53 protein-coding genes and 4 pseudogenes (2 of these 57 running past the window's edge) are annotated in these 56,860 nt (G+C 69.1%); 26 read left to right on the top strand and 31 right to left on the bottom strand.

Features of this window, described 5'->3' with window-relative positions; translation table 11 throughout:
• From ABH936_RS03560 to ABH936_RS03530, 7 genes and pseudogenes are all read right to left on the bottom strand, one after another.
• Positions 1-517, bottom strand: the 5' portion of a protein-coding gene (locus ABH936_RS03560) for a crotonase/enoyl-CoA hydratase family protein (protein ID WP_038569740.1). 314 nt of this gene lie to the left of the window's left edge; the window shows 517 of its 831 coding nt (coding positions 1-517); the start codon lies at positions 515-517; the stop codon falls past the left edge of the window.
• Positions 518-745: 228 nt separating this feature from the next.
• Positions 746-919 (bottom strand): hypothetical protein, encoded by a 174-nt coding sequence (locus ABH936_RS03555; protein ID WP_167539809.1) that lies wholly within the window; start codon positions 917-919, stop codon positions 746-748.
• Positions 920-995: 76 nt separating this feature from the next.
• Positions 996-1,430 (bottom strand): annotated as a pseudogene (locus tag ABH936_RS03550) (low temperature requirement protein A); the annotation flags it as partial.
• Positions 1,431-1,609: 179 nt separating this feature from the next.
• A complete protein-coding gene (locus tag ABH936_RS03545; RefSeq protein ID WP_038569745.1) occupies positions 1,610-2,092 on the bottom strand; it encodes a cysteine dioxygenase family protein in 483 nt (160 codons plus the stop codon).
• Between the two features lie 251 nt (positions 2,093-2,343).
• Positions 2,344-3,018, bottom strand: coding sequence for a nitroreductase family protein (locus ABH936_RS03540; RefSeq protein ID WP_051806252.1), 675 nt, complete (start codon positions 3,016-3,018; stop codon positions 2,344-2,346).
• Between the two features lie 325 nt (positions 3,019-3,343).
• Positions 3,344-4,105: a DUF4352 domain-containing protein gene (locus ABH936_RS03535; protein ID WP_051806254.1), complete on the bottom strand. Its 762-nt coding sequence runs from the start codon at positions 4,103-4,105 to the stop codon at positions 3,344-3,346.
• A 273-nt stretch (positions 4,106-4,378) separates the two neighbouring features.
• Positions 4,379-5,313 (bottom strand): annotated as a pseudogene (locus ABH936_RS03530) (ATP-binding cassette domain-containing protein); the annotation flags it as partial.
• 142 nt (positions 5,314-5,455) lie between these two features.
• Here ABH936_RS03530 and ABH936_RS03525 point away from each other — a divergent pair.
• Both ABH936_RS03525 and ABH936_RS03520 read left to right on the top strand, forming a co-directional pair.
• Positions 5,456-6,901 carry a sensor histidine kinase gene (locus ABH936_RS03525; protein WP_235182055.1) on the top strand — a complete coding sequence of 482 codons (1,446 nt, stop codon included), beginning with the start codon at positions 5,456-5,458 and terminating at the stop codon, positions 6,899-6,901.
• Between the two features lie 62 nt (positions 6,902-6,963).
• Positions 6,964-7,665 (top strand): response regulator transcription factor, encoded by a 702-nt coding sequence (locus tag ABH936_RS03520; RefSeq protein WP_051806265.1) that lies wholly within the window; start codon positions 6,964-6,966, stop codon positions 7,663-7,665.
• Between the two features lie 234 nt (positions 7,666-7,899).
• Here the strand turns inward: ABH936_RS03520 and ABH936_RS03515 are convergent, their stop codons facing one another.
• Positions 7,900-8,847 carry an aldo/keto reductase gene (locus ABH936_RS03515; protein ID WP_288756600.1) on the bottom strand — a complete coding sequence of 316 codons (948 nt, stop codon included), beginning with the start codon at positions 8,845-8,847 and terminating at the stop codon, positions 7,900-7,902.
• A gap of 270 nt (positions 8,848-9,117) precedes the next feature.
• Here ABH936_RS03515 and ABH936_RS03510 point away from each other — a divergent pair, with 270 nt between their 5' ends.
• A complete protein-coding gene (locus ABH936_RS03510; RefSeq protein WP_288756601.1) occupies positions 9,118-10,095 on the top strand; it encodes a hypothetical protein in 978 nt (325 codons plus the stop codon).
• An 89-nt stretch (positions 10,096-10,184) separates the two neighbouring features.
• Here the strand turns inward: ABH936_RS03510 and trxA are convergent, their stop codons facing one another.
• Entirely contained in the window at positions 10,185-10,640 is a 456-nt protein-coding gene (gene trxA, locus ABH936_RS03505; protein WP_038569751.1) for a thioredoxin, read from the bottom strand.
• Between trxA and ABH936_RS03500 the strand changes: the two genes are divergently transcribed.
• Positions 10,588-11,733: a hypothetical protein gene (locus ABH936_RS03500; protein ID WP_404602635.1), complete on the top strand. Its 1,146-nt coding sequence runs from the start codon at positions 10,588-10,590 to the stop codon at positions 11,731-11,733. The two genes, trxA and ABH936_RS03500, sit on opposite strands and share 53 nt — an antisense overlap.
• Positions 11,734-11,761: 28 nt before the next feature.
• Here ABH936_RS03500 and ABH936_RS03495 read toward each other — a convergent pair whose 3' ends face one another.
• Together ABH936_RS03495 and ABH936_RS03490 are read right to left on the bottom strand one after the other, a co-directional pair.
• The gene (locus ABH936_RS03495) at positions 11,762-12,847 is read right to left on the bottom strand and encodes a CaiB/BaiF CoA transferase family protein (RefSeq protein WP_404602634.1); all 1,086 of its coding nucleotides are present in this window, start codon (positions 12,845-12,847) and stop codon (positions 11,762-11,764) included.
• A gap of 90 nt (positions 12,848-12,937) precedes the next feature.
• Positions 12,938-14,335 (bottom strand): MFS transporter, encoded by a 1,398-nt coding sequence (locus ABH936_RS03490; RefSeq protein WP_131941827.1) that lies wholly within the window; start codon positions 14,333-14,335, stop codon positions 12,938-12,940.
• A gap of 276 nt (positions 14,336-14,611) precedes the next feature.
• On the opposite strand from ABH936_RS03490, the gene ABH936_RS03485 reads away from it, so the two are divergent.
• The 5 genes from ABH936_RS03485 to ABH936_RS03465 all read left to right on the top strand — a co-directional run bounded on the left by ABH936_RS03485 (position 14,612) and on the right by ABH936_RS03465 (position 19,651).
• A complete protein-coding gene (locus ABH936_RS03485) occupies positions 14,612-16,201 on the top strand; it encodes a glycosyltransferase family 4 protein (RefSeq protein ID WP_404602633.1) in 1,590 nt (529 codons plus the stop codon).
• Positions 16,195-16,908 (top strand): class I SAM-dependent methyltransferase, encoded by a 714-nt coding sequence (locus ABH936_RS03480; protein ID WP_404602632.1) that lies wholly within the window; start codon positions 16,195-16,197, stop codon positions 16,906-16,908. The genes ABH936_RS03485 and ABH936_RS03480 overlap by 7 nt, the downstream gene beginning before the upstream one ends.
• Positions 16,909-16,922: 14 nt before the next feature.
• Entirely contained in the window at positions 16,923-18,068 is a 1,146-nt protein-coding gene (locus ABH936_RS03475; protein WP_165584472.1) for a prenyltransferase, read from the top strand.
• On the top strand, positions 18,065-18,706 hold the full coding sequence (locus tag ABH936_RS03470) for a class I SAM-dependent methyltransferase (protein WP_006946394.1): 642 nt from the start codon (positions 18,065-18,067) through the stop codon (positions 18,704-18,706). The genes ABH936_RS03475 and ABH936_RS03470 overlap by 4 nt, the downstream gene beginning before the upstream one ends.
• A gap of 141 nt (positions 18,707-18,847) precedes the next feature.
• Entirely contained in the window at positions 18,848-19,651 is an 804-nt protein-coding gene (locus tag ABH936_RS03465; protein WP_006946392.1) for a hypothetical protein, read from the top strand.
• An 86-nt stretch (positions 19,652-19,737) separates the two neighbouring features.
• Here ABH936_RS03465 and ABH936_RS03460 read toward each other — a convergent pair whose 3' ends face one another.
• On the bottom strand, positions 19,738-20,715 hold the full coding sequence (locus ABH936_RS03460) for a TerC/Alx family metal homeostasis membrane protein (RefSeq protein WP_404602631.1): 978 nt from the start codon (positions 20,713-20,715) through the stop codon (positions 19,738-19,740).
• A 222-nt stretch (positions 20,716-20,937) separates the two neighbouring features.
• On the opposite strand from ABH936_RS03460, the gene ABH936_RS03455 reads away from it, so the two are divergent.
• The 5 genes from ABH936_RS03455 (at position 20,938) to ABH936_RS03435 (ending at position 27,339) form a co-directional block, all read left to right on the top strand.
• On the top strand, positions 20,938-21,414 hold the full coding sequence (locus tag ABH936_RS03455) for a Fur family transcriptional regulator (protein WP_404602630.1): 477 nt from the start codon (positions 20,938-20,940) through the stop codon (positions 21,412-21,414).
• 93 nt (positions 21,415-21,507) lie between these two features.
• Positions 21,508-22,794 (top strand): threonine ammonia-lyase IlvA, encoded by a 1,287-nt coding sequence (gene ilvA / locus ABH936_RS03450; protein WP_038569768.1) that lies wholly within the window; start codon positions 21,508-21,510, stop codon positions 22,792-22,794.
• 320 nt (positions 22,795-23,114) lie between these two features.
• Entirely contained in the window at positions 23,115-24,035 is a 921-nt protein-coding gene (locus ABH936_RS03445) for an alpha/beta hydrolase (RefSeq protein WP_038569770.1), read from the top strand.
• Positions 24,036-24,397: 362 nt separating this feature from the next.
• Entirely contained in the window at positions 24,398-26,569 is a 2,172-nt protein-coding gene (locus ABH936_RS03440; protein ID WP_288756607.1) for a malate synthase G, read from the top strand.
• 380 nt (positions 26,570-26,949) lie between these two features.
• Positions 26,950-27,339 (top strand): SRPBCC family protein, encoded by a 390-nt coding sequence (locus ABH936_RS03435; protein ID WP_051806272.1) that lies wholly within the window; start codon positions 26,950-26,952, stop codon positions 27,337-27,339.
• 120 nt (positions 27,340-27,459) lie between these two features.
• Here ABH936_RS03435 and ABH936_RS03430 read toward each other — a convergent pair whose 3' ends face one another.
• Positions 27,460-28,521, bottom strand: a complete 1,062-nt coding sequence (locus ABH936_RS03430) for a hypothetical protein (protein ID WP_241725651.1) — start codon at positions 28,519-28,521, stop codon at positions 27,460-27,462.
• Between the two features lie 216 nt (positions 28,522-28,737).
• On the opposite strand from ABH936_RS03430, the gene ABH936_RS03425 reads away from it, so the two are divergent.
• Together ABH936_RS03425 and ABH936_RS03420 are read left to right on the top strand one after the other, a co-directional pair.
• Complete coding sequence (locus tag ABH936_RS03425; protein WP_241725652.1) at positions 28,738-29,790, top strand: MoxR family ATPase; 1,053 nt, start codon at positions 28,738-28,740, stop codon at positions 29,788-29,790.
• Complete coding sequence (locus ABH936_RS03420) at positions 29,783-31,465, top strand: VWA domain-containing protein (RefSeq protein WP_239303380.1); 1,683 nt, start codon at positions 29,783-29,785, stop codon at positions 31,463-31,465. Before ABH936_RS03425 ends, ABH936_RS03420 begins: the two co-directional genes overlap by 8 nt.
• A 99-nt stretch (positions 31,466-31,564) precedes the next feature.
• Here ABH936_RS03420 and ABH936_RS03415 read toward each other — a convergent pair whose 3' ends face one another.
• From ABH936_RS03415 to ABH936_RS03400, 4 genes are read right to left on the bottom strand one after another with little or no spacing between them, the layout of a single operon-like run.
• Positions 31,565-32,548: a glycine betaine ABC transporter substrate-binding protein gene (locus ABH936_RS03415; protein WP_038569779.1), complete on the bottom strand. Its 984-nt coding sequence runs from the start codon at positions 32,546-32,548 to the stop codon at positions 31,565-31,567.
• A 4-nt stretch (positions 32,549-32,552) separates the two neighbouring features.
• Positions 32,553-33,293: an ABC transporter permease gene (locus ABH936_RS03410; RefSeq protein WP_038569781.1), complete on the bottom strand. Its 741-nt coding sequence runs from the start codon at positions 33,291-33,293 to the stop codon at positions 32,553-32,555.
• Positions 33,290-34,594, bottom strand: a complete 1,305-nt coding sequence (locus ABH936_RS03405; protein ID WP_038569782.1) for an ABC transporter ATP-binding protein — start codon at positions 34,592-34,594, stop codon at positions 33,290-33,292. Before ABH936_RS03405 ends, ABH936_RS03410 begins: the two co-directional genes overlap by 4 nt.
• Complete coding sequence (locus ABH936_RS03400) at positions 34,587-35,228, bottom strand: ABC transporter permease (RefSeq protein ID WP_038569784.1); 642 nt, start codon at positions 35,226-35,228, stop codon at positions 34,587-34,589. Before ABH936_RS03400 ends, ABH936_RS03405 begins: the two co-directional genes overlap by 8 nt.
• A 410-nt stretch (positions 35,229-35,638) precedes the next feature.
• On the opposite strand from ABH936_RS03400, the gene ABH936_RS03395 reads away from it, so the two are divergent.
• A complete protein-coding gene (locus ABH936_RS03395; RefSeq protein WP_038569787.1) occupies positions 35,639-36,181 on the top strand; it encodes a GNAT family N-acetyltransferase in 543 nt (180 codons plus the stop codon).
• Positions 36,182-36,347: 166 nt separating this feature from the next.
• On the opposite strand, the gene ABH936_RS03390 is transcribed toward ABH936_RS03395, so the two are convergent.
• From ABH936_RS03390 to ABH936_RS03380, 3 genes are all read right to left on the bottom strand, one after another.
• Positions 36,348-37,199: a PIG-L deacetylase family protein gene (locus tag ABH936_RS03390; protein ID WP_038569789.1), complete on the bottom strand. Its 852-nt coding sequence runs from the start codon at positions 37,197-37,199 to the stop codon at positions 36,348-36,350.
• 245 nt (positions 37,200-37,444) lie between these two features.
• Positions 37,445-38,014 carry an HdeD family acid-resistance protein gene (locus ABH936_RS03385; RefSeq protein WP_038569791.1) on the bottom strand — a complete coding sequence of 190 codons (570 nt, stop codon included), beginning with the start codon at positions 38,012-38,014 and terminating at the stop codon, positions 37,445-37,447.
• 155 nt (positions 38,015-38,169) lie between these two features.
• Positions 38,170-40,869, bottom strand: coding sequence for an excinuclease ABC subunit UvrA (locus ABH936_RS03380; protein WP_038569793.1), 2,700 nt, complete (start codon positions 40,867-40,869; stop codon positions 38,170-38,172).
• Positions 40,870-41,127: 258 nt separating this feature from the next.
• On the opposite strand from ABH936_RS03380, the gene ABH936_RS03375 reads away from it, so the two are divergent.
• Positions 41,128-41,460, top strand: coding sequence for a VOC family protein (locus ABH936_RS03375; RefSeq protein WP_143181243.1), 333 nt, complete (start codon positions 41,128-41,130; stop codon positions 41,458-41,460).
• A gap of 443 nt (positions 41,461-41,903) precedes the next feature.
• Here the strand turns inward: ABH936_RS03375 and ABH936_RS03370 are convergent, their stop codons facing one another.
• Positions 41,904-42,167 carry a hypothetical protein gene (locus ABH936_RS03370; protein WP_150112816.1) on the bottom strand — a complete coding sequence of 88 codons (264 nt, stop codon included), beginning with the start codon at positions 42,165-42,167 and terminating at the stop codon, positions 41,904-41,906.
• Positions 42,168-42,553: 386 nt separating this feature from the next.
• Here ABH936_RS03370 and ABH936_RS03365 point away from each other — a divergent pair, with 386 nt between their 5' ends.
• The 4 genes from ABH936_RS03365 to ABH936_RS03350 all read left to right on the top strand — a co-directional run bounded on the left by ABH936_RS03365 (position 42,554) and on the right by ABH936_RS03350 (position 45,688).
• Positions 42,554-42,967 carry a DUF3592 domain-containing protein gene (locus tag ABH936_RS03365; RefSeq protein WP_239303385.1) on the top strand — a complete coding sequence of 138 codons (414 nt, stop codon included), beginning with the start codon at positions 42,554-42,556 and terminating at the stop codon, positions 42,965-42,967.
• Positions 42,967-44,157, top strand: coding sequence for an MFS transporter (locus tag ABH936_RS03360; protein ID WP_288756747.1), 1,191 nt, complete (start codon positions 42,967-42,969; stop codon positions 44,155-44,157). Before ABH936_RS03365 ends, ABH936_RS03360 begins: the two co-directional genes overlap by 1 nt.
• A gap of 172 nt (positions 44,158-44,329) precedes the next feature.
• Positions 44,330-44,590, top strand: a complete 261-nt coding sequence (locus tag ABH936_RS03355) for a hypothetical protein (RefSeq protein ID WP_038569802.1) — start codon at positions 44,330-44,332, stop codon at positions 44,588-44,590.
• 45 nt (positions 44,591-44,635) lie between these two features.
• Positions 44,636-45,688, top strand: a complete 1,053-nt coding sequence (locus tag ABH936_RS03350; RefSeq protein WP_051806276.1) for a nitronate monooxygenase family protein — start codon at positions 44,636-44,638, stop codon at positions 45,686-45,688.
• A gap of 7 nt (positions 45,689-45,695) precedes the next feature.
• Here ABH936_RS03350 and ABH936_RS03345 read toward each other — a convergent pair.
• A pseudogene (locus tag ABH936_RS03345) lies at positions 45,696-46,067 on the bottom strand (maltose acetyltransferase domain-containing protein).
• Between the two features lie 322 nt (positions 46,068-46,389).
• On the opposite strand from ABH936_RS03345, the gene ABH936_RS03340 reads away from it, so the two are divergent.
• Positions 46,390-46,623, top strand: a complete 234-nt coding sequence (locus ABH936_RS03340; RefSeq protein WP_239303388.1) for a hypothetical protein — start codon at positions 46,390-46,392, stop codon at positions 46,621-46,623.
• Positions 46,624-46,796: 173 nt separating this feature from the next.
• On the opposite strand, the gene ABH936_RS03335 is transcribed toward ABH936_RS03340, so the two are convergent.
• A complete protein-coding gene (locus ABH936_RS03335) occupies positions 46,797-47,987 on the bottom strand; it encodes a copper resistance D family protein (protein WP_288756746.1) in 1,191 nt (396 codons plus the stop codon).
• A 144-nt stretch (positions 47,988-48,131) separates the two neighbouring features.
• Positions 48,132-48,998, bottom strand: coding sequence for an ArgP/LysG family DNA-binding transcriptional regulator (locus ABH936_RS03330; RefSeq protein WP_288756745.1), 867 nt, complete (start codon positions 48,996-48,998; stop codon positions 48,132-48,134).
• A gap of 84 nt (positions 48,999-49,082) precedes the next feature.
• On the opposite strand from ABH936_RS03330, the gene ABH936_RS03325 reads away from it, so the two are divergent.
• The 3 genes from ABH936_RS03325 to ABH936_RS03315 all read left to right on the top strand — a co-directional run bounded on the left by ABH936_RS03325 (position 49,083) and on the right by ABH936_RS03315 (position 52,151).
• On the top strand, positions 49,083-49,685 hold the full coding sequence (locus ABH936_RS03325; protein WP_038569811.1) for a LysE/ArgO family amino acid transporter: 603 nt from the start codon (positions 49,083-49,085) through the stop codon (positions 49,683-49,685).
• Positions 49,686-49,805: 120 nt separating this feature from the next.
• A complete protein-coding gene (locus ABH936_RS03320) occupies positions 49,806-50,420 on the top strand; it encodes a hypothetical protein (RefSeq protein ID WP_150112817.1) in 615 nt (204 codons plus the stop codon).
• A gap of 141 nt (positions 50,421-50,561) precedes the next feature.
• Positions 50,562-52,151 (top strand): peptide MFS transporter, encoded by a 1,590-nt coding sequence (locus ABH936_RS03315; protein WP_288756744.1) that lies wholly within the window; start codon positions 50,562-50,564, stop codon positions 52,149-52,151.
• A 128-nt stretch (positions 52,152-52,279) separates the two neighbouring features.
• On the opposite strand, the gene ABH936_RS03310 is transcribed toward ABH936_RS03315, so the two are convergent.
• From ABH936_RS03310 to thiM, 7 genes and pseudogenes are all read right to left on the bottom strand, one after another.
• Entirely contained in the window at positions 52,280-52,483 is a 204-nt protein-coding gene (locus ABH936_RS03310; protein WP_281711587.1) for a low temperature requirement protein A, read from the bottom strand.
• 108 nt (positions 52,484-52,591) lie between these two features.
• Entirely contained in the window at positions 52,592-53,425 is an 834-nt protein-coding gene (locus tag ABH936_RS03305) for an aldo/keto reductase (RefSeq protein WP_404602629.1), read from the bottom strand.
• Positions 53,426-53,726: 301 nt separating this feature from the next.
• Positions 53,727-53,900: pseudogene (locus tag ABH936_RS03300) on the bottom strand (transposase); the annotation flags it as partial.
• Between the two features lie 41 nt (positions 53,901-53,941).
• Positions 53,942-54,760 carry a bifunctional hydroxymethylpyrimidine kinase/phosphomethylpyrimidine kinase gene (thiD, locus tag ABH936_RS03295; RefSeq protein WP_288756646.1) on the bottom strand — a complete coding sequence of 273 codons (819 nt, stop codon included), beginning with the start codon at positions 54,758-54,760 and terminating at the stop codon, positions 53,942-53,944.
• On the bottom strand, positions 54,757-54,903 hold the full coding sequence (locus ABH936_RS03290) for a hypothetical protein (RefSeq protein ID WP_288756645.1): 147 nt from the start codon (positions 54,901-54,903) through the stop codon (positions 54,757-54,759). The genes thiD and ABH936_RS03290 overlap by 4 nt, the downstream gene beginning before the upstream one ends.
• An 82-nt stretch (positions 54,904-54,985) precedes the next feature.
• Positions 54,986-55,900, bottom strand: coding sequence for a thiamine phosphate synthase (locus ABH936_RS03285; RefSeq protein ID WP_051806279.1), 915 nt, complete (start codon positions 55,898-55,900; stop codon positions 54,986-54,988).
• Positions 55,900-56,860 carry the 3' portion of a hydroxyethylthiazole kinase gene (thiM, locus tag ABH936_RS03280; RefSeq protein ID WP_288756644.1) on the bottom strand. It continues 2 nt past the right edge of the window, so the window shows 961 of its 963 coding nt (coding positions 3-963); its start codon straddles the right edge of the window (only 1 of its three bases is visible, at position 56,860); its stop codon occupies positions 55,900-55,902. Before thiM ends, ABH936_RS03285 begins: the two co-directional genes overlap by 1 nt.

Below are 56,860 nucleotides of genomic sequence, written 5' to 3'. Positions count from 1 at the left end.
AGAGCATCTCGGCGGTCATCGTCAGCTTCTTCGCGACGTCGATGCCGACGAGTTCCTTGAGCGACTGCACGCCCGACATGTCGGGAATCAGCCCCCACTTGCCCTCGAGCACCGACCACTGCGCATCACTTGTCGTGTAGCGGTAGTCGCCGGCGAGCGCGATCTGCAACCCGCCGCCGTAGCAGTGACCGTGCACCGCGACGATGACGGGCACCGGCACGCGCCGCCACGCCCAGCACGCCTCCTGGAACGTGTTCGTGCCACGCCACGGACGCGGCAGGAAGACGGGCACGATCTTCACCGGCTTCGCCATGACCTCACCGAAGTCGAGGCCCGCGCAGAACGACCGCCCCTCGCCCGAGATGACGACAGCGCGCACCCCCTTGTTGCGGCGCACGTGATGCGCAGCGGCGACGAGCTCGCCGAGCATCGGCAGCGTCAGGCCGTTCAACTTCTCCGGACGGTTCAGCTTCACGTGCGCGATGCCGCCCGTGATCGTCGTCTCCACATTCGCCATCCCGCCAGCCTAGTGACGCGACCCGCCCTCGTGGGGCGATTCGTCGACGCCGGCACGCGACGTGGCGTGCGGGCACGGATCCGGCGCAGCCATTCCGAGCACCGGGCCCAGACGTCACGACACCTCGGCGCGACGGCCGTCGACCTCGTGCCCCTCGACCCCGAGGCTCTCAAGGACGTGCGCCTCGTGCTGGGCACGGGAGAAGAGTTCGAACGCGATGACCATGATTCACGGCACGATCGTGCAGATCGCAAGGACGACAGGGTCGACGTGCATGACCGAGACGTTCTCGAACGCCTGCGCCATGACGTGCAGACCACCACCGACGGCCGCGAGCGCCGGCCAGATGAGGACGTGGCTGTACCCGAAGCCGGACGAACGCCCACGGTGACGGTGCAGCACCGCGCCGAAGTTGGGGATGCAGTACGCCCACCAGAACCCGAACGCGATCGCGGCGGCCGCTGATGGCGACGAGCACGGCGCCCGTCCAGTCGATGCCCTGGCCCTCGATGTCCTTGATGCCCTGCAGCGTCAGGACGGTACCCGTGACGATCTCACCGATCGTGATGATCGTCAGCTGGCCGTGCCGTTCGACGATGTGATGCGCGTGCCATGGCGCCCCGGTGCCGCGTTCGGCGACGGCGGGCTCGGCGAGTTCGATGGGCGTCACGAGCGTGGTGATCGTGAAGATGACGACACCGATCATCTGCACCATCGTCAGCAGCCGGTGCAGCCAGTCGTCGGTGTCGTAGGCACTCGCGAACCACGAGTAGTCGATCCACGCCCAGATGATGCCGAAGCTCGTGAAACACGACGATCCGACGCCCGCCGCGACGTGCCCGTGCGCGAGCGAGTGCGCGAGCTGCGACGCGCCCGTGGCGACGGCGACGGCGAACGTCAGGTCGAAGAGCAGCTCGAGCGTGCTCCGACGCGTCCGCCCTCGTGCGGTCGCGCCCGCTCATGGGGCGCAGACGCGAACGCAGACTGTCGGGACCGACACGAGTGGGCGCGGCTTCACTCATGCGCACCATGTGACGGCAGTGCGACGCCGCCCCGCGCCTTGCCCACTTCGGCTCCTGGCGCGTCCGCGGCTCAGGCGGCGATCGCGACGAGCGAGCCGTCCACCACCTCGTACATGCGGGCCCCGACGAGCGACGGCGCGTAGGCGTGAACGCTCAGCGCCGGGGCATCGCCGACGGGGGCCGTGCGGTGCACGAGATCACCGGCGAACGTGCGGCTCTCCCCCGCCTCGACGATCGCGCTGACGGTGGTGCCGCGCACCCAGCGCTTCTCGCGCAAAGCTCCCTTGACGACGACGAACGCGCCCGTCGCGCGCCCGTGGTCGTGCCATTCGCTCGTCGACCCGGCCGGCCAGCTGATCGCCCACATCTGCAGGTGCGGCGTGCTCGCGAGCTCGACGCGGCGTCGCTCACCGCCGTCGGGCAGGTCGTCGAGGTGCGCGGCGAGCGACTCGTCCGAGGCGAACAGGCGCGCGACGCGCATGAGTTGCTCGTCGGTGAAGCTCGTGATGCCGGGGGCATCGGCTGCGGTGTCGGGTTGCGGGTGGCGGTTCATGCTGAGGCTCCGAGAGCTGGGGGTTGGCGTGAAGGGCGCCTGATGGGGCGCGATGGTGGCCTGATGAAGAGCGGGTAGGGCACGCCGACGGTGCGTCGTGGCCCTCCCCGACCTGACGACTGGTCCCCCCACCGTCTCACGTCGAACGTCGACGGTGGGGGCAGCGCGCCGACGAAGTCGTGTCGACTGCGCGTGTTCGCGGCGAGCGAACGCGAGCAGCACGAGCCAGCGCGTCGCGTCGGGGTCGTCGATCAGTCGAGTTCGAACGCGACGTCCGTCAGCGAGCGGCGGCGACGCGGCTTGTTCTCGCGCTCGATGTTGGCGGTGAGGTCGTATTCCTCGACGCGGCCGGCGAGCGTCGTGACGGCGGCGTGCTCACCGTCGCGTTCGGCGTCGGGCCAGGCGCGGCCGACGGCGATGCCCGCCATCGGCGCCCATGCCTCACCGAACGCGGCTCGCGTAGCGATGGCGTCGTGGTCGAACCCGGCGAACTGGTGGACGGCGAGGCCCATCGCGTGCGCCTGCAGCGTCAGGTACGCCGTCGCCTGGCCCGTGTCGTGTGCGGCGGTGGCACCGAAGACGAACTCCTTCGACGTCTCCGGCTGCTTCGCAACCTGCACGAACGAGACGGCGAGCATCGACGCAGCCGGCGCCCAGCGTCGATTGCCGCGCGCGAGCGTCTCGACGATGGCGGTGAACGTCGGATCCCACTCGTCGCCCTGACGGCGACCGACGAGGTAACGGTACGGCTGCGAGTTGCCGGCGCTCGGCGCCCAGCGGGCCGCGTCGAACAGCGTCGCGAGGTCGGTGTCGGAGAGGTCGTACGTCGGATCGAACACGGCCGGGCTGCTGCGGCGGGCGACGACATCGAGCACGGCGTCGGCCGGGGCCTCGCTCGTCGAGGAGAGAGCATCGTGAAGATTCATGCCACCACCCAAGCACGTCGCGCTGACAAGCACGGAATCCCGGCGCTGTGGGGAGGCTGAGAGTGCTGCGGAACGGAAGCGCCCGCCACCGCGGATGCGATGACGGGCGTCTCCCTCTTCCCCAAGAGTCCTGCCGCCGATGCGTGCCGGTTCAGGCGTGCAGGGAGCGGGCGCGGCGCCGGCGGGAAGAACACCGGGCGCCGCCGAACGTCGACGCGGGAGGTGTCGCGCGGCGTTCAGGTCGATGGGACGAGGGGGTCCGAGAGCCCTGCGCGGGGCGTGATGTGGGGATCACGCTGCGGCACACGGCGTCAGGGGTGAGCCTTCAGAGGGAGGCTTCGACGCCGTTGGAGAACATCGAGTCGTGCAGGCGCACCTTCGTCAACTTCGTGCCCTTCGGCGCGTCGAAGACGAGGATGCCCTTGAGCGTGTTGCCGGGGTTGATCTCGGTGTAGAGGGTGTCGTTGCCCTCGATGTAGATGGCGCCGTCCGAGGTCGCCTCGTAGCCGACCCCGTTCGCGTCGTAGGCCTTCTGGTCGTCAGCCGACAGCGACTGCGTCTCGGTGCCGGTGTTCTTCACCGTCACGTGCACGAGCGTGTACGCGCCCTGCGCCTTCTTGTTGAGATATTCGCCGCCGATGCTCGGCACGTCGCGCTCGATCTTCGTCACGGTGAAGGTGAACTTGCCGTCCGTCACCGACTGCCCGACGGCCGGCAGAGCGTCCTTCTTCTCCTCCTTCTTCGACTCGTCATTCGCGGTGTTCTTCGCGTCGCTCTTCGACGTGCCGGACGAGGACGCGCTCGACGCGGACGAGTCGTCCTTGTTGCCGCCGCCTGCCGCGCTGGCGATGCCACCGACGACGCAGAGGGCGAGCAGCCCCGTCAGGATCTTGTGACGGACGAAGAAGTTCTTCTTCTTCGGCGGCTCCTGCGGTTGCCACTGCTGCTGCGGGTAGCCCTGCTGGCCGTTCTGCGGGTAGCCGTTATGGGGGTAGCCCTGCGCGCCCTGCGGGTAGCCTTGCGCGCCGTTGTTGCCGTTCTGGCCGGTCGAACCGTCGAAGGGGGTAGCGCCGTTGCTGTTGTTCATCGTGCACTCCGGGGAAGAGTCGACGCAGATCGCGTCGGGTGAATGGAAGTGCCGCATCCGCCGATTGCTCGGCTGCGACCCCCGAAGATTCGCTGCCCGGCAGCACCTGCCACATCACCCGATCAGTCAGACGTCACCTGCCCGATCGGGCAGAGCCGCCGAGAATGGTGTCGAGCGATCGAGCCCGCCCCCCTCACTCGCCCCGGCGAAGCCAACTGAGTCAGTTGGTGCGACCTGCGTCAGCCGTGACTGACTCACCCGGCAACAACTGACTCAACCGCGCTCGCGCTCACGGCGAGAGCGCGCCGCGCGTACGTCATCACCGCCCGCGGTTCGGGCCCCCACGTACGACGCGAGGTGCTGGCCCGTCCGGGTCGAGGGGGCGGCCACGAGGTCGGCCGGCGTCCCCTCGAACACGACGCGGCCACCGTCATGACCGGCGCCGGGGAGGTCGATGATCCAGTCGACGTGCGCCATGACGGCCTGGTGGTGCTCGATGACAACGACGTTCTTGCCCGCGTCGACGAGTGCGTCGAGCAGTTCGAGCAACGTGCGGACGTCGGCGAGGTACAGGACCGTCGTCGGCTCGTCGAGGATGTACGTGCCGCCCTTGTCGCCCATGTGTGTCGCAAGCTTGAGGCGCTGGCGCTCGCCGCCCGACAGCGTCGTCAGGGGCTGACCGATGCGCAGGTAGCCGAGTCCGACGTCGTGCAGCCGGTCGAGGATCTTCGTGGCCGCATCCTTGCTCAGCATCGAACGCTGGACGCGCGGGATGACGCCCTCGTACGTGAGGTTGACGCCGTCGACGTTGATCTTCGTCGGCTCCTTGTGCAGGAGGTTGTCGAGCTCGCGCTTGGAGTAGTCCTTGATCGGCTTGTCCATGTCGAAGAACTTCGAGCAGGCGAAGATGCGGCCGTACCAGCCGTCCATCGTCATGCCGGGACGGTGAGAGCGCCCTCGGCGAGCGACTTGGCCTTGTCGAAGAGCTGATCGAGGCCGAAGTCGCTGACGCTGCCGCGCCCCTCGCAGCGCACGCACATGCCCCCGGTGACGGTGAACTGCCGCACCTCGCGGGTGCCGTCGGCTTCTGAGGGAGCCCGACCCGAAGCCGACGCGACGATGAACGAGTACGCCCGCGGGCCGCCGAGGCTCGGCGTCGCGATGCGCGAGAACAGGATGCGCAGCATCGCATTGACATCGGTGACGGTGCCGACCGTCGAGCGCGGATTCGCGCCCATGCGTCACGGAAACCGGCCCTGCGAATATGTACGAAAATCGCAGATGTGCACCCCCGACCAGGCGCAGAACGCCACGTTGTCGGTGGCCACGTCTAGGGTGAGCGGCGTGACGATGCCAGCGCCCCGCACCGACCCGCCGAACAGGCCGGCTGCGTCCTTCGGCACCCCGCCCGCGGCCACGAATTCGACTGCGCCTCTTGGCAGCTCCTCACGTGCACGTCGTCGTGCCGCGAACGTCGCCATCATCGTCGGCACCATCTTCTCCGCGTCGCTGGCCGCGGCCTACGTCACCCCGCGCATGGACGGCGCGGCGCCCGGCGGCTCGGGCAACGCGCTCAGCGTCACCGCGTTTCTCGCCTCGATCGCAGCGTCCGTCGGCCTGTGCTGGCGGCTGCGTTCGACGACGGCGCTGCTCGTCACCGCTGCCCTCGCGTGCCTGCCCGGCCTCGTCCTGCCCACCGACAGTCTGCCCGCGCTCATCGCGATGGCGAGCGTCATCGTGTGGCACCCTGACGTCCGCGCGCACGTCGCCGTCAGTGCCGCTGCCACGCTGACGACGTTCGTCGCCGTCTGGCGTGACTCGCGCGGCACCCGCGACGGCACGAGTTTCTGGAACAGCATCGAGCACCCTGACGGCTCGTCCGGCTCGTGGCCGGCGATGCCGTGGTGGCAGGTCGCGCTCATCACCGCCCTGCTCGTCGGCCTGTTCGCGGGGGTGGCGCTCGTGCGTCGCAGCCGCCGTGACGCCTCGCGCGCCGCCGCCGTCGCGCACCACGAACGCGCCCATGCCCAGCAGGCGCAGGCGCAGGCGCGGCAGTCGGACGTCCGCGCGCAACACGCCGTCAGACAGGCGGACGAGGCGCGCGCCCGGGCCCAGCAGACGCAGGCAAAGGTGCATGATCTCGGCCGGCAGATGGCGGAGAAGGACGAGCGCGAGGCCCTCGCACGCGAGGTGCACGACGTGCTCGGCCACCGCCTCAGTCTGCTGTCGATGCAGGCCAACGCTCTCGAGATCGAGGCGCAGGAGGCGGGTTCGCGTGACGTCGAGGATCGCGCACGGCAGATCCAGGAGGGCGCGGCCGGTTCGATGACGGATCTGCGTTCGCTGCTCGCGATGCTGCGCACCGGCGCGACCGACGAGTCGGCGGATCACCACGATCTGGCCGACATCGCCGATCTCGTGCGCGAGTGCATCGACGCGGGCACGCCCGTCAGCTCGAACGTGTTCGTCGATCAGTCGCACCCGCTGGACCCCGTCATCTCGCGCAGCGCGTACCGCATCACCACCGAACTGCTGACGAACGCGCGCAAGCACGCGCCGGGCTCTCTCGTGCAGCTCGACATCCGCGGTGACGCGCGCGGTGGCATCACGATCTCGACGACCAACCCGCTGCCCGATGTCGCGCGCGCTGCCCGATCGGATGGTTCGGGAACCGGCCTGACGGGCGTGGCGCGGCGCGCTCAGGACGTCGGAGGATCGTTCTGGGCAGGCCCGTCACCCGACGGTCGCCGCTTCACCGCGAGCGCCACGCTGCCGTGGACGATGCCGCGTGTCTGACGACGGCTCGATCCACGGCACCACACGTGTCGAATGCGACGAGAGTACGAAAGCAGTTGAGCATGAACGACATTGACCGCCCCGACGGCGCATCCCTTCCGGCCCATGACGGCGCTGAGCGCGCGATCCGCGTCATGGCCGTCGACGACGACCCTATGGTGCTCGACCTCATCCGCGTCATGCTCAAGGCCGCGCCCGGTATCGAACTCGTCGCGACGGCGAGCGACGGCGATGAGGTGATCGGGGTCGTCACAGCACATCACCCGGATGTCGTCCTCATGGACGTGCGTATGGAGCGCATCAACGGCATCGACGCGACGCGCGCACTGACGAGGCGGCCGAACGCACCGCGCGTCATCATTCTCACGACGTTCGACGAGCAGGAGTACGTGCCGCAGGCGATGGACGCCGGTGCCGTCGGGTTCATCCTCAAGGCGTCGGCGCGCGAGGCGCTGTACGGCGCGATCCGCGACGCACACGAGGGGCGCAGCCCCATGTCGCCCGCGAGCGCTGCGCATCTGCGCACCGGATACCTCGACGCCGGGGGCGCCGCGCGCATGGACGCTCGCGCGAAGCTCGCACGGTTGAGTGACCGTGAGCGCGAGATCGTCGAGATGGTGGCGCAGGAGATGTCGAACCCCGCCATCGCCGCCGAATTGTTCTTGAGCGAGAGCACGGTGAAACAACACCTGACGTCGGCCGCCACCAAACTCGGCGTGACAGGCCGCGTCGGCATCGCGATGGTCCTGGCCCGGGCGGAATAGCGTCGAGGATGCGGTTCCTCACAGACGGCAGCCACGACCCGAACGGAGGCGCACCCGTGGCGCGGTGCCCGTCCGGCGCGCTCGAGGTGCACGAACACGACGCGATTTCCTGACGGTTTCCTCGGACGCGACGACTCACCGCCTCATCTCTTCATCTCGCGGGCTGACGCACATGAGGAAGCCTGACGCGCTTACCACCAGCACTCGCGCCACCCAGCGCACGAGGGGGGATCGTCAGCGAGCCGAGTCGAGGCGCGCCATATGAGCGTCGCTGAGCTTCGGAGCAGCCAGTGCGGCGTCGAGCTGCTCGAGCGAACTTGCCCCGACGATTGGGCGCATCGACGGGCTGCCCTGCACGAGCCAGGACAGCACGACCTGCCCGGGCTGCGCGCCCAGTTCGTCAGCCACCGACCGCAGCGCCGAGAGGCGACGCGTCGTCCCCGGGTGGTCGTAGACCTCGGGCAGCGGCCGGTCGTCACGGTCGTACGCACCCTGGATCAGCGGGCTGTAGGCCCAGCACTCGAGGTCGTCATGCGTCTCGAGATAGCCGATCGTCTCGTCGCTGACGAACCCGAAACGGTGATCCTTGCCCGGCACCTGCGTGTCGGGGCGCGGGCGGACGTACGACGTCGTCAGCTGCAGCGCCGTGAACGGCTCGACGCCCTGCTCGGCGGCCAGCATGCGTGCCTGCTCGACGCGCCACGTCGAGTGGTTGCTGACACCGAGCCGGCTCACCTTCCCTCGCGCGACAAGGGAACCCAGCGCCGCGACGACGTCGGGCATCGGCGTCGAACGATCCTCACCGTGCGCCCAGTAGACATCGACGACGTCGATGCCGAGACGTTCTCGGCTTCGCTCGAACTGGGTGGCGATGACGTCAGGCGCGAGGCCCTCCCACTCGGTGAAGTCGCCGGCCCGCGCCGGTTCCTGACCCACCTTCGTCGCAATCGTCAAACCTTCGCGGATGCCGGCGTTGGCGCGCAGCCACGCCCCGATCGTCTGCTCGCTCTGGCCGCCCGCACCCGTCGGATTCGCCCAGAACGCATAGCAGTTGGCCGTGTCGAGCGTGCGCCCACCGGCGTCGACGTAGCGATCCATGAGGGCGAATGACGTCGCCCCGTCCGTCTTCGTGCCGAAATGCATCGTGCCGAGGACGAGATGCGGGGCGATCCAAGAAGTCATGCGCCCATCCAACACGCAGCTGGCCACGCACCTCAACGTGGAGGGGCGGCCTCGAGACCCCCTGATCCCGCCGGTCCACAGGAAACCCCTCGCCGCACACGCCGGGCCAAGAAGTGCCTCGTGCGATCTCGTAGCCCGGCGGCGGCGCGCGAAACACACGAGATAGAGCACTGCCGTGCGGTGCGCCGGCACGCCATCACCACCGGCCTCGACGGAACCACCACACCCCGCGCGCACGTCACACCAGCACACCATCGAGGGAAGCAAGACATGCGCCGGTCCATCATCATCACCATCGCCGTCGCGGTGCTGGGCATCATCGGCGCCGTTTCGGCGTTCGCGCTGTCGTCCCGAATCGGTGCCCCAGGCGGGCACGGCGGATCGGAGCCGGCACAGCCGGACCCGGCGATCGCGCGCGACATCGAGAACGCCGTGCGCCACCAGCCTGGCGTGGCGAATTCGCGCGTCGTCATGAAGGTCAACTGCATCGACGGCTGCCAGGGCCGTGACCATGAGTTCACGGTCGACGTCACCCTGACGGACGACGCCAGCGCACGCCACGTGCTCGACGTCAACCGCACGATCAACGAGCTCTACCCGCGCACGGCTCCGCCGGAGTGGGCACGTTCTCCCGGGCGAATCCGCTTCAGCCTGCACTCGCCGCCGGACGGTGCTCTCATCGTGCCGACCTCCAACGGCAGCCACGGCATGGCTTCGTCACCGACCAGGGCCAGCGCGTTGACGAGCACGCAGGTCGACGCGTTCTTGGCGGCTGCCCGCGTCAACCCGTCGTCGTCGGCGTCATGGTCGTCGTCAGGCAGGGACGACGCGCCGTCGCTCGTCGTTCGCTCCACCATCAAGACCAGCGATTGCGCGACGCTCGACGCGACGGCCGCGAACACCGTCACCGCGCTGTCGGCGATACGCCGCAAGGGCACGCCAGCGGAGTTTCACTTCCGGTGCGAGCACGCCGCGGGTGAGGTGCCGATCGGCGCGACGACGCACACGACCGGATGGTCGACGATGACCGACACCCTGTCGCGGCTCATGACCCCGCCGGCGGGCAGCGGGTCGTACCGACGTGACGGCGTCTACCTGAAGTACAAGCACGACGGCGCCGTCCTCACGGTGACGGGCGAACCGTCGAATGCGACGTCCGAGGTGAAGAACGACGCGACGACGGTCGTGGCGCAGCTTCGCGCACTCGAGGTGCCGACGCCCACGCTGGACCTGCGGCCCGCACCGTGACCGGCGGCGCTCGACGGTGAGCGCATGACGCGTCATGAACACGCGAACGCCCGGCACCCCTCGTCGGGGCGCCGGGCGTTCGTCGAGGCTCAGGCCTGGGCTGCGGTCTCTTCGCTCTCGGCGCGACCGCAGTTGCACCCGCCGCAGCCGCAGCCGCCACCGGCGCCCATCCCGGCTTCGCGGGCCTTGGCGTCGGCCTCCATCTTGGCGCGGATGTCGTCCATCGGCAGCTCACGGATCTGACGGATCAGGTCCTCGACGGCCGCCGCGGGCAGCACGCCCGAGTTGGAGAACACCATGAGGCCGTCGCGGAACGCCATGAGCGTCGGGATGGACTGGATGTTCGCGGCCGCCGCGAGCTCCTGCTCGGCGTCGGTGTCGACCTTCGCGAAGACGATGTCGTCGTGCTTCTCGCTCGCCGCTTCGAACACGGGCGCGAACTGACGGCACGGGCCGCACCAGGCCGCCCAGAAGTCGACGAGGACGATGCCGTTGTTCTCGATGGTCTCGGTGAACTTCTCACCGGTCAGTTCGATGGTTGCCACAGGCCTTGCTCCTCGAAAAAAGATTGTGGTTCGTCGGCCATTCAAACAAACACCGGAGGCAATCTCTTCCCGCCGCGCTCGCCCGCCAGAACCGCTCGCCGCGCGGGCCGTGGAACCGGCGCGCGGGCGTTGCCGTCCAAACACCATGACAACGACACGACGCTGGCCGCTGACGGTGGCACTCGCCCTGGTGGTGGCGCTGATCGCGGCCGGTGTCGCCGTCGTCAACCTCACAAGGCACGATTCCTCGTTCCGCGAACCGACCCAGCCGGCGCCTGCCTACGCACATGCTCTCGAGGAGCAACTCGAAGAGCGGCCCGGCGTGGCACGGGTTCGCGCCGAGGAAGCGATCGAGTGCATCGACGGCTGCAAGGGTCAGCGCTACGGGTTCGACGTCGCCATCGACCTCACGGACGACGCGACGGCCGCGAACGCTCGGGACGCCGCGGCCTTCGTCCGCAGCCGCTACCCCGAGGGCGCGCACCCAATGGCGGCAAACATCCCAGCGTCCATCCACTTCTTCACCGCCGGGTTGAACGCGAGCGGCGACAACAGCCTCGCCGTGACCACCTCCGGCCCAGCCCTGACGACGGCGCAGGCGCAGGCCTATCTCGACGTGGCGCGCACGAACCCGCGGACGGAAGCGCGCTTGCTCCCCGACCGCGCACAGCCCGCGGCGAAGGCGACCTTCGTCGTAGAATCCGACGTCATCGCAACGAAGTGCGAGGATCTCGACCGAGTGACCGCTCCGACGGTCGCCGTCCTGCGCAAGGCGGCCGGCACCGACGGCATAAGCACGCATCTGACCTTCCGGTGTGCGCAGACGTACGCCACCGTCGCCGTGGGTCCGACGACGTGGACCCACGGATGGTCGGATGCCGCGACGGCCTTGAGCACACTGGAAGCGACGCCGCAATCGAGCGCCGCGGAGAGGCCCTACGTTCGCCTCGGCGTGCGAGACGGCGCAACACGCCTGACGGTGAGCGCCCGCTCCGACGACGCGGTGAGTCCGGAAACCCGCCGTCGTGCGGGCGTCGTCATCGAGCGCCTTCGCACGGTGGGCGCGGTGAATCCTCAGCTCGATCTCGACTGAGTCGCCCTCGCCTGACTCGACGTCGACGTCACGCCTCCAGGCGAGGCGGGCGGCGCCGATAGCTCGCTGGCGTCGCCGACATCCGAATCGGGTTGGCGACCTGCGCGACGCCCTCGACGTCGACGCGCATGTCGAGGCCGACCGACTCGGCGAGCGCGAACGCCTGCGCGAGATCGTTGACGGGCCCGGCGGGCACACCGGCGTCCGCGAAACGCTCGGCCCATTCCTGCGCGCCATGTGCCGACAGCACCTCGAGCATCAGCGGGACGAGGTCGTCGCGATGCTCGACCCGCGCGGAGTTGGTCGCAAAGCGGGCGTCCTGCGTCCACTCGTCGTGACTGAGCACCTCTGCGGCGCAGGCGAACTGGCGATCATTGCCGACGGCGATGGCGAGCGGCCGATCCGCAGTCTCGAACACTTCATACGGCACGAGCGACGGGTGACGGTTGCCCATGCCGCGCGGCACGGCCCCCGTCATGACGTGCGCGCCGGCCTGATTCGTCAGCGCCGATAGCAGTGACGACAGCAACGACACCTCGACGCGTTGCCCCTCCCCCGTCGCGTCGCGATGCCGCAACGCCGCGAGCATGCCGACGGCAGCATGCAGACCGGTGACGACGTCGACGAGCGCGACGCCGACCTTCGTCGGCTCGTCAGACGGCCCGGTCACCGACATGAGGCCACCGACGGCCTGCACGAGCAGGTCGTACCCGGGCAACGACGACTCGCCGAAACCGGTGATCGAGACGTACACGACGCCCGGGTTCCACTCGCGCACCTGCTCATACCCGAGCCCCAGCCGCGCCATCGTCCCCGGCAAGAAATTCTCGACGACGACGTCGGCGCGCGTCACGAGATCGCGTGCGTCGGCGAGATCGTCCGGCTCGCGAAGATCCCAGAACTCGCTGCGCTTGTTGCGGTTGACCGACAGGAAGTACGTCGCCTCCCCGTCCTCTGTGAACGGCGGACCCCAGGCGCGCGTGTCGTCACCGCCGTCAGGGCGCTCGATCTTGACGACGTCGGCGCCCAGGTCGCCGAGCAGCATCGTCGCGTAAGGGCCGGCCAGGACGCGGCCGAAGTCGGCGATGAGCAGGCCGTCGAGAGCTGATGGCACGCAGGCTCCTCGAGGAAAAGTTGGACGAACGAACGTGGACGAGATTCGCCGATGGGGACAGGAATCGCAGATGAGGCGGGCGGGCGACGCTCAGCGACCCGCCGGGCGGGCGTCATCGGACGACGGTGCGTCCGGCGCGTCACCCCAGGCGGAGCCGAAGTCGCGATCGAGTTCAGTCACCGTCTTGTTGCGCAGCCCCCACAGGTACACGGCGAGCGACACTGCGACGCACGCGAGCAGGTAGACGCGGAAGCCCTTCTCGTTGCCATGGGAGGCGAACCAGGTGCCGATGTAGGGCGCGGTGCCACCGAAGACGGCGTTCGCGAGGCCGTATCCGAGTCCGACGCCGAGGGCGCGCACGCGCGTCGGGAAGAGCTCGGCCTTCGCGACGGCGTTGACCGACGTGTAGAACGCGACGATGAGCAGCGCGAACATCTGCAACCCGAACGCCGCGAGGCCCGATTCGACCGAACGGATCGCGCCCAGCACCGGCCACGTGATGATGAGCGAGCCCACGCCGAAGATGAGCAGCATGGTGCGTCGCCCGATCTTGTCGGACAGCAGTCCGTACAGCGGCTGCACGATCATGAACACCGTCAGCGCGCACAGGTTGACGATCGAGACGGTGTCCGCGTCGAGCCCCGCCACCTTCTTCATGTAGCTCTGCATGAGGGTCGTGTAGACGTAGAACGATGTCGTCCCGCCGATCGTCAGGCCGACGACGACGATGAACGGCCGCCAGTACTCGCGGAACAGCAGGCCGAGCGAGCCCTTGTTCTCGGTCGAGGTACCTGCCGCCGCGCCACCCGAGGTGGTATCCGCGACGTCAGCCGTCTCGTCCATGCTGCGCCGCAGCCACAGCACGACGAGTGCGCCCGCGGCGCCGATGAAGAACGGCAGACGCCACCCCCAGGTGTGCATCTGCTCCTTGTCGAGCACGTGCTGGAGGACGACCTGCAGCAACGCTGCGAGCACCTGGCCGCCGACGAGCGTCACGTACTGGAAGCTCGAGTAGAACCCGCGACGGTTCGGCGTCGCGATCTCCGACATGTACGCGGCCGTCGTCCCGTATTCACCGCCGACGCTGAAGCCGCTGATCGCGCGCCCGACCCAGAGCAGGACGGTCGCCCAGATGCCGATCCGGTCGTACGTCGGCGCCGCGCCGATCATGAGGGTGCCGAGCGCCATGAGCAGCACCGACGTCGTCAGGGCGGCGCGGCGGCCCTTGCGGTCGGCGTAGCGTCCGAAGAACCACGACCCGATGGGCCGCATCAGGAACGTGATGGCGAAGACGGCCCACGTGTCGAGCAGCGCCTGCGTCTCATCGCCCTTGGCGAAGAAGTTCGACGCGATGTACGTCGTGAAGATCGCGTAGTTGTAGAAGTCGAACCACTCGATGAGATTGCCGAGCGAACCACGCGCGACATTGCTCATCACCGAGTTGCGACGCTCACCGCCGACGCGCGGGGCGGATGCTGTTGAGCTCATGGGATCCTCTCGGGGCGAACGTGGACGCCGTTCGCCGATGTGGACGAAAATCGCGAAGGGGGACAGGAATCGCAGATGGGGACAAGAGGTGCAGATGTGGACGAGAATCGCGGTGCAGTCAGACGCGAAAAGCCACCTTCATCGACGGCCGATACAACCTGCACCCTATGTGGTGATCGACGCCACGGGTGTGCGTGCCGCCACACGATGTCGTACCCGCGAGTAGCGTCCAAGTAGGCTGACCACCGAACCACGCCGCTTGCGAAGGAGGGCCCGATGCGCATCGCGCTGTCCTCCTATCGCAGCAAGCCGCACAGCGGCGGCCAGGGCATCTACGTGCGTCACCTCAGCCGCGAACTCGCCGCTCTCGGCCACGACGTCACCGTCTTCTCCGGCCCTCCCTACCCCGAACTGGACGACGCCCGCCTTGTGGCTGGCCGTGCGACTGACCGGGCCACGGGTCCAGCGAGTCGCCAGACGTCGTCAGCCAAGCGGGCCGGCGCGACGGCGAGCATCGAGCCGATGAGCATCGAGCCGACGAGCATCGAGCGGGCGAGCGTCGAGCCGCCGAACCCCGGCAGACTGCGCCTCGAGAAGCTGGCGAGCCTCGACCTCTACAACGATGACGACCCGTTCCGCCACCCCGATCCACGCGAACTGCGCGACCGCATCGACGTCGTCGAATACGCGGGGATGCTCTCGGGTTCGTTTCCCGAACCACGCACGTTCGGGATGCGACTGGCGCGCGAGATGCGTTCGCGGTCAAGAGAGTTCGACGTCCTGCATGACAACCAGACGCTCGCGCCGGGCCTGCTCGACATCGCGCGCGGTGGCCTGCCCGTCGTCACGACGATCCACCACCCGATCAGCGCCGACCGCCGCCTCGAGATCGAGGCCGCGACGAACCCGTGGCGCAAGTACACGAAATGGCGTTGGTACTCGTTCGTGCCGATGCAGGCGCGCGTCGCCCGTGCGAGCAGCCGCATCATCACCGTGAGCGAGACGAGCCGCGACGACATCGTCCGAGAATTTGGGGTCGACCCCGAACGCATCAGCATCATCCCCGTCGGCGTCGACGTCGAGACGTTCACGCCCGACGCCGGCGTCGCGAAGAATGCACCTGGGATCGCCGTCGAGACGTCGGCCCCGGGCGTCGACGTCGAGACGTTCTGGCCTGACGGTTCGGCGCGCCACCGCGTGCCCGGACGCCTCACGACGATCACGAGCGCGAACGTGCCACTCAAGGGGTTGAGTGTGCTCATCGACGCGCTCGCTTTCCTACCGCAGGACGCGTGGCGCGAACTCGTCGTCGTCGGCACACCGAACCGCGCGGTCGAGACCCAACTCGAAGCCCTCGGGTTGTCCCCTCGCGTCCGGTTCGTCAGCGGCATCAGCGACGACGACCTCGCGGGTCTGCTCGCGAGCGCCGCCGTCCACGTCGTGCCGAGTCTCTATGAAGGTTTCTCGCTGCCCGCGGTCGAGGCCATGGCGTGCGGCACACCCGTCGTCGCGACGCGCGTCGGCGCGCTGCCGCAACTCGTGCACGGCACCGACGGCGAGACGTCGGCTGTCACCGGCAGCGCAGGCAGGGTTCCCGCCGCCCACGGCGGGAGCGCGGGCCCACGCGCCCACGCGACGGGCGAGGCGGACACGAGCGCTGACGCCGACGGCTCCGACGCCGGCATCCTCGTCGAGCCAGGTGATGCGCACGCCCTCGCGGGCGGAATCGTCAGCCTGCTCGAATCCGAGGAGACCCGAACACGATTCGGACGCGTCGGTCGCCGTCGCGCCGTCACGACATACTCATGGCGGGCTGTCGCCGAGGCGACAGCCGCCGTCTACACCGAGGAGATCGCCCGATGCTGACCGTCGACTTCAACCGCTTCACCCTGGGCCCGGGCATGACGGTGCTCGACGTCGGGTGCGGGCAGGGGCGTCACAGCTTCGAGGCGCTGCGTCGCGGCGCGGACGTCACGGCGTTCGACTTCAGCCAGTCCGACCTCGACGAGGTGCAGACGATGTTCGACGCCATGGCCGCCGAGGACCAGGTGCCTGCGAGCGGCGCCTACCGCACCGTCCAGGGTGACGCCCGCGCGATGCCGTTCGACGACGCGAGCTTCGAGCGCGTCATCGCCTCCGAAGTGCTCGAGCACATCGTCGAGGATGACGCCGCCATCGATGAGATCGTGCGCGTGACCAAGCCCGGCGGCCTCGTCGCCGTGACGGTGCCGCGGTACTGGCCCGAGAAGATCTGCTGGGCCCTGTCGACGCCGTACCACGAGGTCGAGGGTGGCCACGTGCGCATCAACAAGGCGAGCGAGCTCGTCGGCAAGCTCGAAAAGCGTGGCCTGACGACGCTCGGCACGCACCACGCGCACGCGCTGCACTCGCCGTACTGGTGGCTCAAGTGCATGGTCGGGGTCGACAACGACACCAACCCCGCCGTCAAGGCGTATCACCGCATGCTCGTCTGGGACATGATGAAGGCGCCGGCGCTGACGCGTCAGGCTGAAAAGGCGCTCAACCCCGTCGTGGGCAAGAGCTTCGTCGTGTACCTGCAGAAGCAGTACTGAGCCCCGTCGCGCCGATGACGCCAGCCCTCACCAGTGAACAAGTCTGCGAGACAGGTCTGTTCATTGCTCGCCTCCAGGGCGACGACGGCGCGCTGCCGTGGTTCGTCGGCGGGCAGTGGGACGCTTGGAACCACACCGAGGCACTCATGGGCCTGACGATCGCCGCCCATGTTTCACGTGAAACCGGATCACCACGTGTCAATCACACCGCCGAGCAGCTGAGCGAACGCGCCCGTCTCGGCCTGCAGCACCTGCGCGAAACGCAGCGTGAGGACGGCTCGTGGCCGATGCACGTGCGAGACGGCGTCGTCGAACAGGACGAGAGCGACACGAACCAGTGCGCCTACCCGGCCGTCGGCGTCTGGCATCTCGCGCTCGTCACCGGCGCAGGGCGCGGCGTCGGCCCCGACCGTGGCATCCTCGCCGAGAACTGGCCGATGGTCCGTGCGGCGATCCGACACGTCCTGACGGCCCAGCGCGACGACGGCACGATCGCCTGGGCGATCAACCGTCGCGGCGGCCTCGGCGACCATGCGTTGCTCACCGGCAACGCCAGCATCCTGCAGTCGCTGTGGGCGGCGGCCGCCATCGCCGACACCCTCGGCCACACCGATGACGCTGCGTCCTGGCGCGAAGCGGGCGCCCGGCTAGCAGAAGCCGTGCGTCAGGTCGAACTGTTCGCCGACCGTCGCCGCTTCTCGATGGACTGGTTCTACCCCGTCCTCGGCGGCGCTCTCGTCGGCGACCACGCGGCCACGCACCTGCGTCGCGACTGGGATCGCTTCGTCATCGAGGGCCAGGGGGTCCGCTGCGTCGACGACCGACCGTGGGTCACCGGCGGGGAGAGCGCCGAACTCGTCATGGCGCTGTGTTGCCTCGACGGCTCGCCGCACGAAGATCGTGCGCGACGCGACGCGCGCGCCGTCTTCGCCGACCTGCAGCACACACGCGACACGAGCGGCGGCTATTGGACGGGCTATGTCGTCGACGACGATGCCGTGTGGCCCGTCGAGCAGACGGGATGGAGCGCCGGGGCGATGCTGCTCGCCGCCGACGCCCTCGACCATCTCACCCCTGCCGCCAACTTCTTCCACGCTATGACGTGGCCGGCCCGCACGCCGAGCCACAGCGCCGTCAGAGACCACGAGGAGCCCCGATGAGCACCCCGCCCCTTCCCCAGGACGTTCTCGACGCCTTCCACGCGACGACCGGTTTCATGCCGGACGACGAGGGGCAGGCGCTGTACGAGGCGGCCGCGAGCGCCCGTCCCGGCACCCGGCTCGAGATCGGCACGTACTGCGGCAAGTCGACGGTGCTGCTCGCGCAGGCGGCGCGCGTCGTCGCCGAATCGTCCGACGCCCCAACGCAGGTGGTGACCGTCGACCATCACCACGGCAGCGAGGAGAACCAGCCCGGCTGGGAGTGGCACGACACGTCGATGGTCGATGAGCACTCGGGTCTGCTCGACACGCTGCCCGCATTTCGTCGCACCTGGGACGAGCACGTCAAGGACGTCGTCAGCATCGTCGTCGCGACGACGGCGCAGGTCGCGACGTGGTGGCGCACCCCCGTCGAGTTCCTCTTCCTCGACGGCAACCACGTCGAGGAGATGGCGCAGCACGACTACGCGGCGTTCGCGCCGCACGTCAGCGTCGGCGGGTTGCTCGCGGTGCACGACGTCTTCCCCGACCCGAATGACGGTGGGCAGGCACCGTGGCATGTCGTCGAACGCGCCCTGGGCGACGGCTTCGAGCAGGTGTCGCAGACGGGCTCGTTGCGCATCCTGCGGCGCCGCTGACCCCGGCAACCAGATTTCGGCCTCTCCGCCACCGAATTGGCGCCCCTTGCACAACTTATGAGTCGGATCTCATAATGAGTGAATGAACGGGACGCCTGCGGCCGTCACCGTCAGCCTGGGGGGAGGCCGATGAGCAATCCGATGACGAGCTTGGTGCTCGACGAGGGGATGAGCGTCGAACTGCGGGGGCAGTTGGCGCTGTGTGAGGACGAGGTCGTCCTGACTGGCTGTGGGATGCTGCCGCTCGGTTCGCCGCCGCATCTGACGTGGGAGCAGACGCCCTTCGTAGCACTGGCCACCGACTGCGCGAAGAAGGCGCGGCCGCTCGTGGGGCAGCCCGTGTTCGGGCGTGGGACGTGGACCGGGTACGAGATCAGTGCGTGCGAACTCGAGCCGGGGGACGCTTGGGCGCACGCACACGACATCCCCGATCCGCTGACGAAGGACCGCACCCCGGTCAGCGCGCACGTGCGCTCCGTCGAGGCCGGCCTGTTCTCGAGCGGCGCCATGCTGCGTCGCGTCCGTTTTCTCGACGCCGGGCGACCGCGCGTCATCGCCAGCGCCACTGACGTCGAGCTCACGACGCGACTGCTCACACCCATCTACGGTGATGCGCTCGAGGTGCATCGCAGCCGCTGGAGCATCAGCGAGGTGCGTGGCCTCGACGACATCCTCAACGACCTGCCCGAGGACAAGGTGCTCAAGATCGAGTACCGCATGGACGGTGACGGCACGATCAGCCGCAAGCTGCGCGTCAACTACGTCGACGATGACCTCGCGCGCTCCCTCGCCCCGTTTCCGCCCGAGATGCTCGCCGTCTACGCCGTCGTCGAACCCAAGGGCGCGCCGCAGGATCGCGACCCCTGGTTTCCCGCGCGACCCCGGCATCTCGCGCGTCCGGCCGGCACCCCCGATGTGCCGACGCTCGAACACGTGCGCGTGTAGCGCGCGAGTGGCCCGGCACCCGGCAGTGCAGACCGCGCACCGCCGCGCAGGCCTGTGGGGCCTGCGCGGCGAGCTTGTCTCGTGATTCAGCGACGTCGGGTGGCGACCAAGCTCGTCGCCGTCACCGTCAGCAGCGACAGGACGATGACGCTGAGCGAGACGGCCGTCGACGGCGTCCACACCCACGACCAGACGTCGTGCGCCCAGTGCGCGATGAGCTTGTATCCGATGAACGCGAGGATGACGGCGAGACCGTAGCCGAGGTGTACGAGCTTGCCGAGGACGCCCTCGACGAGGAAGTACAGCGCGCGCAGACCGAGCAGCGCGAACGCGTTCGTCACGAAGACGAGGTACGGGTCGGACGTGATGCCGTAGACGGCGGGCACCGAGTCGAGCGCGAACAAGGCGTCCGTCGCGAGGACGGCCAGCGTCACGACGGCCAGAGGCGTCAACGCGCGACGGACGGACCGACCGGTAGCGCCGGCGTCAGCGTCTTCTCGCACGAGCATCGCGGAGCCGCGGTAGCCGTCGGTGACGGGGAAGAAACGGCGGATGACCTTGACGATGCGCATGTCACCCGGGTCGACGGTGTGGTCGTCGCCCTGACGGGTGTCGCACCAGACCTTCACGGCCGTCCACAGCAGGAACGCGCCGAAGATGACGAACATCCAGGCGAAGTTCGAGAGCAACTGCGCGCCGAGCGCGATCATGATGGCGCGCATGACGAGGGCGCCGGCGACGCCGATGAGGAGCACCCGCTGCTGGTACACCTTGGGCACGGCGAACGCCGTCAGCAGCATCATGAACAGGAACAGGTTGTCGACGCTGAGTGACTTCTCGACGAGGTAGCCGGTGTAGAACTCGGTGCCCGTCGTCGAGCCGTGCGCGCTCCACAACCAGGCGCCGAACGCGACCGGCAACGCGATGTAGAACGTCGACCAGGCCGTCGCTTCCTTGAGCGATACCTCGTGAGGTTTGCGCGTGACGAGGAAGTCGAGCGCGAACAGGACGATGAGCCCGATGAGCGTCACGGCCCAGAGAGTGGGGGTGGCCAGGGAGTGCATGGAACTACCTCAGATCGCATGAGTGACGAACTGAGGTCTCCTTCGCCGCGGAACGATCCGCCGCTCTCGAACCGGGAGCGCGCATGATCGCGCTCGTATTGACCGGAGCCGAGACGTGGGAAGTACTCCCCTCGCTAACCATCATAGCCGATCTGCGGGCCCTGCCCCACTCGACGAGCAGGCTTTCTTGATTCGTTCCAGAAATCGCGGCATCATGGAGGCATGACGACGACGCCCGCCACCGATCCGCGCACCATGCTGCGTCAGGTGAACCTGCGGATCACCGGCCCGCGCGTCGCCATCCTCGACGCCCTCGAGACGCGCCCCCACTCTGATGCGGAGACCGTCATCCAGGCGGTGCGCGACAGTTACGGCAAGGTCTCGACTCAAACCGTCTACGACGCCCTGCATGCGATGACGGCGCACGGCATCATCCGCCGCATCGAGCCGGCCGGCCAATCCGCGCTCTACGAACGACGCGTCGGCGACAACCACCACCACCTCGTGTGCCGACAATGCGCGACGATCGTCGACATCCCCTGCGCCGTCGGCGACACACCGTGCCTGACGGCGGCGCACGAGTCCGAACTCAGCGAGGGGTTCGACATCGACGAGGCCGAGGTGACGTACTGGGGCATCTGCCGCGCGTGCCGCGAGGGCGCTGCCGCAGCTCCCGCGGCGTCACCCGTCGTCGGCTGAGCCGCGCCCGAGGTTGCCGGGTCGCACGCGGGAGAGCATGGGGGCATCCGCGATCCGGTTCATCCCGACATTCGCGGGGTCGCCCGTGAGACGGTGGCTGACGTGACGAGCACACCCACCCTGCGTCCCGAGGTCGATGCGTCCGACGTCGAAGCCGCCGCCGAGCGCCTCACCGACCTGCTCCACCCCACGATGCTGTTCGAGAGCAGCCGCCTGTCGACGAAGTTCGGCGCGAGCGTCGTGCTCAAGCGCGAGGATCAGCAGCCGGTGCGCTCGTACAAGATTCGCGGAGCGAGCAACCTCATCGCGCAGCTCGACGACGACGCGCGCGCGGCGGGCGTCGTCTGCGCGTCGGCCGGCAACCATGCCCAGGGCGTCGCATACGCGTGCTCGCGCCTCGGCGTGAAGGCGACGATCTTCCTGCCCCGCACGACGCCCCGTCAGAAGCGTGAGCGGGTTCGAGTGCTCGGCGGGCCGTGGGTCGAGACGGTCGTGGAGGGCGACACGTATGACGTCGCCGCTACCGCTGCAGGCGAATTCGCTGCGACGACCGGGGCGACGCTCGTGCCCGCGTTCGACGACGTGCGCACCATCGCGGGGCAGGGCACCGTCGCGCTCGAGGCGTTCGCGCAGTGCGAGGCGCAGTACGGCAAGGTGCCGGACGTCGTCGTCGTGCCCGTCGGTGGCGGCGGGTTGCTGGCGGGCATCACGGCGTGGGTGCGGGAGCGCCATCCGTCGACGCGCATCGTCGGCGTCGAACCGGTGGGGGCGCCGTCGCTGCAGGCGGCGCTTGCTGAGGGACGCCCGGTGGCGGTGCCGGTGACCGATCCGTTCGTCGACGGCGCGACGGTCGGTCTGCTCGGCGCGCACACGTACCCGATCATCGCTGCCGGCGGCGTGCCGTGCTTCAGCGTGCCGGAGGGGCAGATCTGCACGGAGATGCTCGACCTGTATCAGAGCGACGGCATCATCGCGGAGCCTGCCGGCGCGCTCGCGCCCGCAGCGTTGCCGGGTGTCGACTTCGCCGGTGGCGAGCTCGTCCTCGCGATCCTGTCGGGCGGAAACAACGACGTGTCGCGCTATGCGGAGGTCGTCGAGCGTTCGCTCGTGTTCGAGGGCCGCAAGCATTACTTCATCGTCGAATTTCCGCAGGAACCCGGGCAGTTGAGGCGTTTTCTCGACGGGGTGCTCGGGCCTGACGACGACATCACGTTGTTCGAGTACACGAAGCGTTCCAACCGCGAGACGGGCCCGGCGCTCGTCGGCCTGGAGTTGGGCGACCCGTCGTCGTTGCCCGATCTGCTTGCGCGGATCGATGCGTCGCCGGCGCGGGTGGAGCGGGTGGATCCCGACTCGCCCCTGTTTCGGATGGTTCTCTGAGGATCTAGTGAACGAAGGTAGGACCGCAGCGCCGTGTCCGTCGAGTACGGCATGGGTGGGGTCACCGCAGCGAAGCGAGGATTGCTCCAGCCATGCCGGGCGCGGGCGGACGCGCATGTCACAGCGAGGATCCTGCCGAAGTGAACGTTGACGAAGAGAACCGAGAAGAATGGTTCTGTAGTTCTCTGACGATCGCTCGATGTTGCCCGGGATCTGGGGCACGGGAGCCCCGAATCCCGGGCAACATCGCGGGTCGGCGTGGTTCGATGGGGTCTTCACGCCCCATCCAAGAGCGTCGCGGAATCACAGCGGAGGTCAACATGGCAGCAGAGCAGTACGAGGTCGTGGCGAGTGACGGCGTCGTCATCCGCGGTCAGCGGTGGTTGCCGGACGGAGAAGCGCGCGCCGTCGTGCAGATCGCTCACGGCATGGCGGAGCATTCGGCTCGCTACGAGCGGTTCGCGCAGGAGTTGAACGCGGCCGGGTACGCCGTCTACGCGAACGATCACCGTGGGCACGGGCGCACCGCCGAGGGTGGTGTGCTCGGTCATTTCGCTGACGATGACGGGTGGGCGCGCGTCGTCGACGACCTGATCCAGGTGACGCGGCGCGCGCAGGCCGAGGTGCCGGGTCGCCCCGTCGTGCTGCTAGGGCACAGCATGGGTTCGCTACTGGTGCGTACGTTCGCGGCGCAGCACGGCGATCTGCTGGCGGGTCTCATCATCTCCGGAACGCCCGCCGATCCTGGGCTGCTGGGCCGCGTCGGACGTCAGGTCGCGCGCGCCGAGGGCCGTCTGCGGGGGCGCACGCACGCGAGCAAGCTCCTCGACACGATGTCGTTCGGGGCGTTCAACAAGCAGTTCGCGCCTGCGCGCACGGACTTCGACTGGCTCTCGCGCGACGAGGCCGCCGTCGATGACTACGTCGCCGACCCGTTGTGCGGGTTCGTCTGCAGCGACGCGTTCTACGCCGACATGCTGGGCGGGCTGCGCCTCGTCAACCGGCGTTCTTTCGCGGCCGGCACGCCGTCGGATCTGCCGGTCCTCGTCATCTCCGGCGAGGCCGACCCGGCCGGCGACAACGGCAAGGGCGTGCGACCCGTCGCCGATCTGCTGCGCGGCGTCGGCGTGCACGACGTCACCCTGACGCTCTACCCCGGCGCGCGCCACGAGATCCTCCACGAGACGAACCGCGACGAGGTCGTCGCCGACATCCTCGCCTGGCTCGACGCCCACGTCTGAGCCGCCGCGGGGCGAGAGGTCGTCGCCCCGGCAATCGCCTGCGTCACCGGTCGACCTTGCCACCATCTTCAGTGGTCTGTTCGTGGCGCCGTGGCGCGGCTTGCGAAAGTGGACGGCACTCGCCGATGGGGACAGGAATGACCGATGTGTCCAGGAATCACGGAGGGGGCCGAGACTCGCAGATGTGGACGTGAATCGCACAGGGGCGCGGTGGAGCGGACACTCGATGCGGCGGGGCGGGCGCACGATGCGGCACGACGCAGACGGGCGTCGCAGAGGGCGGCTTGGAGGATTTGCCCCACAGAGACATTACCGACCAGTAGCGTAGGGGGCGGCATGCCCCCGCGAGGAAGGAAACGCTCATGGCTGACACGCAGCGCACCGAGGTGAACGGTCTGCAGGTCGCGACGATCCTGTACGACTTCATCAACGATCAGGTCCTGCCCGGCACCGGTGTCGACGCCGACACGTACTGGAAGGGCTTCGCCGACGTCGTCGCCGAGCTCGGCCCGAAGAACCGCGCCCTGCTCGCCGAGCGTGACGACCTCCAGGCCAAGATCGACGAATACCACCGCGCCAACCCGGGCAAGCCCGACTTCGACGCGTACAAGAGCTTCCTCACCGAGATCGGCTACCTCGTCGATGCTCCGGCCGAGTTCAGCATCACGACGCAGAACGTCGACCGTGAGATCACCGACCAGGCCGGCCCGCAGCTCGTCGTGCCGATCCTCAACGCCCGCTTCGCGCTCAACGCGTCGAACGCCCGCTGGGGTTCGCTCTACGACGCGCTCTACGGCACCGACGCGATCGACGAGGCCGACGGCAAGGAGAAGGGCACCTCGTACAACACGGTGCGCGGCGAGGCCGTCATCGCGTTCGCGAAGAACTTCCTCGACACTGCCGTCCCGCTCGCCGAGGGTTCGTACACCGACGTCACCGGCTTCGGCGTCGACGGCGGCGAGCTCGTCGTCCACCTCGACGGTGAGCGCACGACGTCGCTGAAGAACACTGACGAGTTCGCCGGCTACGTGGGGCTGCCTGCGCAGCCGGAGGGAATCCTGCTGAAGCACAACGGTCTTCACCTGGAGATCCAGATCGACGCCGAGTCCCCGATCGGCGCGACCGACCCGGCCGGCATCAAGGACGTCCTCGTCGAGTCGGCTGTCACGACGATCATGGACCTCGAGGATTCCGTCGCCGCCGTCGACGCCGAGGACAAGGTGCTCGGTTACACGAACTGGCTCGGCCTCAACAAGGGTGACCTCGCCGAGGAGATCACGAAGAACGGCAAGACGTTCAAGCGCGAGCTCAACCCCGATCGCGAATACGTCTCCCCCGGCGGCGACACGTTCACCCTGCCGGGCCGCTCGTTGCTGTTCGTCCGCAACGTCGGCCACCTCATGACGAGCGACGCCGTCCTCGATGCCGACGGCAACGAGATCGGCGAGGGCATCCTCGACGCCCTCGTCACCGTCCCGGCTGCGATCCACGGCTTCGCCGACAAGGACGGCGTGAGCAACACGCGCACCGGCTCGATCTACATCGTCAAGCCGAAGATGCACGGCCCGCAGGAGGTCGCGTTCGCGAACGAGCTGTTCGAGCGCGTCGAGAGCGTCGTCGGGCTGGCGAAGAACACCGTCAAGATGGGCATCATGGACGAGGAGCGCCGCACGACGGTCAACCTCTCCGCCTGCATCGACGCCGCGAAGGAGCGCGTCGTGTTCATCAACACGGGCTTCCTCGACCGCACCGGCGACGAGATCCACACGTCGATGCTCGCGGGCCCGATGATCCGCAAGGGCGAGATGAAGGGTTCCACGTGGATCAAGGCGTACGAGGACAACAACGTCGACGTGGGCCTCGCTGACGGTCTCGCGCACAAGGCGCAGATCGGCAAGGGCATGTGGGCGATGCCCGACCTGATGAAGGACATGCTCGAGCAGAAGATCGGCCAGCCGAAGGCCGGCGCGACGACGGCGTGGGTGCCGTCGCCGACCGCCGCGACGCTGCACGCGCTGCACTACCACCAGGTCGACGTGTTCGCCGTGCAGGAGGAGCTCGCGAAGCGCAAGGCCGCGTCGGTCGACGACATCCTGCAGATCCCGCTCGCGGAGAACACGGACTGGTCGGACGCCGACAAGCGCGAGGAACTCGACAACAACTGCCAGTCGATCCTCGGCTACGTCGTGCGCTGGATCGACCAGGGCGTCGGCTGCTCGAAGGTGCCCGACATCCACGACGTCGCGCTCATGGAGGACCGGGCGACGCTGCGCATCTCCAGCCAGCTGCTCGCGAACTGGCTGCAGCACGGCATCGTCACCGAAGACGAGATCGTCGAGTCGCTGAAGCGCATGGCGCCGGTCGTCGACCAGCAGAACGCCGGTGACGCGAAGTACGAGCCCATGGCGCCGGGCTTCGACGGCATCGCGTTCAACGCGGCCAAGGAGCTGATCCTCGAGGGAACGAAGCAGCCCAACGGCTACACCGAGCCGATTCTGCACCGTCGTCGGCGAGACAAGAAAGCCGCGCGCTGAGGATCAAGCGAGCGGAGTCGAGGGTGTGGATGCCGAGCTTGCGAGGCGTTCACACCTCGGCGTAGGGAGCGTTGACGAAGCGCGCCGTGGGCTCAGTGACGATCAAGCCCGACCGAGGTAGGTCCGCGCCGGAGCGTGCGACGGCCCGGCCCTGCCGAATCGGGCGCTGAGGAACTGAGCCAAGGAGTAGTCCGCGCGCAGAGGATCAAGCGAACGGAGTCGAGGGTCGCCTGACCCTGAGGATGGCGCGTAACTCACAGGTAGGCACGCAACTGCACGCCTGCGTGTGAGTTACGCGCCATCGTGCGTGCTGGGGTCGGCGCGGGGCGTCCGAGGGCTGTGCGCGACCTGGGTTCCGTTGGAACGCCTAGCATTCGGACATGAAGCGCATCGACGTCCATGCTGACGGGCCCGCGAGTGTCGACGCGGCGTGGCAGGCCTACGTGCACGTCGATCGGTGGCGTGACTGGTCGCCGCACATGCCGCCGGTCGAGGCGGATGCCGTGGTGATCCGTCCCGGCACGCAAGGACGATGGCGTCTCGGGCCGGTGACGGTGGGGCGGTTCGTCATCACCGACGTCGATGCGGTGGCGAGGACGTGGAACTGGCGCGTCAGCGTCCTGGGGCTGACGACGACGGGCGAGCACCGCGTCGAGGTTCGTCGGGGCGGGTGTCGCTGCCACATGGCGATGGATCTGCCGCCTCTCGTCGGCCAGGCCTACCGGCCGCTAGCGTGGTGGGCCCTCCATCGGCTCGCTCGCAGCTCGTGAGGCGTCGAGGGACACGAAGAGGGTGTGGAGAAACGCGTCACGGATGACGCGTTTCTCCACACCCCTGGTGGCTTCTCTTTGCGCCCAGATGCACCCGGGTGCATCTGGGCGCATGGGACGTCAGACGGCGACGTTCTCCTCGAGTTCCTCCTCGGTCTCGGGGTCGAGCTCGTCGCGCTCGTCCTGATGCGCGTGCTCGGCGTGGCGTCCGACGGGGTGGGACGCAGCTTCCTCGAGCTCACGGGCTCGTACAACACGTCGCTGTTCGACCGCGTATCCGACTGCGAGACAGAGCAACCCGACGACCAGCCAGCCGAACAGGATGGTGAGCGGACCTGCGATCGAGGCGTCCGGGAAGTAGATGATGCGACGCAGCGCCTCGACGAAGCCGGAGCCGATCCAGAAGTCGTGCAGCCAACCGAAGAAGCTCGGCTGCATGACGGGCGCGAACACGCCGCCGGACGAGGTGAAGTTGAGCGCGACGAAGATCGCCGAGTACAGCAGCGTCGCGAACCGTCCGACGATCGGGTGCAGGCCGACACCGACCGTCAGCACGCCGGCTGTGTAGAGCAGTGACAGCGCCCACGTTGCGAGCACGTGCCCACCGAACATGTCGTAACCCCACGCCGCGATCGCGAGTTCGATCGTCGAGATGACGACGGCGGCGCCGGCGGCGAGGGCGATGCGCTGGGCGAACGGGCGGCTCGCAGCCGCCGCGCCGATGGCGATCGACGTGGCGTACGCGGCGACCGTCAGGGCGACGAGGAAGAAGAACCCGTTCTGGCCGGCGGGGTCGTCCTCGGTGAGGGGCGCGACGTCCTTGACGGTCAGCGCATCGTGCTGCTTCTCCGCGACGGGGCGGAACATCTTCTCGACGACGGACTTCGTCGTGTCGGACGCGCCACCGGCGGTGAGCAGTTCGGCCTTGCCGTCACCGGGGACGTAGGCCGCGGAGATCTTCAGCTGCTTCAGCTGATCCGTGGCCTGCTCGGGCGTCGCGATCGTGCGGACGTCCGCCTCGTCGCCGAACGCGTCCTGCACCTTGGCCGCCAGGGGGCCGGCCTGCTGAGCCTGACCGACGACGGCGACGGGCACGTGGTGGGGCGACGGCTTGTGGAAACCACCGAGGTAGGCGGCGCACATGATGAGCCCCATGAGGATCGGAACGATGACGTGCGACAAGACCGTCCTCATCGGGGCCTGCGCGGTTGGCGGATGCGCGGTGGACATCTCTTCCCTTCGTTTAGTTAGGTTATCTATGTTTAATGGTACACCTGACTGCGAGGTGTGCGCGAGCTGTGGGGCCGGCGTCACGTCGGATCGTTCCGAGGGCCTACCCGGTCAACCCGTTCTGCGTTTTCGCCGATCGCGGCCTGAGCCATCCGCGACAATGGCACGGTGACTGCGCACTTCGAATCCGTCGACGACGTCCGCGACCGCCTCGCCGAGGCCGGCTACCTCGCGAGCGACGCCATCGCGACGACCGTCTTCCTCGCCGACGCTCTCGGCAAGCCCCTGCTCGTCGAGGGGCCGGCCGGCGTAGGCAAGACCGAGCTGGCGAAGGCGGTGACGTCGGCACTGACCGGCGCGACGGGCGAGAACGCCGATCTCGTGCGGTTGCAGTGCTATGAGGGCATCGACGAAGCGCGCGCCCTCTATGAGTGGAACCACGCCAAGCAGCTCCTGCGCATCACCGCCAACACCGCTCTGGCGCAAACGTCTTCGTCGGGCGTGGCCACCTCCACATCGACCACGAACAGCGCCGCGGACGCTCAGCCGGACGCCACGCCGGGCGCCACGCCGGGCGCGTCCGGTGTGGCGTCAACGAACGCCTCCAGCCCCGCCGGCTCGCCATCGAGCGGCGCCGCCCACGACTGGGACGAGCTCGCGACGGACATCTTCACCGACGACTTCCTCCTGACGCGTCCGCTGCTGCGCGCCATCCGCAACACACAGCCGACGGTGCTTCTCATCGACGAACTCGACAAGGCCGACGTCGAGGTCGAGGGCCTCCTGCTCGAGGTGCTGAGCGACTTCCAGGTGACGGTGCCCGAACTCGGCACGATCAGTGCGACGCAGCGACCGTTCGTCGTGCTGACGTCGAACGCCGCCCGCGACCTGTCGGAGGCGCTGCGTCGACGCTGCCTGTTCCTGCACATCGACTACCCGACTCCGGCGCTCGAGCAGCGCATCGTCGAACTCAAGGTGCCGGGTCTCGACGCGGTGCTCGTCGAATCCGTCGTGCGACTCGTGCACCGACTGCGCCAGATGCCACTGCGCAAGGCACCGAGCGTCGCCGAGACCGTCGACTGGGCGCGCACCCTCATCGCCCTCGGAGCCGACGGCACGGGCGATCTCGACGCGGCGGTGCTGCGCGCCAACCTCGGCGTGCTGCTCAAGCACCAGGACGACATCGAACGCGCCTCCACGCTCCTCAAGCTCGATGCCTGACGACGCCGTCGTCCCCGCCGGCGCGGGTGCGCCGGGCACCGGGCGGCGAGCTGCGCACTCGGACACCGCGGGCTCCGGACCAAGCGCCTCCGTGACGTCATCCGCCGGCCCGGGCATCGCGTCTGCGGGCGTGCTGCGTCGACTCGTGTCGTTGGCGAACGCGTTGCGGCGCCACGGCGTCGTCGTCGGCACGAGCGACGTCATCGACGCCGGGCGCATCGTCACCGCTCTCGGGCTCGACGATCGCGAGCGTCTGCGCGAGGGTCTCGCGTCGGCGTTCATGCGACGCGGCGAGCAGCGGCGCGTGTTCGACGAGTTGTTCGACCTCTACTTTCCCGCCGCCCTGGGCGCGCGCACGCGCCTGACGGACCTCGAAGAGGACGGCGCCGCAGGCGAATCCGGTGGTCACCACGACGGCGAGCCCGAACCCGACTCGCTCGACGCACTCGACGACTTCGACCCCCTGACGGCGGACGCCGCGGCCCTGCGCGAGCGCGCCAGGGCGCTGCAGGAGATCCTCGCGCAGGCTCTCGCCGCTCAGGACGAGCGGGCGTTGAACGCCCTCGCAGCCACCGTCGTCACGGAATTCGGCGTGCTGCGGCGCGAGGGTGAGAACGGGTTCAGCGCGAACCAGGCGATCGAGCAGTTCCAACCGAACCTCGCCATCGCGCGCGCGTCCGAGCTCATGCAGCAGGGCCCAGAAGCCGGAGGTTCTGACGGCGGCACGGCCGGCGGCAGCTCCGGCGGCGGGGGTGGTGGTAGCGGTCAGTCGATGGGTGCCGATCAAGGGTGGCAACCGGAGCGCTTCACGCAGCGGCTCGATCGTGACGACGCCCGCGAGCGCGTCGCGGCCTTCCGGCGCCGTGTCGAGACCGAGACACGGCGACGCAACGCGGAGATCCGTGGTGTCGAACGGCTGGCGGAGCACGCCGTCACGACGCCGCTCGAGCGTCGCGCGTTCAGCCAGACGTATGCCGTCGATGCCGCGGAGATGCGGCGCGTCATCGACCCTCTCGCCCGCAAGCTCGCGGCGCGGATGGCGGCCAAGCGGCGCCGCGCGTCACATGGCCGCATCGACATCCGGCGGACGCTGCGGGCGTCGATGTCGACGGGCGGCGTACCGATCGAGCCGGTGTTCACACATCACGCGCCGAACCGTGCGGAACTCGTCATCCTCGCCGACATGTCGAGTTCGGTCGCCGGGTTCAGCCGCTTCACGATCCTGCTCATGCAGGCGATGCAGACGCAGTTCGCGCGCGTGCGCGTCTTCGGGTTCGTCAACACCGTCGACGAGCTGACCGCGGTCGTCAAGGAGGTCGGGCGCGACGGCGACCTCGTCGAAGCGCTCAAGGGCAACCGGCGCATGACGCGCGGGCACCGCAACAGCGACTACGGCCAGACGTTCGCCGACTTCGTCGAACACCACCTCGACGCGGTGACGCCGCGCGCCACCGTCCTCATCCTCGGCGACGCGCGCACGAACAACACCGACCCGCGCCACGACGCGCTGCGCACCATCGCGCAGCAGGCGAGGCACGCGATGTGGCTCAACCCGGAAGCCGAACCACAATGGGGCCAGGGCGATTCCGTCGCACACCGATACGCCGCGATCGTCGACATGCACGAGGTACGCACCATCACCGATCTGCGGGAGTTCGTCGCCCGCGCCTTGTGACGCCTGTGCCCCTCGAGTGCCGCCACGCCGACGACGTGCCATCACCTGCACGAGAAATGTGCAGCTGACGACGCACCATCAGCACCCCTCGGCCACGACTTACTCGATGAAGCCCTCGCTCTTCAACCACTCCTCGGCGACCTTGCCGGGATCCTTGCCCTCGACGTCGACGCGGGCGTTGAGATCGATGAGGGTGTCGTTGTCGAGCTTCTTCACGACCGGTTCGAGGATCTGCGCGATCTGCGGATACGTGTCGTAGATCGTCGTCTTGACCACGGGCGAGACGTTGTAGTTGGGGAAGAAGTGCTTGCTGTCGCTCATGACGTCGAGGTGGAGACTCTTGATCCGCCCGTCCGTCGTGAAGACCTCACCGAGGTTGCAGACCTTCTGGTCGATCGCCGAGTAGATGGCGCCGGTGTCCATCTTGCGGATGTTGCCGGTCGGCACGTCCTTGCCGTACGTCATCCCGTACGCCTTGAGCATGGGTTGGAAGCCGTCGTTGCGGTTCGCGAACTCCGACTCGATGCAGAACGTGCGCTCGCCGACAGGCACCTTCTTGAGATCCGACAGATCCTTGAGCCCGTACTTCTTCGCGAAGTCCTGACGCATGCCCAGGCTGTACGTGTTGTTCATGGGCGCAGGTTCCAGCCAGGTGAACCCGTTCTTGGCGTCCTCCGCCTTCACGGCCTCGTACTGCTTGCGCGAATCAGCGATGGGGTCGGTCTTGCCCATGTAGGTGATCCACGCCGTGCCCGTGTACTCCATGATGAGCTGCACCTGCCCCGTCAGCTGCGCCTGGCGCGAGGCCGCAGAACCGGGGATGGCGGTGAAGTCTTTCACCTTCGCGCCGCCCGACTGCAGCATGATGACGGCGATCTTGCCGAGGATCTGCTGCTCGGTGAAGTCCTTGGAACCGACCGCGATGTCGAGCCCGTCGAGTTTCTTCACCGAGGCCAGGGGGCCCGCGAGCTTGGCACTCGTCGTCAGCCCGCCCGAGGTGCCGAGGCCACAGGAACTCAGCGTCACGGCCGTCGTCACGGCGACGACGGCGCCCGTCGCTCGCCTCATTCGCTGGCGTGTCATCCGATCACATTCCCTTCGGCGTGAGCAGGGCTTCGAGCAGGCGCCCGGCCCATTCGAACGCGAGGGCGAGCAGCGCGATGAGGATGCCGCCGCTGACGAGCACGGGGTAGCGGAACAGCTTGATGCCGGTCGTGATGAGCTCGCCCAGGCCACCGGCGTTGATGAAGGCCGCGAACGAGGCCGTGCCCGCGACGAGCACGAGCGCGGTGCGCACGCCAGCCATGATGATGGGCGCAGCCAGGGGCATCTCGATGCGCAGGAGCGTCGCCATCTGGCTCATGCCCATGCCGCGTGCGGCTTCGACGAGCGTCTGGTCGACCTGCTGCAACCCCACCATGGTGTTGCGCAGCACCGGCAGGAACGCGTAGATCGCGAGCGCCAGCACCGCCGTCCAGAAGTCGAACGCGATCCACATCGCGAGCAGCACGATGAGGCCGATGACGGGCGTCGCCTGTCCCGCGTTCGCGATGGCGATGACGGGGCCGGAGAATCGCCGGAATGTCGGACGCGTCAGCAGCACTCCCAGCGGGATGGCGGTGACGAGCACCGCGACGGCAGCGGCCGCCGTCACCTTGAGGTGTTGCCAGAACAGGGTGCCGAGCAGGCTCCACTCGAGCTGGCGGGCCTCGATGTCGTCGAGGTCGGCGTTGAGGCGCCAGATCACCCAGCCACCGCCGACGAGCAGGATGAGGATGGGCAGGCCGACGATCATGCCGAACCGCTCACGCCCCAGGCGCTTCCTCATCGCTGCTCCCCCTCGTCGGCCTGAGCGTCGAAGTCGGTGGTCGAGGAGGTGTTGGCGACGACCGTCGAGCTCGCGTCAGCCTCTCCGTCGACGCGTTCGCTGAGTGCGGCCGCCTGCTCCTGCACCTGACGGATGTGCTCCATCACCTGCTGGAACGACGCGACGCCGCGGTACTCGCCGCGCCCGCCGGTGACGACGACGGCGCCGTGGCTCGAGGTGAGCATCGCGTCGAGGGCGTCGTTGAGGGTGGCACGCGAGTCGACGGTGATGAGGTTGACCCCACGGTTCTCGACCCGGGCGCCGCGCATCCGCTCGACGTTGATGAAGTCGACCGGGCGTCCGCGTTCGTCGAGCACGACGACGTTGGGGGAACCGCCACACTGGGCGGCCTCGCGCGCCTCGGACGCGTCGGCTCCGACGGTGACGGTACCCAGCTGCGTCGCGCCGATCTCGTCGAGGCGTGTCAGCTGCAGCGACTTCAGCGCGGAACCCGAGCCGACGAAGTCCTCGACGAACTCGTTGGCCGGCGCCGCGAGGATGTTCTCGGGGGTGTCGTACTGCTCGATCCGCCCGCCCTCGGAGAGGATGAGGATGCGGTCGCCCAGCTTCAGTGCCTCGTCGATGTCGTGCGTGACGCAGATGATCGTCTTGCTCAGCTGGCGCTGGATGCTGAGCATCTCGTCCTGCAACCGCTGCCGGGTGATCGGGTCGACGGCGCCGAACGGCTCGTCCATGAGGATGACGGGTGGGTCGGCCGCCAGGCCACGGGCCACGCCGACGCGCTGCTGCTGCCCGCCCGACAGCTCGCGGGGGTAGCGGTCGCGGTAGCGCGCAGGGTCGAGACCGACCATGTCGAGCAGTTCGTCCGTGCGCGCGGCGATGCGCTTCTTGTCCCACTTGAGCAGCCCCGGCACGACGCCCACGTTGTCGGCGACGGTGAGGTGCGGGAACAGCGAGCCACCCTGGATGACGTAGCCGATCTTGCGGCGCAGGTCGTCGACCTTGTGGTTCTTGACGTCGTCACCGTCGATCGTGATGCGACCACTCGTCGGGTTGATGAGCCGGTTGATCATCTTGAGCGACGTCGTCTTGCCGCAGCCGGAGGGGCCGACGAACATGACCATCTCGCCGGCGGGGACGGTGAGGCTGAGGCCGCCGACGGCCGCCTTCGCCTGGCCCGGGTACTTCTTGACGACGTCGTCGAAGACGATCTCGGCGCCCGTGACGTCATGGCTGGCGGGCTGCTCGTTGACGGTCTCGGTGACGGGAGCGTCGTGGTCGGTGCGGAACAGATCAGGCACGGATACCCCTGGGAATCGTCAGTCGGCCGATGCCGACGAGAATGAGGTCGAGCACGAGGGCGAGGATGACGATGCCGATCGTGCCGACGAGGGCGAAGTTGATGGCGTTGACGCCACCGTTCTGAGACAGGCCGGTGAAGATGTAGCCGCCGAGGCCGGGGCCGAGGGCATAGGCGGCGATGGCCGCGACGCCGAACGACATCTGCGTCGAGGTGCGCACCCCCGCGAGGATGACGGGCCACGCAAGTGGCAGACGCACCTTGAGCAGCGTCGCCACCTTGCTCATGCCCATGCCGCGCGCGGACTCGAGCAGGTTCGCGTCGACAGCCTGCAGACCGACGACGGCGTTGCGCAGGATCGGTAGGACGGCGTAGAAGGTGACGGCGATGACCGACGGCACCGCACCGATGCCGACGAGCGGCAGCAGGATGCCGAGCAGCGCGAACGATGGCAACGTCAGGCCGATCGCCGAGAAGATGTTCGCGAAGCTCTCGAGCTTCTTGTTGCGGATGACGATGACGGCCAGGACGAGCGCGATGATCGTCGCGAGCAGCACGGATTGCACGACGAGCGACGTGTGCTGGTAGCTGCGGTAGGCGATGTCCTCCCACCGGTCGGCGATGAAATCCCACACAGGCCTCACCCTCCCTTCCTTGACGGTGACGCAGAGCGTCCTGGGCCGCCGTCATGGGCTGGAGAAGCCACACCCAGGCGGGCTGGATCGCCCGGATCACGCGGGCTGCAGTTCGCTTCAGCCTATGGGCAACCTCGGCAACACGAGCCGTTCGACGTCGTTGTCAGGGTTGGACCGCGCCTCTTGACGCCGCCTCGACGCGTCGCCGTGCCGTGTGCTGACGGCGAATGCGGCGCGCAGGTAACGAATAGCTCACGATGCGCTGAATACGGCGAATCACCGTGTCGCCGGCGCGATCGGGCGGCGACACGGCTGTGCCTCGGCGCTGACCGATCGCTGCCTCTTCGACCCGATCCGGCGGTAGCGGCTTCGCGTTGACGGGTCCACGCCGCGTCACGAGACTGGGCGTCATGACTGTTCTCCCTGCCGGTGCCCTTCCGTGGCAGACCTACCGTGACGTGCGGCTGCGGGCATTGTCGACGAACCCAGAGGCTTTCGGGTCGACGTTCGCCCGTGAGAGCGAGTTCACCGAGCAGGTCTGGGCCGAGCGCGCGATGAGCCCCGGCACGTACCTGTGGATGCCGGACGCGGGTGAGCCGGAGGCGTCGAGTCAGGTCGCGCCGCGCGCCGACGGGCTGATCGGCCTACGACCGGGCCAGATCTACTTCGACGACCCAGCCGTCGTCGGCGCACTGGGGTACGAGGCGCACGCGATCGCGTTCGTCGTGCAGATGTGGGTGGAGCCGGCGCGCCGCGGCGCCGGCGTGTTCGACGCGCTCGTCGACGCCGTCATCAGCGATGCGCGCGAGCAAGGGCTGCGCGCCATCGGGCTGCACGTCTACCGCGCCAACGAGCGCGCGGCTGCGGCGTACCGGCGTCGCGGGTTCCGGCTCGTCGAGAACCCGACAGCCGAGTGTCCGGCCGACGAGGCCGAGTACCTGCTCCCTCTATGACCCGCTGCAATCCTCCGGCCCCCAGCGGCCGTGCCCGTCCCCATCCGCGATTCTTGGTCACTTCTGCGATTTTCGTCCCCATCTGCGATTTTCGGTCACCTCGACGAATGTGACCGAGAATCGCAGATGTCAACGAAAATCGCAGATGGGTGCAGGGAGCGGGGGCTCAGAAGAACCAGCCCTCCGGCAGCGGCTCGCCGTCGGGGCGCGCGCCGTGGGCGTGGCCGTCGAGCGACGGGATGCCTGACGCCTCCATCGCCGCGACGTCAACGTAGTGCTCCCGCCCGAACGCGAGCGGGAAGACCTCGTCAGGCATCTCGAGGATGCCGCGCGCGTCCGACTGCGAGGCGTGCGCTGCGAGCGCCGCGCGCTTGCTCTCGAGCCAGGGCGTGACGTCGACGTAGAACGAGATCTCGCGCTCGGGCAGGCCGAGCGGGTTGCCGTCGTCCATGGGCTGATCGGGGTTGAACCCCTCCCCCTCGGGGTAGACGCCCGCCTCGACGGCCTTGCGATACATGACGCGCATGCGATCGCGGTTCATCGTCGATTCGAAAAGCCTCGGCGTCGCGCGCGTCAGCTCGAGCGCCCGGTGCATCACCGGGTGCACCTTGACGTGGTCGGGGTGGCCGTACCCGCCATGCCAGTCGTAACCGACGACGACGTCGGGGGCCTCTTCGTCGAGGATGTCGGCGAGCCGCTGGCCCGCTTCGGTGAGGTCGGCGCCGTGGAACGCCTTCTCGCCAGCGTTCTGCTCCCACCCCATCATGCCGGAGTCGGCGTAGTCGAGCCACGCGACGCGCGCCGTGCCGAGCACCTGCGCCGACCCGGCGGCCTCGGCGCGTCGTCGATCGACGACGCTCTCGCCGGGCGCGAGGTCGTCGGGGGCATCCCCGTGATCACCGTTGGTCGCATACACGACGACGACACGATGTCCCTCGGAAACGGCTCGCGCCATCGCCCCCGAGGTCTGGCTCGCTTCGTCATCAGGGTGAGCGTGGAAGAAGAGAATCGTCGACACGCCCCATAGTTTCCGCCATCGGGCGGCATCAACCGCAATCGTGACCGGCGCGCGAGGACGATCTGTGGCCGCGGCGACCCACGATCCCGGCCCGCGTGCACTCCACGAGTCGGCGCTGCGACGATCGAGGACGTGCCTACTGGGCGGCCGTCTGCGTCACGTGACCAGCCACCGCACCCGCCGGGAACACGCCGGAGCCCCCCGGCTCGTGCGCCGGGGGGCTCTCGCGTCGAGGACGAGGCTCTTCAGAGGGAGCGTGCGCGGCGACGCAGCTGCATCGCGCGGATGATCTCGACGATGCCGGTGACGAGCAGGAACACACCCGCGATCCAGACGAGGGTCGCCAGGGACGAGATGGGCGAGGCGACGAGCACGATGCCCGCGAGGATGCCGATGACGCTGGAGACTATGATCCACCCGCGGTCCTGGCCCTTCGTCGACAGGCCGAGGGCGAGCATCGTCATCGAGTTCATGATCCAGCCGATGCCGATCCACAGCCCGAGCAGGGCGACGGAGTGCGTCTCGCTGCGGAAGCAGAGCAGACCGAGCACGACCGACAACGCAGAGACGAGCAACGACGCGGCGCGCACGAACCCCGGCATCGGCGCCGCCAACCCGACGAACAGCCCCACGAGGCCGCTCAGCAGCAGGAAGACGCCGAACAGTACACCGATGACGACGGTGGTCGGCCCCGGCCAGATCAGGGCGATCAGACCGACGATGATGCTCACAGCGCCGACGCCAGCGATCGCCTGCCACGCGTGCGAGGCGAGACGATGCAGCGGCGTCTCGACGATGGTGCCTTCGAGGCTCATAGTAACTCCTTCGCGACGGGTGGGTCACGAGAAAGCGCTCGGTGTGCGCCTCCCGCCCCACATCCCGATTGTCCCACAAGCTCATGGGCGAACCCTGGAAGCAGGACATGCCCTACAGACTCACCCGGCCCAGGCCATAGCTCGCGGCCGAGCCGTCACTGCAGGACTTTCTCGATCACCTCACGCAAGTAGGGCGCCGTCGCGCTGTTGTCGTCTGCCGCGACGTCGGCCGGCGACCCCGCGACGACGACGCGGCCGCCGTCCCTGCCCGCGCCCGGCCCCATATCGATGACGTGGTCGGCCTGCGCGACCATGCGCATGTCGAGCTCGGCCATGACGACGGTGTTGCCCGCGTCGGCGAGGCCCTGCAGGTGGCGCATGAGGCGGTCGCTGTCAGCCGGGTGCAGGCCGGCCGTCGGCTCGTCGAGGACGTAGAGCGTGTCTCCGCGCGAGGCGCGCTGCAGTTCGGAGGCTAGCTTGACGCGCTGCGCCTCACCACCGGACAGCTCGGTGGCGGGCTGCCCCAGCCGCAGGTAGCCGAGGCCGACGTCGCGCAGCACCGCGAGGCTGTGATGGATCGAGCCTTCACCGTCGAAGAACGCGTGCGCCTCGTCGACGCTCATCGCGAGCACGTCGGCGACGGAGCGTTCGTGCCACGTCACCTCGAGCGTGCTCGCCTCGTACCGCGTGCCGTGGCAGTCGGGGCACGGCGTGTAGATGCTCGGCAGGAACAGCAGCTCGACCATGACGCTGCCCTCCCCCTCGCACGTCGGGCAACGACCGCCGGGCACGTTGAACGAGAATCGACCCGCCGTGTAGCCGCGGCGCTTCGCCTCGTCGGTCGCCGCGTAGAGCTTGCGGACGTGGTCGAACAGGCCCGTGTAGGTGGCGACGTTCGAGCGCGGCGTGCGTCCGATCGGTTTCTGGTCGATGACGACGACGCGGCGCACGCCCGGGGGCGCCTCGGTGACGCGTCCGCGAACGTCATCGACGTCGTCGCCGAGCAGCAGATCGGTCTCGGGGTCACCCGTCAGCTCGGGTTCGGGAGCGCCGCCGCTGCCGAGGTGCTCGCGCAGCAGCGCGGGCACCGCCTGGCTGACGAGGCTCGACTTGCCCGAGCCGGAGATACCCGTGACAGCGCTCAGGCATCCGACGGGAAAGCTGACGTCGAGGCCCTGCAGGTTGTTGCGCGTCACGTCCGCGAACGCCAGCCAGCCTTGCGGCTCGCGGGGCGAGCGCCGCGAAGAGGCGCCGGGGGCGTCGTCGTCGCGGGGAAACAGGTAGCGGCGGGTCTCGGACTCGGCGACGTCAGCGAGCCCGGACGGCGTGCCGCTGTAGAGCACTCGGCCGCCCTGCTCACCGGCTCCGGGGCCGATGTCGACGAGCCAGTCGGCTTCGTGGATGACGGTGAGCGAGTGCTCGACGACGAACACGCTGTTGCCGCGCTCCTTCAGCCCGTGCAGGATGCCGATGAGCGCGTCGAGGTCGCGCGGGTGCAGCCCGGCAGACGGCTCGTCCAGCACGTAGACGACGCCGAACAGCTTCGACGACAGCTGCGTCGCGAGGCGCAGGCGCTGACGTTCGCCGCCGGAGAGCGTCGGCGTCGTGCGATCGAGCGAGAGGTAGCCCAGGCCGAGGTCGATCATCGGTTGCAGGCGCGTGACGAGGTCGGCTGCGAGACGTTGCGCTGCCGCGCGCTTCTCGACCGAGAGATTAGGCGTGCGCCGCACGTCGGGCGCGGCATCGTGCGATGCTCCGCCACCTGCCACGCGAGCCTGCGTCAACGCTTCCCGAGCTTCGGCGTCGAGCACGTGATCGTCCTGGTGCGCGACCTCGGCCGGGCTCCAGTCGTCAGCGGTGACGGAGCGCGCGATCTCGGCGAGGCGCTCGAGCGGCAGGTGCGAGAAGGCGGCGATGTCGAGCCCCTCGAACGTCACGGACAGCGCTTCGGGCTTGATCTTGGCGCCGTGGCAGGTGCCGCACAGCTCGCTCGTCAGGTAGCGCGAGGCGCGCTTCTTCGTCGTGGCGCTCTTGGCGTTGGCGAACGTGTCGAGCACGTAGCGTCGCGCTCCGATGAAGGTTCCCTGATAGCTCGGCTCCATGCCCTGCTTCTGCGCACGCCTCGTCTGCTCCGGCGTCAGGCCCGCGTACACGCCGACGCTGGGGCGCTCCTCGGTGAACAGGATCCAGTCGCGGTCCTTCTTCGGCAGGTCCTGCCATGGCGTGTCGACGTCGTAGCCGAGCGCGACGAGGATGTCGCGCTGGTTCTGCCCCGCCCACGCGACGGGCCAGGACGCGACGGCGCGCTCGCGGATCGTCAGCGACGGATCCGGCACCATGCTCTTCTCGGTGACCTCGTAGACACGGCCGATGCCGTGGCACGTCGGGCAGGCCCCTTGGACGGTGTTCGACGAGAAATCCTCCGCGTAGAGCATCGCCCGCCCCGGCGGATACCACCCGGCACGCGAGTAGAGCATGCGCACAAGGCTCGACAATGTCGTCACCGTCGCGACATCGGAGCGCGCGCCGCCCCCACCGCGCTGTTGCTGCAGTGCGACGGCAGGCGGCAGGCCTTCGACGACGTCGACGTCCGGCACGCCCGCCTGGTCGATGAGGCGCCGCGCGTACGGCGCGACGGACTCGAGGTAGCGCCGCTGCGACTCGGCGAACAACGTGCCGAACGCCAGCGACGACTTGCCCGAACCGGACACACCGGTGAACACGACGATCGAATCGCGCGGCAGGTCGAGCGCCACGTCCTTGAGGTTGTTCTGCCGCGCGCCGCGGACGACGACGCCGTCACGCCACGCGCTCGGCTCCGCCCGGTCGAGTGTTGATGCCTGCTCCTCATTCACGCCTGCGACGTTACCCGCCGGCGGCGAAAACCCCGGAGTTCCGCGGAATCTCGAGACGCCGACACCCGGTTGTCGGGGGTCGGTCCCAGACTGCGAGCGTGACCGACATCACACCCTGCATCTGGCTCGACGACACGGCGGAGCCGGCCGCCGATCTCTACCTCTCCTTGCTCTCGAAACTCGCGGCGCGTCGACACCATCCGCCACCCCGACGACCCCAAGGCCCTGGGCCCCAACGCCTCTCGCGCCGGGCAGGTGATGCTCGAGCACGTCGAGCTCGACGGCCATCCGTTCACCCTGCTCAACGGCGGCCCGGTCTTTCCGCAGACTGAGGCCGTCAGCTTCCAGGTTTCCTGCGCCGACCAGGACGAGGTTGATCACTACTGGAACGGCCTGACGGCAAACGGTGGCTCCGAGAGCCCGTGCGGCTGGTGCGAGGATCCGTTCGGCGTCAGTTGGCAGATCATTCCGCGCCGTTTCACCGAGTTGATGCAGACGCCCGACCCCGCCGTCGTCGCACGCGTCTCACAGGCGATGTTCTCGATGACGAAACTGGTCGTCGCCGACCTCGAAACGGCGGCCGCCGGCTGAGCGGGGCAGGCACGACGAAGGCCCCCACCGCGGTGAGGGCCTTCGCTCGAGAGACTTGGATCCCCCGACCGCCTGGTGCTCTGGGGTCATCAGGTTGCCGGGGGCTTCACCCATTGTTACCCAGGACTTAACCTCGCAACAGTCTTGGGGGTGAAATTTCTGCGAAATGTGAGCGGTGAGACACCGGCCAGGGCCGTGGGGAGGGGCAGGTGGCCCTGGCCGGTGTCGTGGGCGAGCGGTCGTCCATCCGCTCGCGATTCGCGCCGACGACGAGGAGATGGACGTCGATCGGTCACGAGGTTCCTGCGATCCGGCGTGGTGGCGCCCCGGTGCGCGCCGAACACCACGAACGTCGCGCGGCGTGTGGGGCGCTCATCTCGGCGTCACGATCTGCGTGACTCACCGGTGCAGGAGGTCTGTGGGGTCGGCGGGGTCGGGCCCCGTCAGGAGGCGACGATCTTGCCGTTGCGGATGACGTAGGCGGCGCGGCGGTCGAGTTCGAGACTCGTCGCGGCGTTCGTCGTCGACGTCACGGTGCTCGCGTGCCGGACGCCCGTCGCGACGCCCGCGGCGGAGGCGTCGGCGGCGCTCAGTGTGCCGACGCCCATGACGGCGACGGCGGAGCTGACGGCGATGCCGCGTCCGAGCGACTTGAGGGAGCCGAAGATCGAGGTGGACTGTTGGCTGGTGTGCTTCGTGGTGTTCATGACGTTCACTCAACGCCCGGTGTCTATGGGCTTTCTGTGACGCTCTTGTGGCGTACCTACGGGCGTCGCAGACCGCCCCGCGACTCAGCCATGGCCTACGACGTGCGCACGATTCAACCACGATCGTCAGGCAGGAGATAGGCGTCCTCGCGACTCGGAGGGCGAATCAGGCAGAACGGAGAGCGCAGGCCCATGGCGGCAGAGCAGAGGCGCAGCGTCACCGGGCGCACGCGGGCCAGCCGCCCGGCCTCATGGACCGTCCAACGCTCAGCCCTGCTCCGGGGAAGCGGGGCGATCGGCCCCGCCGCCTCAGCGCTCGACCCCACGAAGGCCTCCCGAGACAGCCGGCAGCCCTCGACCGTCATGAACCACGTAGGCTCGCCCTCGTGAAGAGCGAATTTGCCACCATCGCCGCCGGCGTCGTCATGCTCGTGTTCGGGCTCGCTCTCGTCGCGGCGCTGGGCAAGGGCATCGCCGGGGCGATTCGTCGTCGCAGCTGGCCCGTCGTCGACGGTCATGTGCGCCTCGGCACCGGCAAGGACGGGCGCGAGAACTCGCTCGCTCGCATCCGCTACACCGCGCCCGACGGCAGCCGTCAGCTCCTCGAGACCCCGACGGGTGGCATGAGCACGAACGGCCGCGACGGCCAGACGCTGCCGCTGCTCGTCGACCCGCACGACCCGGCGCACGCCGTGCCGAAGGCGTCGGGCGGCACCCTCGCGACGATGGGGTGCTTCGCCGTGATCAGCCTCTTCTTCGCCGTGTTCGGCGCGTTCGCCATCATCACCGTCCTCACCTGATGACGGGCTCGCAGGCGCCCCCTGCCACCTCGCCAGCCGACGACCGGCTACGTGCGACGCGTCTGTTCCTGCTCGCCGCAGGTCTGTTCGTCTTCCTCACCGCCGAGATGTACCCCGTCGGCGCGATGCCCGACATGACGCGCGACCTCGGCGAGAGCGACGCCGCCGTCGGACGCCTCGTGACCTGGTACGCGGTCGGTGTCGGCGTCGCCGCCATCCCGCTCGTCATGCTGACGCGACGTATGCCGCGCCGCCGCGTCATCGTCGCGTGCCTGCTCGCCCTGTTCGTCTCGATGGCGATTGCGGCGCTCGCGCCGAACCTGCTCGTCGTGACGATCGCGCGCTTCATCGGCGCCGCCGCGCATGGCGCGATCTTCGCGGTCGTGCCCGTGGCCGCGGCGAGTCTCGCGCGCCGGGGCGCCGAGGCGAAATCGGTCGCGAGCGCCTTTCTCGGCGCGAGTGTCGGCGTCGTCGCGGGGCCGCCGTTCGTCGCCGCCGTCAGCGACCATCTGGGGTGGCGTGTCGCGAGCGGCATCATCGCGGCCATCGCGCTCGGCGTCGCGATCGCGAGCCAGCTGAAGCTGCCGCCCCTCGAACCGGAGGCGCCCGGCGAGTTCTTGCTGCGCCTGCCGCGCGCCATGGCGGGGCCGTTCTTCACGCTGTGCGCCGTCGTCGCGGTCGTCGTGACGGCGCACAACGCGGCGTGGGCGTTCATCGCGCCGATCCTGGCGGCGAAGGGCATCTCGGGCACCGCGTTCGCCGTCGAACTGTTCGTCTACGGCGTTGCCGGCGCGCTGACGACGGCGTACGCGAGCCGACACCTCGACGCGCATCCGACGCGCGTCACGATGCTCGCCCTCGGCTGCATGGTCGTCGCGCTGCTCGCGCTGACGTTCTCGCCTGCCGCCGCGGTCGCCGCCTTCGCCGCAGCTGCGTGGGGTGGTGCGTTCGGTGTGCTGCCGGTCGCGTTCCAGACGCGTGCGCTGTCGATGACGCCGGGTTTCACGGACGCGTCGACGCCGATCTACGTCGTCGCGTTCCAGGTCGGCATCAGCCTCGGCGCGCTCGTCGGCAGCGCGCTCATCACGCACGTCGACGCGACGACGCTGCCGCTGTTCGCCGCCATCGTGACGGCGCTCGCCGCATCAGCCCTCGCGCAACAACATCGCCCGGAATCGAGTCGTCCCTGACGCGTTTTCGGGCAAAGAGCTTTGCCATGCACGGCCGCGCAGGAGGTCAGGACCAATGGCCCCCTCGGGCGCCCACCGTTCGGAGGCCGAACCCCCTAGGCTTGAGGGTGGCAAGTTTCGCGCGACCGCGCGAAACGACGGGGCGCGCTGCGCCCACACTTCGGGAGATGCGATGCGAGACAACACCGGCCTCGGCCTCGGCTACCGATTCGCCTGGCGCCTCGAGTACATCGGCGTCTCGTGCTTCGGCCCGGCCCAGCACATGCCTGCGACCGATCCGAAGCGACGCCTGCGCCGCGAGCGCGCCGCCCGCGTCATCGCCGCGCACGAGGCGCGCGGCACCGAGGCGCCCGAGTGGGTGCGCCAGATCGTCGAGACCGGCGGGGACGCCCCCGTCAAGCAGCGTCGCGCCGGCAACGCACCGGCGGCCTGAGCTCACCCCGACGAGGTTGTCGGTGCCGGATGCAAGACTGACGGCATGTTCTCCTTCGAGAGTCTCGAGCTCCCTGTGATCGCCGCGCCGATGGCGGGCGGCCCTTCGACGAGTCGGCTCGTCATCGACTCATCGCGCGCCGGCGGGTGGGGCATGCTCGCCGGCGGCAACAAGAACGTCGACGCGTTGGCCGACGAGGTCCGTGACGTTCAGGACGCGGGCGTCGCTGCCGGCGTCAACCTCTTCATCGCGGGGCCGCAGAGCACGGATGCCGCGGCCCTCGCGTCGCTGCGCGCGAAGATGCAGCCCGTGGCCGAGCGTTTCGACGTCGAGCTCGGTGAGCCGACGTGGGACGACGACGACTACGCCGCGAAGGTCGCGTGGCTCGTCGCGCATCCTGTCGACGTCGTGACGTTCACGTTCGGGCTGCCGTCCGACGCCGACGTCACCGCGTTGCATGCGGCGGGTTCCTCGCTGGGGGCCACCGTCACGTGCCTCGACGACGCGCGCACCGCCGTCGCACGGGGGATGGATTTCCTCGTCGTCCAGGGCCCTGACGCTGGCGGTCATCGCAGCACGTTCGACCTGCACGCCGACCCCGACGAGGCACCCCTGCCCGATCTGCTCGAACAGATCCGCGCGGCCGTCGACGTGCCGCTGCTCGCGGCCGGCGGCATCGCGACGCCTGACGACACCGTCGCGGCGCTCGGCATGGGCGCCGTTGCAGTGCAGGCGGGTACGGCGTTCCTGCGCTCGTCGTCGGCAGGTTCGTCGGCGACGCATCGTGCGGCGCTCGCCTCGGACGACTTCACCGATACGGGTCTGACGCGCGCCTTCTCGGGGCGGTTCGCGCGCGGTCTCGTCAACGAGTTCATGTCGATGTTCGACGGCGTCGAGAACGTCGCGCCGTCGGCCTACCCGGAGGTCAACCGGATGCTCGCACCGCTGCGTCGCGCCGCCGCCGAGGCGGGCGACCCGCAGTGGACGCACCTGTGGGCCGGGGCCGGGTGGCGTCGCACGGCGTCCGCGATGCCGGGGCGCATGATCGACGGTGACGCCGGCCGCATCACACGCTGGCTCGCGGGCCGCGAGGGCTGACGCGCCGTCAGATCTCGCGGACGACGCGCGCGGGGTTGCCGACGGCGACCACGTTCGCGGGCAGGTCCTTCGTCACGATCGCGCCCGCGCCGACGACGGTGTTCGCGCCGATCGTCACCTCGGCAACGTCGAGGCAGACAAAGCCGAAGTTCGCGAACGTGCGCGCCCCGATCGTCGTGCGGTAGCCGTAGTCGACCTGCAGCGGCGGTCGGATCTCGCTGTCGTCCCCGAAGGCTCCGAACAGTTCGCGCAACAGGGCGCGTCGCTCTTCGTACGCCGTCGGGTCCATCGTGTTGATCCGATGCGTGAAGCGCTACGCGCGATCCGATTCGGCGGCGAGCTGCGGATCGTCGGCGAGGTACAGGTCGCCGGCCAGCATGCGTTCGCGCATGGAGCGCTCGTCGGGGTGCGAGTTCGTCATGGCCTCGACGCTAGCGGACGGCGGCGCGGAGTAGACCTCGGCTCGGTTGGGGCTCGCGTTCCTCTCGGTAGATCTCCAGGACGGCCGCGGTCGCGGGCCAGGCATTGATCAGGTGCAGATCACCACCGTCATCCCGATAGGCGATGACGGTCAAGACCCGGCCCGCCGGCGGGGAGTACCCGATGGACCGATTAGACCTACTCACCCCGCGGGCCCGTCTGAGTGCTGTACTGACGACGGCCGCAGCCGGCGGCCCTCGATGACAGGGGTGACAGGCATCATGACGTTCTTCCGCGCAGGGTTCTTCAGCACAATCGGCGTCAGCGTCGTTCTCGCCGCGGCGCTCACAGCCGTTTCGGCGTGCAATCCGATCGACGAGAAGGTTTGCTCGAGCGGCTCCTACCCCGTCAAGGACAAGGGAGACGGGCCCGGGCAGACGTGCGTCAAAAGCGGCGATCCGATCCCGTCCGGATACACGACCTACGCACCCGGGCAGACGCCGACGACGCCGTGAACTGCGCGGCTCGGCGATCCGTGCCGTGCTGAGACAGCATCCAGGCCGCCCGTGATCGCCACACTCCGTCATCGCGCCTGCGAGCCCCCGTCGCTCGCAGACATGAAACGACCGCACCCGATCAGAGAAGGTGGCAACCTTCGGGTGCGGCCGTTCGGCGTGTGCGGTACGGATCAGCTCGTGGCGGCCACCCCCTCCCCCGTCAGGTCGCGGCGGCCGAGGCCGTCCGACGCCTTCGCCGTGGCGTAGAACGACGCTGCGAGGGTGGCGACGAGCAGCAGGCCGGCGCTGAAGAGACGACCGTCCATGACGGGCCCCTCGACCTCGTGGCCGGCGGCCTGCGCCCGCGCGGAGCCGTTGAGGAACGGCACGATCGCGAGGACGCCGATGCCGAGGACGACCTCCGTCAGCACGACGCGCGGAAACGTCACGAGGACGTACGCGAACACGTTGCTGACGCGCCCCGCCCGCTGCGCGCGGGCGATCTTCGGCATGAGGACGAGCTGGTTGTACGCCCCGGCGGCGACGAGACCGACGACTGGGACGATCTTCGCGAGCAGGAAGCGCCCGAACGGCGTCGTCACGAACTGCTCCCACGCCCCGACCTCGCGGTACGTCAGCCACAGCCCGGAGACGAGCACCATGCCGACGGCAACGAGCGCGAGCACGCCGAACCGCGCCCAGATTCGTGCCCACACGTCACCGGCGCTGACGTCGAGGTGGCGTCGCGTGCGAGCCAGCAGCGCGAGCGCGATGAGCCCGCCGACCCAGAGTGAGCCCCCGATGATGTGCGCCTGGATGAGCATCTTGGCGACGACGTCGCCAAACTCGACGGCCTTCGTCGGGATCGACGGCACCAGCGAGGCGGCGACCGTCAGCCCTGCGGCGGTGACGGCGGCGGCGTGCGACCAGCGCGGCATCCGGCCGAACAGCATCGGCAGCAGGACGAGCGCCGCAAGCACGATGCAGAGGTTGGCGACGGTGACGAGCGCACCGGTCGAGATCCACTCGCCGGCCTTGGCGGGCTTCGTCAGGTAATCGGCGACGGCCGACGGGCGCAGCGCGTCGGCGTACGCCATCCCCTTGCCGGCCCGCGCAACGCGGGCCGCGAGCTGGAACCAGGCGACGACGAGCAGGACGATCGTGCCGACGGCTGCCAGACGCAGCGCACGACGCGTCAGGAGCGCCGCATCATCGGGGTTCACCGTCGTGTCACGTCGGACGGCGGGCCGGACGACACTCAGGTACGTCCAGACGCCGCCGATGGCGCAGGCCAGGCCCATGAAATAGGAGAACTTCGTGAGGATCCGCCACACCGGCGGGATGACATCGGGGAGGGCCGTAGCCGTGACAACCATACTCATAGTGAGGTGAGCCTAACCTTACTTAGAATGCTGGTGTCGATTTGGCCCACATGAAGTGACGAAAATCCGTCCGGCGGTCCGTCATCGCTCCGCCGCGACATCCCCGAAGCCCACCAGGACGCGCGAATGGGGCGCCGCCGGCGATCACCGCAACCGATGCGCCGCGGACGTCACCTCATCTGTCAGCCGCGCGAGCGCCCGAGTCTCGAGGCGCCAGCACTGCCAGAACAGGGGCACGTCGAGGTCGCCAACGCCCGGCACGCGCCTGAGGTGATCATCCTCGTCCGCGAGCCCCTCCGGCACCATGCCCCATCCGAGGCCGGCCCGCACCGCCGCGACGAAACCCTCGGCGGACGGGACGACGTGCTCGACGCGCGGCTCCAGGCCGACATCAGCGAGGATGCGTCGCTGCAGATCGTCGCGGTCGTTGAAGCGCAGCGTCGGCAGCTCGGCGAGGCGCCCCGAACAGCGCTCCCACAGGTCGCGACGCACGAGCGGTACGTAGCGCATGACGCCCAGCTCACTGACCGAACATCCTTGCACCGCAGCAGAACTCGCCGTCACCGCACCCAGGACGGCACCCTCGCGCAGCAGCCGCGCCGAGTGATCCTGATCCTCGACGAAGACCCGCAGCCGCGCGTCACCCCACTCGGCCACCGTGGTGAGCACCTCGACGAACCATGTCGCGAGCGAGTCGGCGTTGACGGCGACCGGCAGGTCGACGACGTCACCCGGCAGCGTCCGACCCGGCACCGCCGAACCGAGCGCGCGCTGCAACTCGGCGTCGACGAGAGCCCGCTGCCGCGCTCCGCGCAGCAGGACCTCCCCGACGGCGGTGGCGCGCACGGGCGAGGTCCGCACGAGGACGACCTGCCCGACTGCCTGTTCGAGCGCCTTGATGCGCTGCGAGATCGCCGACGGCGACACCCGCAGCGCGGCCGACGCCCCGTCGAACGTCCCCTCGTCGACGCAGGCCAGGAGCGCCTCGAGCCACTCGTCACGCAGTTTCATGGCGCCACCCTAGTGAAGCAGCACTGAAGTACCTACAGTTTCATGAACTGTCCTTCATCCGCGCACACCCCTAACGTCACTGCCATGACGCACCTGCTCACCGGCTTCCTCACCGGCCTCGGCCTCATCGTCGCCATCGGATCGCAGAACGCCTTCGTCCTGCGTCAGGGGTTGCTGCGTCACCACGTCGGGCTCGTCGTCGTCATCTGCGCGATCGTCGACATCGTCCTCGAACTCGCCGGTGTGCTCGGCATGGGCGCGATCGTCTCGGCGCATCCCGATGCGCTGCGCGTCATCAAGTGGCTCGGAGCGGCCTACCTCGTCTGGTTCGGGCTCAACTCGTTCAAGAACGCCCGCCACGCCGGCAGCCTCGACCCCGCCGAGGCGCCACCGATGAGTCGACGCGCCGTCGCGGCCACGGTCGCCGGGCTGACGTTTCTCAACCCGCATGTCTATCTCGACACGGTCGTCATGCTCGGTACCGTCGCGAACTCCCAAGGCGCGCAAGGGCGTTGGTGGTTCTACGTCGGGTCGATCAGCGCGAGCGTGCTGTGGTTCGTCGCGCTCGGGCTCGGCGCGCGCCTGCTGACGCCCCTCGTCCGCAACGCCCGCACCTGGCAGGTCATCGACACGGTCGTCGGCGTCATGATGTTCGTCTTCGCCGCACTGCTCGTGACGTCGTCCTGACCGCCCCACCGCGCCGCACGAGCGTCCGAAGGCGCCGAACTATAGCCCGGCGCGTAGAGATCGCGGCAAGATGCGAGCACCGGACTAGGTAGAAACCCGTTCATCTGTCACGCTGGTGCCGTGACTTTCTCTGTGTGGTTCGACGGCGACGAAACCCTGTGGGACAGGCGGGGCCACATGCTCACCGGCCTCCTCGACGAACCCTCCCACGTCGACGACGCCACGCGCGCGCCCGAGCTGTTCCCCGACGTCCTGCCCGCCATGGTCGACCTGGCCGAGCGCGGCAGCGTCAACCTCATCCACTACGCACCCATGCCCGCCGGCCACGAGCACGTCCTGCCCCCGTTCGCCGCCCACGTCGACGCGCCCGGAGCACCGTCGGACCTGCCGCCCGAGCTGCACGACACCGAAGCCGACCTCAACTGGCTCGCCACGTTCGAGCGCATCGACGCCGTCATCGCCGAGAGCGGCTCCGCACCCGACGACGTCGTGCTCATCAGCAACACCGTCGGACCCTTCGCGAAGGCGGCCGAGCGCGGCTGGCTGACGGTGTGGCTCAACCGCGACCGCGTCGCCAACCTCTCGGAGACGATGCCCAGCGCCGAGATCCACTCGCTGCTCGACCTGCCCGAGGCCCTCGACGCCATCGACGAGGCCCGCGCCATCATCGCGGGGCTCATGCCGAGCAGCGAGGCGACCATCGCGACGGCGCTCGACGGCGTCACCCCCGCCTGAGGCGACGGGGCACAAGAACACCACGCGCCAGGGTGTTTCGCTCACAAAAACACCCGTTGACTACAGTTGATGGCCGCACCGATCGGTGCGGCCATTGCCGTCCCCACGCACTGGTGACCGCCTACCGAAGGACGACCCACCATGGTCGACTCCCCCGCCAGCCACGGCGCGTCATCCGCGACGCCTGAGCCCGGCGCTGCGAACTCGCCCGACGTCGACGCACCGCGCGTCGCCCTCTCCGGTGGCCGCACCCGGCCGTCGCTCGACGACCGCGGTTTCCTCGGCCACCCCTCCGGCCTGGGCACGCTGTTCAACGCCGAACTGTGGGAACGCTTCAGCTACTACGGCATGCGCGCCATCCTCGCGTACTACCTCTACACGGCCGTCAGCGACGGTGGGCTCGGCATCGACCAGCCGACAGCCCTGTCGATCGTCGCGACGTACGGTGCGTCGGTCTACCTGCTCAGCGTCGTCGGTGCGTGGCTCGCCGACCGCGTCATCGGCGCCTTCCGCGCGACGCTGTACGGCGCCGTCATCATCATGCTCGGCCATGTCTTCCTCGCGCTGCCGATCGCGGCGATGTCGTGGGTCGGCATCGCCACCGTCGCGCTCGGAACGGGTCTGCAGAAGGCATCCATCTCGGCGGTCGTCGGGCAGCTGTACGACCGCGAGGACGGCCGTCGCGACGCCGGTTTCTCGATCTTCTACATGTCGGTGAACATCGGCTCGTTCTGCGCGCCGTTCGTCGTGACGTTCCTCAAGGACCGGTGGGGTTTCCACGCCGGATTCTCCGCGGCGGCTGTCGGCATGGCCTTCGGGCTGATCGGCCTGTTCGTGTTCCGCAAGCACCTGCACGGCGCAGGAACGAACCCGACGAGCCCGCTCACCGCGGCCGAACGCGGCACCGTCATGCGACGCGTGGGGCTCGGCGTCGTCGGCGTCGCGGCCGTCGCCGCGATCTGCTTCGCCCTGTCGGGGACGACGGCGAACGGCGTCATCAACACCGTCACGGTGATGTCCGTCATCGCCGCGGTCGGCATGTTCGCGATGATGTTCAAGAGCCCCAAGGTGAGCGCCGCCGAACGCCGCCACCTGCAGGCGTACGTGCCGTTGTGGATCGGCGCCGCGCTGTTCTGGATGATCTTCGAGCAGGCCGCGAGCAAGATGGCCGCGTTCGCCGCCGAGCGCACCGACCTCGGCTCGATCTTCGGCATCAAGGTGAACGCCGAGTTCTTCCAGAGCGTCAACCCGCTGTTCGTCGTGGCCCTCGCGCCCGTCTTCGCCGCGATGTGGCTGCGCCGCGCCGGCAAGTTCCCGAGCACCGGCGCGAAGTTCGCGTTCGGCGTGCTCATGGCCGGCCTGTCGTTCGTGCTGCTCGCGTTCTACTCGCACCTGTGGCCGCACGGCCCGACGGCGCCGATGTGGGCGCTCGCGAGCGTCTTCGTCGTCCAGACGATCGGCGAACTGTGCCTGTCGCCCGTCGGCATCTCCGCGACGACGAAGCTCGCACCCGCCGCGTTCACGACCCAGGCGATGGCGCTGTGGTACCTGACGTCCGCCGTCGGCCAGTCGGCCGCCGCGCAGGCCATCCGTCTCATGGAGGGCCTCAGCGACACGACGTTCTTCCTGACGCTCGGCCTCATCACCGCAGGCTTCTCGCTCGTCCTCATGGCCCTCGTGCCGTGGATCGGGCGCCACATGCGCGACGTCGAAGCCGTCAAGACGGCGTGAACAATGCGTCGTGACGACGCGCTGAGCTGACGCCTCATTGAGGTGACGCCGCGAGACGCGCAGGAGGGGCAGGTGGATGTCCACCTGCCCCTCCTGCGCGTTACATCCACATCTGCGAATCTGGCTCTTCAGAGTTGAGTGTGGGCGCGCCGGTTGGGTCGGGTAGCTGGGGAAAGGTGGGAACGCCACGAAACGTCGTCCCGCACCAGCCGGGTCAGCTGCGCCATGGCGTACACGAACACCAGGTCGAAGAACAGCTCCAGGTTGCCCACCGCCCCGCTGCCGCTGTCCCGCGCGGCGGCCTCGCTGCCCGGCTCAGAGTTCTCTGACATCCGCGAAATCATCCCCTCTCAAGCCCGGCAACTCCCACCCTCACCGACGGTGCTGCCGCGCTGTCCGGAGCGCTGCCCGGACTGACCGGGCTGCGCGCCTGGGCAGGATCACAGCATTTCTAGTGGCCGCGGTCCGCTCGGGGGCGGGAACGCTCGGTCCAGAGCATCCAGGTCTTCGCGGGTCAGCTCCACGTCCAGTGCTGTGGCGTTGTCGCGCACATGCTGCGGGCTGCTCGCCTTGGGGATCGTGCAGAGCGAGTCGCGGCGCAGCACCCAGGCGATGGCCGCCGCCGCGGCGCTGACGCCGTGACGGGCCGCGACGTCGTTCAGCGTCGCGTCCTGAAGGATGCGGCCCTGCTCGATCGGCGAGTACGCCATGACCGGCAGCTGGTGGTCGGTGCACCACGGCAGCAGGTCGTACTCCGGTCCTCGCCGCGACAGGTTGTACAGCACCTGATCCGTGGCCAGCCCGCTGCTGCCCGGCACGTCCCGCAGGTCGGCGAGGGCCCGGTGGTCGAAGTTGCTGACGCCCCAGTATCGGATTTTCCCGTCCTCGACGAGCTGTTGGAAGGCCGCGACCGTGTCCTGCAGCGGGTACCCGCCCTGCCAGTGCAGCAGGTAGAGGTCGATCCGATCGGTGCCCAGGCGTTTCAAGCTGCGTTCGCAGGCCGCGATCGTGCCGGAACGGGAGGCGTGGGACGGCATGACCTTGCTGACCACGAACGCCTCGTCACGGCGACCCGCCAATGCTTCACCAAGCACCTCCTCCGCGCCGCCGTCGGCGTACATCTCGGCGGTGTCGACCAGCGTCATGCCCAGCTCGAGGCCGGCGTGCAGCGCGGCGACCTCGTCGCGGCGGCGGCCGGGGTCCTCTCCCCAGCCCCAGGTGCCCTGGCCCAGCACAGGGATGAACTCCCCGCTCGGCAGCGTTATTCGCCGCATCCGCGATCACTTCCCTTCTGGTTGTGCTGAGGTGGGACGTGGGCTGAGATCCTCGAAGGACCAGCGCGTCCCCGGCCAGTGCTTGCGGTACCGAGGTGCCGGGTGTCGAGCCGGTCATTAGCCCCGCCTGCGCCATGTGGCGTACCGGGCTGCTCACGAGCGGTTTCCGGCGCCGGTGGGCTGGTCGGCCTGACTGAACGGTACCGGAATGGCGGAACAGAAGGCCCGGAAGTCATCGGGTGAGCGGCTGGTGACCAGGTTCCCGTCTCGGGCCACCCCCATGGTCCACCACCTTCGCGCGGTCGAGGCCGCGGTGGCGGGAGTCGTTGCGTTGCACCACTCGTCCGGGGCTGGGCTGGCGGTATTCGGCGCCGACCACCGCGTCAGCGTCCGCGAAGAGGAGGGCGTTGAGCATGGTCTGCAACAGGCTGCGCATCATGTCCGGTGAGGCCTCGGTGAGCAGCTCGCGAAGAATCGCAGATGGGTACGGTGCTCTGACAGCTGCCGACCGTCACGTCACCACCAGGCGTGGAAGTGGTGGACGGGGCCGTGGCCGTCGCCGCGCCCGACGTCGAGGTCGCCACTCGCGGCGAGCGCCTCCGTCACGTAATCCTTGGCCTCCCGCGTCGCCTGCGCCCACGAATCGCGTTGCGGCCGGAGTGCCGTCATCGCCGCCGACAGGGTGCATCCGGTGCCGTGCGTGTTGCGCGTGTCGATGCGCGGCGCGCTCAACCGGGCGGGCTCGTCGCTCTCGGCGGGGACGAGGAGGACGTCGTCGCTCTTCGCGCCGCAGCCATGGCCGCCCTTGAGCAGCACACCAGACCCGAGGGTGACGAGGGCGCGCGCGACGTCATCGCTCGCCTCGCGTGGCGTGTCGTCGAGATCGAGCAGGACCGCGGCCTCCGCGAGGTTCGGCGTGATGACGTCGACCTCCGGCACGAGACGCTCGCGCAGCGCGGTGACGGCGTCCTCGTCGATGAGCCGGTCACCGCTCGAGGCGACCATGACAGGGTCGAGGACGCGCGGCACCCCGCGCAGCGCCGGGTGGTCGGCGAGCACGTCGGCGACGGTCTCGATGACGGCCGCCGAGCCCAGCATGCCGATCTTCAGCGCGTCGATGCGGACGTCGTCCACCAGGTTCTCGAGCTGAGTGCGTACCTGCTGCGACGTCATCTGCGTCACCGCCGCGACGCCGCGCGTGTTCTGCGCGACGACGGCCGTCACAACAGCGCACCCATGCGTGCGCAGGGCGCCGAAAGCCTTGAGATCAGCCATGATTCCCGCACCGCCGCTGGGGTCGGTGCCGGCGATCGTCAGGACGTTGGGGATGCTCATGTCAGATCCCTCCTCCTCTCATCAGGTTGCGGCACGAAGCGGTCGTCGACCCGCGCCACCTCGAGGTGCAGATCCTCGCCGACGGTGAGGGCAGCCCCGGCCCGGAGATCGTCGACGGAGACCCGGGCCGTGGGGGTGCTCATGTCAGAGCCTCTCGGCTCGCGTGAGCGGAACGTGGTCGTGCCCACCGGCCGCAGCAGCCCTGGGGCATCCCTCGCCGGGGTGTCATGCCGGGCCCGCGTGGTCGGGCCGCTCGAGCTCGAGTGCGCCTCGGCCGCCGTCGACCGGGCGGACTTCGGCGAGAGCCTCGTCGAGTTCGCTCCGCAGCGCCTGGGTGGCGGCGAGCGGATCGGGCTGCCCGCAGATCGCCGACACGACGGCGACGCCCTGCGCGCCGGCGGCCACGAGCGCGCGCAGGTCCGGCAGCTTCACCCCGCCGATGACGACGTTGGCGAACCCGCCGGCCCGTGCCGCGTCCGTGATGGCGCCGACGCCGTCAAGCCCGAGCGGTTGCGCTGCGTCCGGCTTCGTCGGCGTCGCACGGAACGGCCCGATGCCCAGCAGGTCGACGGTGCCGCGCGGCAACCTCGTTGCAGCAGCGACCTGTTCGAGGTTCGACACCGACCAGCCGAGGTGGAAGCCCTCACCGACGACACGGTCGGCGAGGCGCCGCGCCACGACAGGGTCGAGGTCACTCTGGCCGAGGTGCACGCCGTCAGCCCCGACGGCGAGCGCCACGTCGAGACGGTCGTCGACGACGACGCGGACGCGCCGTGCCGTCGTCGAGGACGAGATCGGGGTCGCCGCCGCGGCCATCTGCTGGCCGGCACCCGTGGGCGAGTCTCGCTCGACGCGCGGGGCGGGGCACTCTTCGTCATGTAGGCCAGCCGATCGGCCACCAGCGGCCCGCGGCGTCGGCGTCTGCGCGACGGCGGGATGCGCACCCAAGGCCGCAACGGCGTCGATGACCCGCGTCGTGAGAGAGCACAATTCGCGGGTCGAAGCGTCGTGGTCGCGGATCTGGATCATGTCGACACCACCGCGCGCAGCAGCCTCGGCCGTCTCGACGACACCGTCGGGCCCGCCACACAGCGCCGTATCGGTGACGAGGTACAGCTCGACGCCGCGCCCGTCCGACATCACGACGCCACTCGCAGATCGAGCGTCGCTGCGACGCTATCGCCCTCGAGGCGCGCCAGGGCGTCGAGGAGTTCGACCGCGAACGAACCCGGGCCGCTCGCCCAGTGCGCGGCGTCCTCGGCGGCGAGCGTCATCGTCGCGGTCGCGGCGGCGGCAGCGAGCTGCGCCGACCCGGCGACCGGTAGGTAGGCCGCGACGAGCGCTCCGAGCGCGCACCCGACGCCCGTCACCTTCGTCATGATGGCGTCGCCGTTGCCGATGCGCACCGTCGGTGCGCCCGGCGCGACGACGGCATCGACGACACCGCTGACGGCGACCGCCCCGCCCGTGCGCTCCGCGAGTCGCGACGCTGCCGCGAGCGTCGCGTCGACGTCGTCACCGGCGTCGACCCCGCGTCCCGCACCCTGTTCGCCGGCCAACCCGAGCACCTCGGAGGCATTGCCGCGGATGACGGCCGGGGCGTGTTCGAGCAGGTCGCGAGCGAGCTGAGTGCGCACCGGCAGGGTGCCGACCGCGACCGGGTCGAGGCACCACGGGCGCCCGGCCTCGGCGCGCGCGGCAGCCGTCGCGCGCATCGCCTCGGCTGTCGCCGCCGTCACGGTGCCGACGTTGACGAGCAACCCGTCCGCGATACCGGCGAAGATCGGGCCCTCCTCGAGCGAGTCGACCATGGCCGGCGACGCTCCGACAGCGAGCAGCACGTTCGCCGTGAAACCGGTGACGACGGCGTTCGTCATGCACTGCGTGAGCGGTGCGGCGTCACGTACGGCGTCGATGACGCGCCCGATCGCTTCGGGGGTGATGGCGAGCGCCTGAGCTGACGCGTCCGTGCCCGCCTCGTGCGCCGCGTCGGGGGACTGTGCGTCGGGGCGGCTCCTGCCGCCGCTCCTCTGGCTGGCGCTGCGTGTCGCGTCGCTCGACGCGCCTGGGGTGTGGTCGGGCTCGTTCGTGGGCGCAGTC

It is taken from the genome of Dermacoccus sp. GAS27A, assembly GCF_044909235.1.
Classification (GTDB): Bacteria; Actinomycetota; Actinomycetes; order Actinomycetales; family Dermatophilaceae; genus Dermacoccus; species Dermacoccus nishinomiyaensis.
Note: the sequence above shows the minus strand (reverse complement) of the source record. Positions and strands in the feature narration are given on the sequence as shown.

Bases quoted from the DNA above. Each gene is read 5' to 3' on its own strand.
- ABH936_RS03370 (WP_150112816.1), bottom strand. From the start codon at position 42,167: ATGAACACCACGAAGCACACCAGCCAACAGTCCACCTCGATCTTCGGC.
- ABH936_RS03355 (WP_038569802.1), top strand. From the start codon at position 44,330: ATGCGAGACAACACCGGCCTCGGCCTCGGCTACCGATTCGCCTGGCGC.
- ABH936_RS03315 (WP_288756744.1), top strand. From the start codon at position 50,562: ATGGTCGACTCCCCCGCCAGCCACGGCGCGTCATCCGCGACGCCTGAG.
- ABH936_RS03490 (WP_131941827.1), bottom strand. From the start codon at position 14,335: ATGAGCTCAACAGCATCCGCCCCGCGCGTCGGCGGTGAGCGTCGCAAC.
- ABH936_RS03440 (WP_288756607.1), top strand. From the start codon at position 24,398: ATGGCTGACACGCAGCGCACCGAGGTGAACGGTCTGCAGGTCGCGACG.
- ABH936_RS03525 (WP_235182055.1), top strand. From the start codon at position 5,456: ATGCCAGCGCCCCGCACCGACCCGCCGAACAGGCCGGCTGCGTCCTTC.
- ABH936_RS03445 (WP_038569770.1), top strand. From the start codon at position 23,115: ATGGCAGCAGAGCAGTACGAGGTCGTGGCGAGTGACGGCGTCGTCATC.
- ABH936_RS03340 (WP_239303388.1), top strand. From the start codon at position 46,390: ATGACGTTCTTCCGCGCAGGGTTCTTCAGCACAATCGGCGTCAGCGTC.
- ABH936_RS03350 (WP_051806276.1), top strand. From the start codon at position 44,636: ATGTTCTCCTTCGAGAGTCTCGAGCTCCCTGTGATCGCCGCGCCGATG.
- ABH936_RS03335 (WP_288756746.1), bottom strand. From the start codon at position 47,987: ATGAGTATGGTTGTCACGGCTACGGCCCTCCCCGATGTCATCCCGCCG.
- ABH936_RS03420 (WP_239303380.1), top strand. From the start codon at position 29,783: ATGCCTGACGACGCCGTCGTCCCCGCCGGCGCGGGTGCGCCGGGCACC.
- ABH936_RS03410 (WP_038569781.1), bottom strand. From the start codon at position 33,293: ATGAGGAAGCGCCTGGGGCGTGAGCGGTTCGGCATGATCGTCGGCCTG.
- ABH936_RS03290 (WP_288756645.1), bottom strand. From the start codon at position 54,903: ATGAGCACCCCCACGGCCCGGGTCTCCGTCGACGATCTCCGGGCCGGG.
- ABH936_RS03510 (WP_288756601.1), top strand. From the start codon at position 9,118: ATGCGCCGGTCCATCATCATCACCATCGCCGTCGCGGTGCTGGGCATC.
- ABH936_RS03395 (WP_038569787.1), top strand. From the start codon at position 35,639: ATGACTGTTCTCCCTGCCGGTGCCCTTCCGTGGCAGACCTACCGTGAC.
- ABH936_RS03285 (WP_051806279.1), bottom strand. From the start codon at position 55,900: ATGTCGGACGGGCGCGGCGTCGAGCTGTACCTCGTCACCGATACGGCG.
- ABH936_RS03305 (WP_404602629.1), bottom strand. From the start codon at position 53,425: ATGCGGCGAATAACGCTGCCGAGCGGGGAGTTCATCCCTGTGCTGGGC.
- ABH936_RS03310 (WP_281711587.1), bottom strand. From the start codon at position 52,483: ATGTCAGAGAACTCTGAGCCGGGCAGCGAGGCCGCCGCGCGGGACAGC.
- ABH936_RS03480 (WP_404602632.1), top strand. From the start codon at position 16,195: ATGCTGACCGTCGACTTCAACCGCTTCACCCTGGGCCCGGGCATGACG.
- ABH936_RS03485 (WP_404602633.1), top strand. From the start codon at position 14,612: ATGCGCATCGCGCTGTCCTCCTATCGCAGCAAGCCGCACAGCGGCGGC.
- ABH936_RS03545 (WP_038569745.1), bottom strand. From the start codon at position 2,092: ATGAACCGCCACCCGCAACCCGACACCGCAGCCGATGCCCCCGGCATC.
- ABH936_RS03455 (WP_404602630.1), top strand. From the start codon at position 20,938: ATGACGACGACGCCCGCCACCGATCCGCGCACCATGCTGCGTCAGGTG.
- ABH936_RS03515 (WP_288756600.1), bottom strand. From the start codon at position 8,847: ATGACTTCTTGGATCGCCCCGCATCTCGTCCTCGGCACGATGCATTTC.
- ABH936_RS03385 (WP_038569791.1), bottom strand. From the start codon at position 38,014: ATGAGCCTCGAAGGCACCATCGTCGAGACGCCGCTGCATCGTCTCGCC.
- ABH936_RS03465 (WP_006946392.1), top strand. From the start codon at position 18,848: ATGACGAGCTTGGTGCTCGACGAGGGGATGAGCGTCGAACTGCGGGGG.
- ABH936_RS03535 (WP_051806254.1), bottom strand. From the start codon at position 4,105: ATGAACAACAGCAACGGCGCTACCCCCTTCGACGGTTCGACCGGCCAG.
- thiD (WP_288756646.1), bottom strand. From the start codon at position 54,760: ATGAGCATCCCCAACGTCCTGACGATCGCCGGCACCGACCCCAGCGGC.
- ABH936_RS03330 (WP_288756745.1), bottom strand. From the start codon at position 48,998: ATGAAACTGCGTGACGAGTGGCTCGAGGCGCTCCTGGCCTGCGTCGAC.
- ABH936_RS03475 (WP_165584472.1), top strand. From the start codon at position 16,923: ATGACGCCAGCCCTCACCAGTGAACAAGTCTGCGAGACAGGTCTGTTC.
- ABH936_RS03375 (WP_143181243.1), top strand. From the start codon at position 41,128: ATGCTCGAGCACGTCGAGCTCGACGGCCATCCGTTCACCCTGCTCAAC.
- ABH936_RS03460 (WP_404602631.1), bottom strand. From the start codon at position 20,715: ATGCACTCCCTGGCCACCCCCACTCTCTGGGCCGTGACGCTCATCGGG.
- ABH936_RS03540 (WP_051806252.1), bottom strand. From the start codon at position 3,018: ATGAATCTTCACGATGCTCTCTCCTCGACGAGCGAGGCCCCGGCCGAC.
- ABH936_RS03435 (WP_051806272.1), top strand. From the start codon at position 26,950: ATGAAGCGCATCGACGTCCATGCTGACGGGCCCGCGAGTGTCGACGCG.
- ABH936_RS03360 (WP_288756747.1), top strand. From the start codon at position 42,967: ATGACGGGCTCGCAGGCGCCCCCTGCCACCTCGCCAGCCGACGACCGG.
- ABH936_RS03325 (WP_038569811.1), top strand. From the start codon at position 49,083: ATGACGCACCTGCTCACCGGCTTCCTCACCGGCCTCGGCCTCATCGTC.
- ABH936_RS03470 (WP_006946394.1), top strand. From the start codon at position 18,065: ATGAGCACCCCGCCCCTTCCCCAGGACGTTCTCGACGCCTTCCACGCG.
- ABH936_RS03520 (WP_051806265.1), top strand. From the start codon at position 6,964: ATGAACGACATTGACCGCCCCGACGGCGCATCCCTTCCGGCCCATGAC.
- ABH936_RS03415 (WP_038569779.1), bottom strand. From the start codon at position 32,548: ATGACACGCCAGCGAATGAGGCGAGCGACGGGCGCCGTCGTCGCCGTG.